Origin of the sequence: Paracidovorax wautersii, from assembly GCF_900113035.1 — a bacterium.
In the GTDB taxonomy this organism is placed as follows: Bacteria; Pseudomonadota; Gammaproteobacteria; order Burkholderiales; family Burkholderiaceae_C; genus Paracidovorax; species Paracidovorax wautersii.
On the sequence record NZ_FONX01000009.1, the window covers coordinates 137,715 to 192,801 of the forward strand.

The 55,087-nt window shown below is 67.7% G+C and carries 55 protein-coding genes (1 of these 55 running past the window's edge); 45 read left to right on the top strand and 10 right to left on the bottom strand.

Translation table 11 applies throughout. From position 1 onward, the window contains the following. Nucleotides 1–293: 293 nt before the first annotated feature. Genes BM070_RS14440 through BM070_RS14455 form a run of 4 tightly spaced genes read left to right on the top strand, consistent with a single transcriptional unit; the run spans nt 294 to nt 5,765 of the window. Nucleotides 294–1,022, top strand: coding sequence for a DUF3348 family protein (locus tag BM070_RS14440; RefSeq protein ID WP_092940119.1), 729 nt, complete (start codon nt 294–296; stop codon nt 1,020–1,022). Further along, on the top strand, nt 1,019–4,225 hold the full coding sequence (locus tag BM070_RS14445) for a DUF802 domain-containing protein (RefSeq protein ID WP_092940120.1): 3,207 nt from the start codon (nt 1,019–1,021) through the stop codon (nt 4,223–4,225). The genes BM070_RS14440 and BM070_RS14445 overlap by 4 nt, the downstream gene beginning before the upstream one ends. Nucleotides 4,226–4,229: 4 nt before the next feature. Then, complete coding sequence (locus BM070_RS14450; RefSeq protein WP_092940121.1) at nt 4,230–4,898, top strand: OmpA family protein; 669 nt, start codon at nt 4,230–4,232, stop codon at nt 4,896–4,898. A gap of 15 nt (nt 4,899–4,913) precedes the next feature. Then, the gene (locus BM070_RS14455) at nt 4,914–5,765 is read left to right on the top strand and encodes a DUF2894 domain-containing protein (RefSeq protein WP_092940122.1); all 852 of its coding nucleotides are present in this window, start codon (nt 4,914–4,916) and stop codon (nt 5,763–5,765) included. A gap of 48 nt (nt 5,766–5,813) precedes the next feature. On the opposite strand, the gene BM070_RS14460 is transcribed toward BM070_RS14455, so the two are convergent. Then, complete coding sequence (locus BM070_RS14460; RefSeq protein ID WP_245785232.1) at nt 5,814–6,167, bottom strand: c-type cytochrome; 354 nt, start codon at nt 6,165–6,167, stop codon at nt 5,814–5,816. Between the two features lie 211 nt (nt 6,168–6,378). After that, complete coding sequence (locus tag BM070_RS14465; RefSeq protein WP_175518501.1) at nt 6,379–6,813, bottom strand: DUF1090 family protein; 435 nt, start codon at nt 6,811–6,813, stop codon at nt 6,379–6,381. 549 nt (nt 6,814–7,362) lie between these two features. Between BM070_RS14465 and BM070_RS14475 the strand changes: the two genes are divergently transcribed. The 9 genes from BM070_RS14475 to BM070_RS14515 all read left to right on the top strand — a co-directional run bounded on the left by BM070_RS14475 (nt 7,363) and on the right by BM070_RS14515 (nt 19,122). Further along, entirely contained in the window at nt 7,363–9,480 is a 2,118-nt protein-coding gene (locus BM070_RS14475; protein ID WP_245785233.1) for a hybrid sensor histidine kinase/response regulator, read from the top strand. Nucleotides 9,481–9,756: 276 nt separating this feature from the next. Next, the gene (locus tag BM070_RS14480; RefSeq protein WP_092940126.1) at nt 9,757–10,821 is read left to right on the top strand and encodes a methionine ABC transporter ATP-binding protein; all 1,065 of its coding nucleotides are present in this window, start codon (nt 9,757–9,759) and stop codon (nt 10,819–10,821) included. A gap of 5 nt (nt 10,822–10,826) precedes the next feature. Next, complete coding sequence (locus tag BM070_RS14485; RefSeq protein WP_092940127.1) at nt 10,827–11,492, top strand: methionine ABC transporter permease; 666 nt, start codon at nt 10,827–10,829, stop codon at nt 11,490–11,492. A gap of 171 nt (nt 11,493–11,663) precedes the next feature. Beyond that, nucleotides 11,664–13,244: a methyl-accepting chemotaxis protein gene (locus tag BM070_RS14490; protein WP_092940188.1), complete on the top strand. Its 1,581-nt coding sequence runs from the start codon at nt 11,664–11,666 to the stop codon at nt 13,242–13,244. 152 nt (nt 13,245–13,396) lie between these two features. Beyond that, nucleotides 13,397–14,194 (top strand): MetQ/NlpA family ABC transporter substrate-binding protein, encoded by a 798-nt coding sequence (locus BM070_RS14495; RefSeq protein WP_245785234.1) that lies wholly within the window; start codon nt 13,397–13,399, stop codon nt 14,192–14,194. Between the two features lie 284 nt (nt 14,195–14,478). After that, nucleotides 14,479–14,958, top strand: a complete 480-nt coding sequence (locus BM070_RS14500) for a rhodanese-like domain-containing protein (protein WP_092940129.1) — start codon at nt 14,479–14,481, stop codon at nt 14,956–14,958. 118 nt (nt 14,959–15,076) lie between these two features. Then, a complete protein-coding gene (epsC, locus tag BM070_RS14505) occupies nt 15,077–16,021 on the top strand; it encodes a serine O-acetyltransferase EpsC (RefSeq protein WP_092940130.1) in 945 nt (314 codons plus the stop codon). A gap of 106 nt (nt 16,022–16,127) precedes the next feature. Then, entirely contained in the window at nt 16,128–17,060 is a 933-nt protein-coding gene (locus tag BM070_RS14510) for a family 2A encapsulin nanocompartment shell protein (RefSeq protein ID WP_092940131.1), read from the top strand. A 19-nt stretch (nt 17,061–17,079) separates the two neighbouring features. Further along, nucleotides 17,080–19,122 (top strand): family 2A encapsulin nanocompartment cargo protein cysteine desulfurase, encoded by a 2,043-nt coding sequence (locus BM070_RS14515; protein WP_092940132.1) that lies wholly within the window; start codon nt 17,080–17,082, stop codon nt 19,120–19,122. Nucleotides 19,123–19,175: 53 nt separating this feature from the next. Here the strand turns inward: BM070_RS14515 and BM070_RS14520 are convergent, their stop codons facing one another. Next, complete coding sequence (locus tag BM070_RS14520) at nt 19,176–21,272, bottom strand: heavy metal translocating P-type ATPase (RefSeq protein WP_092940133.1); 2,097 nt, start codon at nt 21,270–21,272, stop codon at nt 19,176–19,178. Nucleotides 21,273–21,357: 85 nt separating this feature from the next. On the opposite strand from BM070_RS14520, the gene BM070_RS14525 reads away from it, so the two are divergent. From BM070_RS14525 to BM070_RS14540, 4 genes are all read left to right on the top strand, one after another. Beyond that, entirely contained in the window at nt 21,358–21,825 is a 468-nt protein-coding gene (locus BM070_RS14525) for a MerR family transcriptional regulator (RefSeq protein ID WP_092940134.1), read from the top strand. A 123-nt stretch (nt 21,826–21,948) separates the two neighbouring features. Beyond that, nucleotides 21,949–22,767 (top strand): MlaE family ABC transporter permease, encoded by an 819-nt coding sequence (locus BM070_RS14530; RefSeq protein WP_092940135.1) that lies wholly within the window; start codon nt 21,949–21,951, stop codon nt 22,765–22,767. A 22-nt stretch (nt 22,768–22,789) separates the two neighbouring features. Further along, nucleotides 22,790–23,797 carry an MlaD family protein gene (locus BM070_RS14535; protein WP_092940136.1) on the top strand — a complete coding sequence of 336 codons (1,008 nt, stop codon included), beginning with the start codon at nt 22,790–22,792 and terminating at the stop codon, nt 23,795–23,797. Next, nucleotides 23,794–24,486: a hypothetical protein gene (locus tag BM070_RS14540; protein ID WP_092940137.1), complete on the top strand. Its 693-nt coding sequence runs from the start codon at nt 23,794–23,796 to the stop codon at nt 24,484–24,486. Before BM070_RS14535 ends, BM070_RS14540 begins: the two co-directional genes overlap by 4 nt. A 120-nt stretch (nt 24,487–24,606) precedes the next feature. Here the strand turns inward: BM070_RS14540 and BM070_RS14545 are convergent, their stop codons facing one another. The 3 genes from BM070_RS14545 to BM070_RS14555 form a co-directional block, all read right to left on the bottom strand. Next, nucleotides 24,607–24,795, bottom strand: coding sequence for a hypothetical protein (locus BM070_RS14545; protein ID WP_092940138.1), 189 nt, complete (start codon nt 24,793–24,795; stop codon nt 24,607–24,609). A 246-nt stretch (nt 24,796–25,041) separates the two neighbouring features. Then, nucleotides 25,042–26,577, bottom strand: a complete 1,536-nt coding sequence (locus BM070_RS14550) for an NAD(P)H-hydrate dehydratase (RefSeq protein ID WP_092940139.1) — start codon at nt 26,575–26,577, stop codon at nt 25,042–25,044. Between the two features lie 52 nt (nt 26,578–26,629). Then, nucleotides 26,630–27,883, bottom strand: a complete 1,254-nt coding sequence (locus BM070_RS14555; RefSeq protein ID WP_092940140.1) for an FAD-dependent oxidoreductase — start codon at nt 27,881–27,883, stop codon at nt 26,630–26,632. A gap of 284 nt (nt 27,884–28,167) precedes the next feature. Between BM070_RS14555 and rpsB the strand changes: the two genes are divergently transcribed. From rpsB to BM070_RS14635, 16 genes are all read left to right on the top strand, one after another. After that, nucleotides 28,168–28,920: a 30S ribosomal protein S2 gene (gene rpsB, locus BM070_RS14560; protein WP_092940141.1), complete on the top strand. Its 753-nt coding sequence runs from the start codon at nt 28,168–28,170 to the stop codon at nt 28,918–28,920. Between the two features lie 106 nt (nt 28,921–29,026). Then, on the top strand, nt 29,027–29,953 hold the full coding sequence (gene tsf / locus BM070_RS14565; RefSeq protein ID WP_092940142.1) for a translation elongation factor Ts: 927 nt from the start codon (nt 29,027–29,029) through the stop codon (nt 29,951–29,953). A 59-nt stretch (nt 29,954–30,012) separates the two neighbouring features. After that, entirely contained in the window at nt 30,013–30,735 is a 723-nt protein-coding gene (pyrH, locus tag BM070_RS14570; protein ID WP_092940143.1) for a UMP kinase, read from the top strand. Nucleotides 30,736–30,781: 46 nt separating this feature from the next. Continuing rightward, on the top strand, nt 30,782–31,342 hold the full coding sequence (gene frr, locus BM070_RS14575) for a ribosome recycling factor (protein WP_092940144.1): 561 nt from the start codon (nt 30,782–30,784) through the stop codon (nt 31,340–31,342). Nucleotides 31,343–31,393: 51 nt separating this feature from the next. Next, nucleotides 31,394–32,134: a polyprenyl diphosphate synthase gene (gene uppS, locus BM070_RS14580; RefSeq protein ID WP_092940145.1), complete on the top strand. Its 741-nt coding sequence runs from the start codon at nt 31,394–31,396 to the stop codon at nt 32,132–32,134. A 58-nt stretch (nt 32,135–32,192) separates the two neighbouring features. After that, on the top strand, nt 32,193–33,047 hold the full coding sequence (locus BM070_RS14585; protein WP_092940146.1) for a phosphatidate cytidylyltransferase: 855 nt from the start codon (nt 32,193–32,195) through the stop codon (nt 33,045–33,047). Beyond that, nucleotides 33,044–34,228, top strand: a complete 1,185-nt coding sequence (gene ispC / locus BM070_RS14590; RefSeq protein WP_092940147.1) for a 1-deoxy-D-xylulose-5-phosphate reductoisomerase — start codon at nt 33,044–33,046, stop codon at nt 34,226–34,228. The genes BM070_RS14585 and ispC overlap by 4 nt, the downstream gene beginning before the upstream one ends. A 21-nt stretch (nt 34,229–34,249) precedes the next feature. Next, nucleotides 34,250–35,614: an RIP metalloprotease RseP gene (gene rseP, locus BM070_RS14595; protein ID WP_092940148.1), complete on the top strand. Its 1,365-nt coding sequence runs from the start codon at nt 34,250–34,252 to the stop codon at nt 35,612–35,614. 45 nt (nt 35,615–35,659) lie between these two features. Further along, a complete protein-coding gene (gene bamA / locus BM070_RS14600; RefSeq protein ID WP_092940149.1) occupies nt 35,660–37,957 on the top strand; it encodes an outer membrane protein assembly factor BamA in 2,298 nt (765 codons plus the stop codon). Beyond that, on the top strand, nt 37,957–38,493 hold the full coding sequence (locus BM070_RS14605; RefSeq protein ID WP_092940150.1) for an OmpH/Skp family outer membrane protein: 537 nt from the start codon (nt 37,957–37,959) through the stop codon (nt 38,491–38,493). The genes bamA and BM070_RS14605 overlap by 1 nt, the downstream gene beginning before the upstream one ends. Before the next feature lie 27 nt (nt 38,494–38,520). Continuing rightward, on the top strand, nt 38,521–39,504 hold the full coding sequence (gene lpxD, locus BM070_RS14610; RefSeq protein ID WP_092940151.1) for a UDP-3-O-(3-hydroxymyristoyl)glucosamine N-acyltransferase: 984 nt from the start codon (nt 38,521–38,523) through the stop codon (nt 39,502–39,504). Nucleotides 39,505–39,516: 12 nt separating this feature from the next. Then, a complete protein-coding gene (fabZ, locus tag BM070_RS14615) occupies nt 39,517–39,957 on the top strand; it encodes a 3-hydroxyacyl-ACP dehydratase FabZ (RefSeq protein WP_092940152.1) in 441 nt (146 codons plus the stop codon). Between the two features lie 20 nt (nt 39,958–39,977). Continuing rightward, on the top strand, nt 39,978–40,766 hold the full coding sequence (lpxA, locus tag BM070_RS14620; RefSeq protein WP_092940153.1) for an acyl-ACP--UDP-N-acetylglucosamine O-acyltransferase: 789 nt from the start codon (nt 39,978–39,980) through the stop codon (nt 40,764–40,766). A gap of 16 nt (nt 40,767–40,782) precedes the next feature. Beyond that, nucleotides 40,783–41,949 carry a lipid-A-disaccharide synthase gene (lpxB, locus tag BM070_RS14625; protein WP_092940154.1) on the top strand — a complete coding sequence of 389 codons (1,167 nt, stop codon included), beginning with the start codon at nt 40,783–40,785 and terminating at the stop codon, nt 41,947–41,949. Next, entirely contained in the window at nt 41,918–42,604 is a 687-nt protein-coding gene (rnhB, locus tag BM070_RS14630) for a ribonuclease HII (RefSeq protein ID WP_092940155.1), read from the top strand. The genes lpxB and rnhB overlap by 32 nt, the downstream gene beginning before the upstream one ends. Nucleotides 42,605–42,691: 87 nt before the next feature. Continuing rightward, on the top strand, nt 42,692–43,465 hold the full coding sequence (locus BM070_RS14635; RefSeq protein WP_092940156.1) for a TrmH family RNA methyltransferase: 774 nt from the start codon (nt 42,692–42,694) through the stop codon (nt 43,463–43,465). A 47-nt stretch (nt 43,466–43,512) separates the two neighbouring features. Here the strand turns inward: BM070_RS14635 and BM070_RS14640 are convergent, their stop codons facing one another. Continuing rightward, entirely contained in the window at nt 43,513–44,319 is an 807-nt protein-coding gene (locus BM070_RS14640) for a hypothetical protein (protein ID WP_092940157.1), read from the bottom strand. Nucleotides 44,320–44,747: 428 nt separating this feature from the next. Here BM070_RS14640 and BM070_RS14645 point away from each other — a divergent pair, with 428 nt between their 5' ends. Then, the gene (locus BM070_RS14645) at nt 44,748–46,103 is read left to right on the top strand and encodes a tyrosine-type recombinase/integrase (protein WP_092940158.1); all 1,356 of its coding nucleotides are present in this window, start codon (nt 44,748–44,750) and stop codon (nt 46,101–46,103) included. 199 nt (nt 46,104–46,302) lie between these two features. Here BM070_RS14645 and BM070_RS14650 read toward each other — a convergent pair whose 3' ends face one another. The 3 genes from BM070_RS14650 to BM070_RS14660 all read right to left on the bottom strand — a co-directional run bounded on the left by BM070_RS14650 (nt 46,303) and on the right by BM070_RS14660 (nt 50,139). Then, nucleotides 46,303–46,800: a hypothetical protein gene (locus BM070_RS14650; protein ID WP_092940159.1), complete on the bottom strand. Its 498-nt coding sequence runs from the start codon at nt 46,798–46,800 to the stop codon at nt 46,303–46,305. 200 nt (nt 46,801–47,000) lie between these two features. Further along, nucleotides 47,001–47,441 (bottom strand): hypothetical protein, encoded by a 441-nt coding sequence (locus tag BM070_RS14655; RefSeq protein WP_092940160.1) that lies wholly within the window; start codon nt 47,439–47,441, stop codon nt 47,001–47,003. Between the two features lie 205 nt (nt 47,442–47,646). Continuing rightward, entirely contained in the window at nt 47,647–50,139 is a 2,493-nt protein-coding gene (locus tag BM070_RS14660; protein ID WP_139222840.1) for a hypothetical protein, read from the bottom strand. Nucleotides 50,140–50,609: 470 nt separating this feature from the next. Between BM070_RS14660 and BM070_RS24290 the strand changes: the two genes are divergently transcribed. The 11 genes from BM070_RS24290 to BM070_RS14710 all read left to right on the top strand — a co-directional run. Further along, complete coding sequence (locus BM070_RS24290; protein WP_139222841.1) at nt 50,610–51,011, top strand: hypothetical protein; 402 nt, start codon at nt 50,610–50,612, stop codon at nt 51,009–51,011. Between the two features lie 202 nt (nt 51,012–51,213). Then, nucleotides 51,214–51,450: a hypothetical protein gene (locus BM070_RS14670; RefSeq protein ID WP_092940163.1), complete on the top strand. Its 237-nt coding sequence runs from the start codon at nt 51,214–51,216 to the stop codon at nt 51,448–51,450. Then, a complete protein-coding gene (locus BM070_RS14675) occupies nt 51,447–51,704 on the top strand; it encodes a hypothetical protein (RefSeq protein ID WP_092940164.1) in 258 nt (85 codons plus the stop codon). The genes BM070_RS14670 and BM070_RS14675 overlap by 4 nt, the downstream gene beginning before the upstream one ends. A 370-nt stretch (nt 51,705–52,074) precedes the next feature. Further along, nucleotides 52,075–52,551 carry a hypothetical protein gene (locus tag BM070_RS14680; RefSeq protein WP_092940165.1) on the top strand — a complete coding sequence of 159 codons (477 nt, stop codon included), beginning with the start codon at nt 52,075–52,077 and terminating at the stop codon, nt 52,549–52,551. Then, a complete protein-coding gene (locus tag BM070_RS14685; RefSeq protein ID WP_092940166.1) occupies nt 52,548–52,967 on the top strand; it encodes a hypothetical protein in 420 nt (139 codons plus the stop codon). Before BM070_RS14680 ends, BM070_RS14685 begins: the two co-directional genes overlap by 4 nt. Then, a complete protein-coding gene (locus BM070_RS14690; RefSeq protein ID WP_092940167.1) occupies nt 52,964–53,344 on the top strand; it encodes a hypothetical protein in 381 nt (126 codons plus the stop codon). The genes BM070_RS14685 and BM070_RS14690 overlap by 4 nt, the downstream gene beginning before the upstream one ends. After that, entirely contained in the window at nt 53,341–53,628 is a 288-nt protein-coding gene (locus BM070_RS14695; RefSeq protein ID WP_092940168.1) for a hypothetical protein, read from the top strand. Before BM070_RS14690 ends, BM070_RS14695 begins: the two co-directional genes overlap by 4 nt. Continuing rightward, a complete protein-coding gene (locus BM070_RS14700; protein ID WP_092940169.1) occupies nt 53,625–54,008 on the top strand; it encodes a hypothetical protein in 384 nt (127 codons plus the stop codon). Before BM070_RS14695 ends, BM070_RS14700 begins: the two co-directional genes overlap by 4 nt. A 175-nt stretch (nt 54,009–54,183) precedes the next feature. Further along, nucleotides 54,184–54,450 (top strand): hypothetical protein, encoded by a 267-nt coding sequence (locus tag BM070_RS24295; protein ID WP_139222843.1) that lies wholly within the window; start codon nt 54,184–54,186, stop codon nt 54,448–54,450. After that, nucleotides 54,447–54,875 (top strand): hypothetical protein, encoded by a 429-nt coding sequence (locus BM070_RS14705; protein ID WP_092940170.1) that lies wholly within the window; start codon nt 54,447–54,449, stop codon nt 54,873–54,875. The genes BM070_RS24295 and BM070_RS14705 overlap by 4 nt, the downstream gene beginning before the upstream one ends. Further along, nucleotides 54,872–55,087, top strand: the beginning of a protein-coding gene (locus BM070_RS14710) for a hypothetical protein (RefSeq protein ID WP_092940171.1). The gene runs 318 nt beyond the window's last position; 216 of the gene's 534 nt are visible here — the first part of the coding sequence; it begins with the start codon at nt 54,872–54,874; its stop codon lies off the right edge, out of view. The genes BM070_RS14705 and BM070_RS14710 overlap by 4 nt, the downstream gene beginning before the upstream one ends.

Below are 55,087 nucleotides of genomic sequence, written 5' to 3' on the forward strand. Positions count from 1 at the left end.
GCTATCCACAAGCGCCGCAACGCCGCAGACCGCCCGCCGACGTAGCTGCCCTTCGGGTTGGAGCGAAATCGGGCGATTGGAGGCCCCGGCTGCTTGCATGGACACCAGCCCATGCGGCGCATCCGAAGCATCCACTCATCCCGATTGCGTTCCAACGCGATCCCCTGCGAGATCGTAAACACGTTCTTAGATTGGAGCATGCCGGCGGGCGGCTTGCCCCTGTGCGGCAGTGCCAGGCAGCCGGGGCCGATGGCCGTCCGTGTAGACTGCGCGGTTTTTTGCAACCGGCATCCATGGCGCAGCGACCCGATCGCACCCCCCTGACCGGTTCCACGCTCGTCCGCCTGCTGGCGGGGCTCATCGACCCGCAACAGCGGGTGCGCGATTCGCGGATGTCCTTCGCCGACGCCTTGAACCAATGGACGGGCTGGACCGAATCCCTGGCCCTGTCCCAGGCGCTCGAACGCCCGCTGCCGGCGGGCCTGCCCGCGCCTTCGGCCGACCGCCACGCGGCCGAGGCCGCCGAATGCCAGCGGGTGCGCACGTTGATGGCCCAGGCCATCGCGCGCGAGGTGGCCGAGGCCGGACGCGGTCCGCTGGACGCGGGCATGGGCTTCACGCCCTTCCGCCAGTGCCATCAGGCGCGCCAGCAGGCGATGGAAGTCGCCATCGGCCCCTTGCGCGAGCGCGTGCGCGCCGCGCTGGCCGAACGCCAGGGCGAAGCCGCCCGGCTGGCCGCGCTGGACGCGGTGATGGCCGAGGTGCTCGCCGCGCAGGAACGGCGTCTGCTCGCCACCGTGCCCGCGCTGCTGGCCCGGCATTTCGAGCGGCTCTGCGGCAGCGGCGCCGCCGATGCGGCAGCCGGCGAAGGCGCGCCGGCCCTGGACGAAGACGCGCGGCGCGAGCTGTTCCGCCTCGACCAGCAGGCCGTGCTGGTGGCCGAACTGGAGCTGCGGCTGCAACCCGTGCTGGGGCTGCTGGCAGCCCTGCAATCCCCATCCTCCCCAGAAGGTGGACCATGAAGAACAACGACAGACAGCATTCCTCCTCCTCTTCTTCTTCCTCCGCTTCCCAGGCCGGCGGCACCGCGGCCTTCGCCGCCGCCTTCGTGGCGGGGCTGCTCGTCATCGGCTGGGTGGCCTGGGGCTATGGCGCCGCCCACCCGCTGGCGCTGGGCATCACGCTGCTGATCGCGGGCTTCTACCTGCTGGGCGCGCGCGAGCTGCACCGCTACCGCCAGGGCACGGGCGCGCTCGCCGCCGCCCTGCAGGCCCCGCCGGCCGATGCCGCCGCGCTGGACGGCTGGCTCGGCCCGCTGCCCGCCGCGCTGCGCAGCGCCGTGCGCCAGCGCATCGACGGCCTGCGCGCCGGCCTGCCCGCGCCCGTGATGGCGCCGTATCTCACCGGCCTGCTGGTGCTGCTGGGCATGGTGGGCACCTTCCTGGGCATGGTCGTCACCCTGCAGGGCACGGGCGCCGCGCTGGCGGGCGCCGATGGGCTGGCCGCCATCCGCGATGCGCTGTCCGCGCCGGTGCGCGGGCTGGGCCTGGCCTTCGGCACCTCGGTGGCCGGCGTGGCGGCCTCCGCCATGCTGGGCCTGATGGGCGCGCTGGCGCGGCGCGAGCGCCTGCTGGCCGCCCAGCAGCTCGACGCGCTGCTGCCCACCGCGCTGCGCCCCTTCACGCCCCAGCATCAGCGCGAAGCCGCCTGGCGCCTGCAGGAGCAGCAGGCCGGCCTGCTGCCCACGCTGGTGGACCGGATCGGCGACGCCATGGCCGCCATGGAGCGCAGCCAGGCCGCGCTGGCCGAGCGCCTGCAGGCCGAGCAGGCCCGCTTCTATCGTGAAACCGAAACTGCCTACACGGGCTTGGCCGCCGCCGTGGAGCGCACGCTCTCGGCCAGCACCGCCGAAAGCGCGCGCCTGGCCGGCGCCGCGCTGCAGCCGGCCATCGAGGCCGCGCTGGCCGGCCTGGGCCGCGAAAGCGCGGCGCTGCAGACCGCGCTGGCCGACCAGGTGCGCCGCCAGCTCGACGGCATGGCCGGCCAGTTCGGCACCGCCACCGCCGCCATCACCACCCAGTGGACCGGCGCCCTGGCCGAGCAGCAGCGCACGAGCGATGCCGGCGCCCAGGCCCTGCGCGGCACGCTGGAAGAATTCACCCAGCGCTTCGAGCAGCGCAGCGCCGCCCTGGCCGACAGCCTGGGCGAGCGGCTGGCGCACCAGTCCGACGCGCTCTCTGCCCGTTGGGGCGAGGCCCTGGCCCAGCAGGCCGGCCACAGCGCCCAGCTGGCCGAGCGCCACGAAGCGGCCCTGAGCACCGCCGCCGAGCAATGGGCCCGCCATGCCGAGGCGCTGCACGCCGCCGTCGAAGGCAGCCACACCCGCCTGCAGGCCGATGCCGCCGCGCAGGACGCCGCACGCCAGGCTGCCTGGAACGCATCGCTGCAGACTCTGGCCGCCTCGCTGCAGCACGAATGGCAGACTGCCCAGGCCGGCGCCACCGCGCAATGGAAGGCCCTGGGCGAGACCCTGGCCACCACGGCCGACGGCATCGCCCAGCGCAGCGCCGAACAGGCCACGCAGCTGCTGTCGCAGATCGACCAGCGCGCCGCGCAGGACGAAGCCCGGCAGGCCGCCTGGACGCAGTCGCTCCAGGCCGTCGCCGAAACCCTACGCACTGAATGGCAGGCGGCCCAGGTCCAATCCACGGGCCAATGGCATCAACTGGGCGAGACCCTGGCCGCCACGGCCGACGGCATCGCCCAGCGCAGCGCCGAGCAGGCCACGCAACTGCTGTCGCAGATCGACCAGCGCGCCGCGCAGGACGAAGCCCGGCAGGCCGCCTGGACGCAGTCGCTCCAGGCCGTCGCCGAGACCCTGCGTAGCGAGTGGCAGGCGGCCCAGGTCCAGTCCACGGGCCAATGGCATCAATTGGGCGAGGTGCTGGCCGCCACGTCCGACGGCATCGCCCAGCGCAGCGCCGAGCAGGCCACGCAGCTGCTGTCGCAGATCGACCAGCGCGCCGCGCAGGACGAAGCCCGGCAGGCGGCCTGGACGCAGTCGCTGCAAGCCGTCGCCGAGACCCTGCGCAGTGAATGGCAGGCCGCCCAGGCGCAATCCACGGGCCAATGGCATCAACTGGGCGAGCTGCTGGCCGCCACGTCCGACGGCATCGCCCAGCGCAGCGCCGAACAGGCCAAGCAACTGTTGGCACAGATCGACCAGCGCGCCGCGCAGGACGAAGCCCGGCAAGTGGCCTGGACGCAGTCGCTCGAAGCCGTGGCGCAGACCCTGCGCAGCGAGTGGCAGGCGGCCCAGGTCCAGTCCACCGGCCAGTGGCATCAGTTGGGCCAGGAACTGGCCCGCACGGCCGAGGCCGTGACCGCGCGCGCGGCCGAACAGGCCACGCATTCGCTGGCGCAGATCGACCAGCGCGCCGCGCAGGACGACGCCCGCCAGACGGCCTGGACGCAATCGCTCGAAGCCCTGTCGGCCACGCTGCGCAGCGGCTGGGAGCAGGCCGGTGCCCGCACGGCCGAGCGCTGGGACGAGGCCAGCCAGGCCCTGGCCCGCAGCACCGGCCAGATCACCGAGGCGCTGGATGCGCACGCGCAGCGCACGCTGGGCGAGATCGGCACGCTGCTGCAGGCCGCGTCCGAGGCGCCCCGCGCCGCGGCCGAGGTGATCGGCGAGCTGCGCCAGAAGCTGTCGGACAGCATGGCCCGCGACAACGCCATGCTGGAAGAGCGCAGCCGCATTCTGGAAACCCTCTCCACGCTGCTGGAGGCCGTGAACCACGCCTCCGCCCAGCAGCGCGGCGCCATCGACACGCTGGTGGCCGGCACGGCCGAGCTGATGGAGCGCTCCGGCACCCGCTTTGCCGACACGGTGCAGGCCCAGGCCGAGCGCATGGATGCGGTGGCCGCGCAGCTCACCGGCAGCGCGGTGGAAGTCGCCAGCCTGGGCGAGGCCTTCGGCGCGGCGGTGCAGCACTTCGGCCATGCCAACGAGCACATGGTGGCCCAGCTGCAGCGCGTCGAGGCGGCGCTCGCCAAGTCGCTGGCGCGCAGCGACGAGCAGCTGGACTACTACGTGGCCCAGGCGCGCGAGGTGATCGAGCTCAGCGTGGGCGCGCAAAAGCAGGTGGTGGACGGGCTGCAGCAGGTAGCCGCCGCCCAGGCCGGCAAGCCGGCCCCGGCCGCCGCCGAGGCGGCGGGAGCCTGACGCCATGCTGGGCCATGAAGAACTGGAAGGCGCGGGCGGCGCGGGCCTGGATGCCGAGGTGCCCGTCTGGGCCGTGTTCGGCGACCTGATGGCGGGCGCGCTGGGCGCGTTCGCCCTGATTCTGGTGGCGGCGCTGGGCATGCAGATGGACCTGAGCGAGCGCCTGAAGACCGAGCAGCGCCAGCGCGAGGCGCAGACCCAGCGCCTGCAGACCCTGGAGCAGGCCCTGGCCGGGCCGCTCGCGGGCGGGCGCGTCACGCTGGTGGACGGGCGCATCGGCATCAGCGGCAGCGTGCTGTTCGCGCTCAACTCCAACGAACTGCAGCCCGAAGGGCGCCAGCTGCTCAGCAGCCTCTCGGGGCCGCTGACGAGCTATCTGCGCCAGCGCGGCGAGATCCTGATGGTGAGCGGCTTCACCGACGACCAGCCCTTGAAGGACGGCAACCGCTTCACCGACAACTGGGAGCTTTCGGCCCAGCGCGCGCTGACGGTGACGCGCGCGCTCATCGAAGCCGGCGTGCCGGCCTCCAGCGTGTTCGCCGCCGCCTTCGGCGCCGAGCAGGCCGTGGCCTCCAACGCCGACGCGGCCGGCCGCGCCCGCAACCGCCGCGTGGAAATGGCGCCCATGCCGCGCCCGGCGCGCAGCGATGGCGCAGCGCCCGCGGGGCATTGAGCGCGGGCCTCTCCCATGCAAGAGCCTTCCCCACCGGATGATGTCGCGGCCCCGGCCTGCGCCGAAAGCCCGGGCCATGCCGCGCCGGACGATCTGACGGCGCAGCTGGCCGCCTGGCATGCGCAGGGCGGCCATCGGCTGGAGCCGGTGCGCTTCGCCCTGGTCGAGGCCCTGGCGCGCCGCGCCGCCGGCCATCAAGGCGCCGTGCGGCAGGTGCTGGATGCGCGGCTGCAGACGCTGGCGGCCGACCTGCGCGTGCGGCTGGCCGGCCGTCTGGCCACCGAAGCCGCCCGGGCCGAAGCCGAGCCGGCGATCAGTCTGCGGGGCCGCCTGGGGCAGCTGGCGGATCGACTGGCCGGCGTGGCCGAGCCCATCGCCGCGGCATCCGGCCCGCAGGGCGCTGCACCTGCGCCGGCAGCGGCTGCCCCGGCCAGTTCGGGGCGGGGGGCTCGCTCGTCAGCGCGCCAGCGCGCGGCGGCTGCGGCTTCCGACGTGCCGGCGATCACCGTGCTGGAATCGCCGCCCCAGGTGCTGCCCAGCATGGCAGGTTCGGGCTCGGCGGGGCCTGCGTCTCTCGAATTGGCGGCCGTGCGGCGGTTTCGCGGCACCTGGTCGCGCCTCTCGGCCGAAGAGCGGCTGCGCCAGACCCTGGCCCAGGTGCCACCCCAGGCCGGGCCCTTGAATGCGCTGCATCTGCTGCATCGGGCGCTGGTGGGCATGCACGGCATCTCGCCCGAATACCTGCAGCACTTCGTCGCCCAGGTCGATGCGCTGCTCTGGCTGGAGCAGGTGCAGGCAGCCTCGCTGCCGTCGTCCTCCATCGCCCGCGCCAAGGTCCGGGGCAAGGCGGTGGTGCGCAAGCGCTGATCGCCTCGTGCTGATCGATCGCCCATCGCAGGGCGTCGCGCTCCGGGGCTAGCGCTTGTCCGGCGCCGGCAGGCCGGTGATCCAGGTGGCGAGCGCCGTCGCTTCGGTGGCCGAGACCTGCGGCTGGCGCGGCATGATGACGCGGCCCCATTCCCCCACGCTGCCCTGGCGGATGCGGCCGGCCAGCCGCTCGGCCGCGCCGGGATCGCTGCGGTAGCGGTCGGCCACCTGCTGGAACGCGGGGCCCACGTAGTGGCGGACGACGTCGTGGCAGCGCACGCAGCCCTTGTCCTTGGCGAGCGCCAGTCCGGCCGGAGGTGGCCCATCGGCGGCCTGGGCCCCGGCGGGGCAGAGCAGGGCCAAAACGAGGCCGGCGGTGAGGGCGTTTGGGAGCCGTGGCATGGCGTGGATCGTGGGAGGTGAGGCGGACTTGCGCCGGATGCGGGGGATTCTGACCCCAATCCGGCCGCGTGGCGTGCCCATCGCGCCCATCGCACCCAGGGCAACCTACACAAAAGCGCCCGGCGCACGTCATGCGTGCGCCGGGCGCTATGGTCTTTGATGGCGGCACGGCCGCCGCTCACGGGCGGGCTGGCCGTTTCACGTCATCTTTTCACTGCGCAGGCTGGGCGGGCTTGCTGCTCTTGTCTGCCTGCGGCTTCTTCTTGGCGGGCGCCTCGCGCTTCATGCGCTCCAGTTCGGCCTGGGCTTTCTGCAGCTTGGCGCGGGCCTTGGTGGCATTGCCCTTGCCGTCCTTCTCGGCCGCATCCACGGCCTTCTGCAGTTCGGTCACCCTCTTTTCCTGGGTGCTGATGCGGCGTTCGCGCATCACGCGCTCGCCGGGCTCGCTGCAGCTCACGGCCAGCTCGCCCCGGGCGCGCTCCAGCGACATCGCATGGGCGTCCTTGCCGGCGGCCTTGGCGTTCTCCATCTCGCTGGTGAGGCCGGCCCGTTTCTGGGCGCAGTCGTCCGGGTCGGACGGCTGGGCAAAGGAGAGGGTGGAGGCCGACAGGGCGGCGATGGCGATCAGGGTGGTGGCGAACTTCATGACGGGCCTTGTGAAAACGATGCTGCGCAGCATGCCGCCGGGCCGCGGCCGGCCTCGTCGGACGGCAGCGCGTCAGCGCGCAGGGCGCCGCCACGCCTGCCATACTCGGCCGGTGGGGCCTCCGCCGCCGGGCGCTGGCCTTAGAACGTGTTTACGATCTCCCAGGGGTCGCGCAGCTACGTCGGCGGGATGGGATGCAAGGCGCGGTGCGCAGTGGATAGCACGGCTATCCACAAGCGCCGCAACGCCGCAGACCGCCCGCCGACGTAGCTGCCCTTCGGGTTGGAGCGAAATCGGGCGATTGAACGCCCCGGCTGCTTGCATGGGCACCAGCCCATGCGGCGCATCCGAGGCATCCACTCATCCCGATTGCGCTCCAACGCGATCCCTTGCGAGATCGTAAACACGTTCTTAGCCCCGGCCTCGCGCGCCGTGCTCCAGAGGGATATCGAGGCAGGCTCCGGGCATTCACCATTAGACTTTCGCCCTGGCTTCAGGCCCAGCCCTGCCTCCGCTCGCCCATTTCCGTCCTGCTTGTTTCCCCGTTCCATGCTCGTTCCCACCGTTGTGTCCACCGACTTTCCGAAGGCTTCAGGCCGGATGAGCGAAAAGGTGCGCCTGTACGACTGGAGCGACCATCCGCTGGGCCCGCCGGCGCAGTGGCCGCTGATCCTGCGGTTCGCGCTGGAGTCGATGCTCGCCACGCATATCCCTGCCTGCCTGATGTGGGGCCGGGACCATTTCTTCTTTTACAACGACGCCTACGGCACCATCCTGGGTGAGAAGCCCGAGGCGCTGGGCCTGCCGGCGAGCCTGGTCTGGGCCGAGGTCTGGCCGGCCATCCTGCCGCTGGTGGAGCGCTCGTTCGGCGGCGAGACCATCTTCGTCGAAGACTATGCGCTGGACATCTACCGGCACGGCGTGTCCGAGACGGCGTACTTCACCTTCTGCTACAGCCCGCTGCGCGACGAGCGCGGCGAGGTCGTGGGCATTCTCGACACGGTGATGGAAACCACCGGCAAGGTGATCGCGGAGACCCGCCTGCGCGAGCAGAACGCCTCGCTGGAAAAGCTGGTGTCGGCGCGCACGGCCGACCGCAACCGGCTGTGGCAGAACTCCGATGCATTGCTGGTGGTGACCCGCTTCGACGGCGTCATCGTCACCGTCAACCCGGGCTGGACCGCGGCGCTGGGTTGGACCGAGGAGGAAACCGTCGGCCGCCACATCCTCTCCTTCGCGCACCCCGACGAGACCAGCGCCGTGCTGGGCGAGCTGGACCGCCTGCGCGGCGGGGCCGAGCGCAGCCAGGCCACGCAGCAGTTCCGCCACCGCGACGGCTCCGACCGCTGTATCAGCTGGACGAGCATCCCCGCCGACGGCTTCATCCAGGGCGTGGGCCGCGACATCACCCAGGAGCGCGCCCAGGCCCAGGCCCTGCACGACGCGGAAGAGCGCCTGCGCCAGAGCCAGAAGATGGAGGCCGTGGGCCAGCTCACGGGCGGCATCGCGCACGACCTGAACAACATGCTGCAGGGCATCGTGCTGCCGCTGCAGCTGATCCGCCAGCGCGTGGCGCAGCAGCGCTACGGCGACGTGAGCCGCTATGTGGACGCGGGGCTGGCCTCGGCCCGGCGCGCCGGCTCGCTCACGCAGCGGCTGCTGGCCTTCTCGCGCCGCCAGCCGCTGGATTCGCGCGCGGTGGACCTGGGCGAATCTCTGCGCGGGCTGGAGACGGTGCTGCGCACCACCTGCGGCGAGAACATCACCATGGCCATGGAGCTGGACGACAACGGCTGGCGCGCGCTGACCGATGCGCACCAGTTCGAGAGCGCCATCCTGAACCTGGCGATCAACGCCCGCGACGCCATGCCGCAGGGCGGGCAATTGCGCATCAGCGTGCGCAGCTGCTCGCTGGGCGAGCAGCAGGCCAGCCAGCACCAGGGGCTGGAGCCGGGCGACTACGTGTGCGTGACCGTGGCCGACACCGGTACCGGCATGCCCCGCGAAGTGATCGAGCGGGCCTTCGACCCCTTCTTCACCACCAAGCCCATCGGGCAGGGCACGGGCCTGGGCCTGTCGATGATCTACGGCTACATGCGCCAGACGGGCGGGCTGGCCGTGATCGACAGCGCCGAAGGGCAGGGCACGCGCGTGCATCTGTACTTCGTGCGCACCGAGGCGCCCGAGGCCGAGCAGCGCCATGAGGTGCTCGACAGCCAGCCCGCCGACAAGCGCCCCGACTCCGTGCTGGTGGTGGAAGACGACGACACCGTGCGCTCGCTGGCGGTGGAGCTGCTGCGCGACATGGGCTTTCAGGTCATGCAGGCGGCCAGCGGCACCGAGGCGATGGCGCTGCTCTCCGGCGCGCTGCATTTCGACCTGCTCCTCTCCGACGTGGGCCTGCCCGGCCCCAACGGCCGGCAGGTGGCGGACTTCGCCCGCGAGAAGCTCTCCGGCATCCGCGTGATCCTGATGACGGGCTATGCCGAGCAGGCCGCCATGAACCCGAACTTCCTGGGCCCGCAGATGGAACTGCTGGTCAAGCCTTTCGATGCGCAGGCGCTGGTTTCCAAGGTGCGCGGCGTGATGGGCCTGGCCCCGGCAGGCGACGGGCGCGAGGGCGCCGACGGCGAGGCGACGGCGGGCGAGGCCTATCCCTTGTACTGACGAGCAGGCTTGCCGGGCGCAGGCTTCAAGGGTGTTTTCTGCCCCTTGCGCGCATGGGGTAAAGGCATGATGCTATGATTAGTGTAGCAACCTGCCGGGCGCCTGCGTGCAGTGACGCGCGGCGACATAACCGGGGCCTATAACCACTCAACGATTCGGTCGTTGCCGCAGCTGGGCCGCCGGCTTAGAGTTCGGGCCCTTCACGCATTCGCATTGCGCCGCCCGGCACGCGCTGGCCTGCCGGGCGGCGCTTTCTTTTTCCTTTCCCTTGCATTCATGATCGACTTACGGGGTATCACCCAGATTTACCAGGGGCCGCAGGGCCCGGTGGAGGCGCTGCGCGGCATCGACCTGCACATCCAGCCGGGCGAAGTGTTCGGCATCATCGGCAAGAGCGGGGCGGGCAAGAGCTCGCTGGTGCGCGTCATCAACCTGCTGAACCGGCCCACCACGGGCCAGGTGATCGTCGGCGGTAGCGATCTGGCGCAGATGAGCGATGCCCAGCTGCGCGAGGCGCGCCGGGGCATCGGCATGGTGTTCCAGCACTTCAACCTGCTGTCGTCGCGCACGGTGTTCGACAACGCCGCGCTGCCGCTGGAACTGGCCGGCATGGACCGCGCCGCCATCCGCGAGCGCGTGAACCCGCTGCTGGAGCTGGTGGGCCTGTCGCATCTGGCGGACCGCTACCCCGCGCAGATCAGCGGCGGGCAGAAGCAGCGCGTGGGCATCGCCCGGGCGCTGGCCAGCCGGCCCAAGGTGCTGCTCTCCGACGAAGCGACTTCGGCGCTGGACCCGGAGACCACGCGCTCCATCCTGGCGCTGCTGCGGCAGGTCAACCGCGAGCTCGGCCTGACGGTGGTGCTCATCACCCACCAGATGCAGGTCATCAAGCAGGTGGCCGACCGCGTGGCCGTGATCGACGCCGGCCGCATCGTGGAGCAGGGCCCGGTGCTGCAGGTCTTCACGCGCCCACAGCAGTCCATCACCAAGAGCCTGATCGACGAGATCCTGCCCCAGGAGCTGCCCGCCAGCGTGCTGGACCACGTGCGCCACCTGGCCTCGCAGCTGCCCGCGCAAGAAACGGGCGAGCTGCTGCGCCTCTCGTATGCGGGCGAGCACGCCTACCAGCCCATCCTCTCGCGGCTGATCCGCGAGCACGGGCTGGACCTGTCCATCCTGCACGGGCAGATCGACGAGATCCAGGGCCAGACCTTCGGGTCGCTGGCGGTCTATGTGAGCGGCGAGGGCACGCGCCTGGCCGCCGCCGTGGCGCAGTTGCGCGCCGAGGGCGTGGTGGTGGATGAAGTGAAGGTGTCCGCTCGCGCGGGCGTGGAGGGCTGAGAGCGATGTTCGAGAACTTTTCCGAAATGATGGTGGACCTGTTCGTCACCTCGCTGTGGGAGACGCTCATCATGGTGGGCATCTCCGGCGTGGCCGGTGCGCTCATCGGCATTCCGCTGGGCGTCTTCCTGCGGCTGACCGACAAGGGCGGCGTGCTGGAGAACGGCGCCGTCAACAAGACGGTGGGCTGGATCGTGAACGCCGTGCGCTCCACGCCGTTCATCATCCTGCTGGTGGCGATCATCCCGTTCACGCGCTTCATCACCGGCTCGTCCATCGGCACGGCCGCGGCCGTGGTGCCGCTCACCATCGCCGCCGCGCCTTTCATCGCGCGTCTGGTGGAAGCCTCGCTGCGCGAGGTGGACAACGGCCTGATCGAAGCCGCCCAGTCCATGGGCGCCACCACCTGGCAGATCGTCTGGAAGGTGCTGCTGCCCGAGGCGCTGCCCGGCATCGTCGCGGGCCTGACCATCACCTTCGTGAGCCTCACGGGCTATTCGGCCATGGCCGGCGCCATCGGCGGCGGCGGCCTGGGCGACCTGGGCATCCGCTACGGCTACCAGCGCTTCCTGCCCGACATCATGCTGGCCGTGGTCGTGGTGCTGATCTTCTTCGTGCAGGCCGTGCAGAGCCTGGGCGACTGGGCCGTGCGGCGCCTGAGCCACCGCTGATCGCCCCCGGCCCTGCAGGGGCGGCGGCCCGCCGCGGCAGCCGCTCCAGGCCGTGGAAAACCTTGCAGGGATTCATCGGCGCGATAGGAATTTCGATGCATCCAGGCCCTGCGGCGGGCCGTACCATCCCGTGTCATTTTTCGTGACATTTTTTTACACAGGATGAACTGCATGGTTTTCTCTCGCATGACCGTGGCCCGTCGGCTCACGGTCGCTTTCGGCCTCGTGCTGGGCCTGCTGGTGGTGCTGGTCGGCATCGCGCTCACGAAGGTGCTGGTCATCGACCGGGCCTTGAGCGCCAACGATGCCGAGCATGTGCCCATCCAGCGCTACGCCATCAACTTCCGGGGCTCGGCGCACGATCGCTCCATCGCCGTGCGCGACGTGGTGCTGGCCGCCACGCCCGAGGAACGCGAGCGCGAGGTGGGCGTCATCGCCTCGCTGGCGGCGTTCTACGCGCAGTCCGCCGCGCCGCTGGAAAAGCTCCTCACCCAGCCCGGCACCGCGCCGGAACTCAAGCAACTCTACGAAGACATCCGCGCCCGCGAGGCCCAGGCCGTGGCCACCACGCAGCGCATCGTCGCCCTGGCCGGCGCAGGCGATGCCACCGCGCGCACCGTGCTCTGGGGCGAGGCCAAGCCGCAATACGTGCAGTGGCTGGCCTCCATCAACCGGCTGATCGATTTCGAGGAAGGGCGCATCCGCTCGGAGAACGCGGCGGCGCTGGAGCAGGCGCGGGGCTTTCTCGCCGTCATGCTGACGGCCCTGGTCATGGCCCTGGGCGTGAGCGCGCTGGTGGCCTGGGCCGTGTCGCGCAGCCTGCTGGGGCAGCTGGGCGCCGAGCCGCTCGCGCTGGCGAGTCTCGCGGGCCGCGTGGCCTCGGGCGACCTGAGCCCCGTGGCCGGCGCCGCGACGGCGCGGCCCGGCAGCGTGCTCGCCTCGCTGGGTGGCATGCAGCAGAACCTGGCCGCCGTGGTGGCGCAGGTGAGCGCGGCATCGCAGCAGGTCAGCCACGGCTCGGTCGAGATCGCCCAGGGCAACCACGGCCTGCTGCAGCGCACCGAAGAGCAGGCGCAGCACCTGCAGCAGACCACGGCGTCGATGGAGCGCATGACCGAGTCGGTCAACGGCAATGCCGAATCGGCCCGCCAGGCGGCGCAGCTGGCCCAGTCGGCCAGCGCCGCCGCCGGCAAGGGCGGCACGGTGGTGGGCGAGGTGGTGGCGACCATGGACGCGATCACGTCCAGTTCAAGCCAGATCGCCGACATCATCGGCGTGATCGACGGCATCGCCTTCCAGACCAACATCCTGGCGCTGAACGCCGCCGTCGAGGCGGCCCGGGCCGGCGAGCAGGGCAAGGGCTTCGCGGTGGTGGCGAGCGAAGTGCGCAGCCTCGCGCAGCGCAGCGCCCAGGCGGCGCGCGAGATCAAGTCGCTCATCGACCAGAGCGTGGCGCGCGTGGGCGAGGGCGCCCGCCAGGTGGCGCAGGCCGGCTCGGCCATGACGGACATCGTCGAGCAGGTCGAGCGCGTGACCCAGCTCATCGCCGGCATCAACGAAGCCACGGCGCAGCAGGCCCGCGGCATCGCATCGGTGGGCCAGGCCGTCACCCAGCTCGACGGCGCCACCCAGCAGAACGCGGCCATGGTCGAGCAGAGCGCGGCGGCGGCGCAGGCCCTGCAGCGGCAGGCCGCCCATCTGGCGCAGGTGGTCGGCGTGTTCAAGCTGGAGCAGGGCGGCGTGGGCGCCTGAGCCTTGCGTTCGGAGGACCTGTTCCACGCGGCTCCCGGAAAGGCCTGGGGCAGGTTCTGAGTTCACGATCTGAGCACATGCCCATTCCATCGTTGGCCGGTGGGCATGGGGCACGTACGATCGGAGGTTTTCTCTCCTCAAGGTATTTCCTCGTGAACAAGCGTTCCCTTCTTCAGTCCACCCTCGCCCTTTCGGCTGCCGCTCTCTTCATGCACGGCGCGCTGGCGCAGGACAAGCCCATCAAGGTCGGCGTGACGGCAGGCCCGCACGCGCAGATCATGGAACACGTCAAGAAGATCGCCGAGAAGGACGGCCTGAAGATCCAGATCGTCGAATTCAGCGACTACGTGCAGCCCAACGCCGCGCTGGCCGCCGGCGACCTGGACGCCAACAGCTACCAGCACAAGCCCTATCTGGACGCGCAGGTCAAGGACCGCGGCTACAAGCTGGTGTCGGTGGGCTACACGGTCAACTACCCCATCGGCCTCTATTCCAAGAAGGTCAAGAAGCTCGAAGACCTGAAGGAAGGCGCGCGCTTCGGCATCCCGAACGACCCGACCAACGGCGGCCGCGTGCTGCTGGTGCTGCAGGACAAGGGCCTCATCAAGCTCAAGGACGGCGCGGGCCTGAAGGCCACGCCGCTCGACGTGGTGAGCAACCCCAAGAAGCTGCGCTTCGTGGAACTGGACGCCGCCCAGCTGGCCCGCTCGCTGGACGACCTGGACGCTGCCGCCGTCAACACCAACTTCGCGCTGTCGGCCGGCCTGAACCCGGCCACGGACGCCATCGCGCGGGAAAGCGCCAAGAGCCCCTACGTGAACATCATCGCCGTGCGCGAGGCCGACAAGGACAAGCCCTGGGTCGCCAAGCTGCTCAAGGCCTACCAGTCCGAGGACACGCGCCGCTTCATCCAGAGCGAATTCAAGGGGGCGGTGCTCGTGGGCTGGTGATCCGCGTTCCATAGAGCCGAAGGCGCTGCACGCTCTGCGGCGCCTCTACCGGGCCATGTCGCTTCCTGCGGGAAGGGCATGGCCTTTTTTCTTGGACGCCCATTTCTGGCGGGCGTGCTTCATAGATGTTTAGGTGCTTTAAAACTGAAAATTGATTCGTTTGAGTTTTATGGGGCGCTCACTACAGTGAACTTCAGACCTCCTGCACCACGCCATCAGCGGTGCGGGGCGTCCGGTTCCAACAAGGCCGACAGGCCGCCACCATTTTCAGGAAAGCCCCTTCCATGACGTCCTCCGTACTGCACGACATCGAACTGCCCGAAGCCCTGCAGGCCGCCCGCGAAGCGGCCAGCGCCGAAGGCCTTGCCTACCCCGGCGGCGTGACGCCGCGCCAGGCCTGGGCCCTGGCCTCGGCCGGCCAGGCGCTGCTGGTGGATGTGCGCTCCGGCGAGGAGCGCAAGTTCGTCGGCCATGTGCCCGGCAGCGTGCATGTGCCCTGGGCCACGGGCACGGCGCTCACCCGCAATCCGCGCTTCGTGCGCGAACTCGAAGCCGTGATCCAGAAGGCGGGCGGTGAACTACCGGTGCTGCTGCTGTGCCGCAGCGGCAAACGCTCCGTGCTGGCGGCCGAAGCGGCGGCCAAGGCCGGCCTCGACAACGTGTTCAACGTGCTCGAAGGCTTCGAGGGCGAGATCGACGGCGCCCAGCAGCGCGGCCATGCCGACGGCTGGCGCTTCCACAGCCTGCCCTGGGTGCAGGACTGATCCTGCCCCGCAGGCCCGCCCGCCATCGCGGCGGCGGCGCAGGGCGGGCCGTCACATGCCTGCTGTAGCGTCTTGCCGCCAGCCGGCAGGCACCATGGCACAAATACAGGGAGGCCGCGTGGCCCGTTTCGATATCGATGGCATCGTGCAGGCACTGCACGCGGTGCGCCGTGACTGGCGCGACTCCCAGAACCGCTCGCAGGAGCCGGGGGGGCGCGAATTCCCGTCGCGCGATGCGCTGGGCCAGGCGCTGGAGCAGCTCAAGGGTGCGCTCTTTCCCATGCGGCTGGGCCCGCAGGATCTGCGGCAGGAGAGCGAAGACCTCTACGTCGGCCACACGCTGGACGTGGCCCTGCACACGCTGCTGGCGCAGGCCCGGCTGGAGCTGCGCTACGGCGCCCGCCACCTCGGCGCGCTCGACGAGGAAGCCATCGCCGGCCAGGCGCGGCAGGCGGTCGAGGCCTTCGCCGCATCGCTGCCCGCCATCCGCCGCCTGCTCGACAGCGACGTGCTCGCCGCCTACCAGGGCGACCCCGCGGCCCGCAGCGTGGACGAGGTGCTGCTGTGCTACCCCGGCGTGCTGGCCATGATCCACCACCGCATCGCGCACCGGCTCTACGGCCTGGGCCTGCCGCTGCTGGCGCGCATCGTGGCCGAGCTGGCGCACGGGCAGACGGGCATCGACATCCACCCGGGCGCGCGCATCGGCGCGGGCTTCTTCATCGACCACGGCACGGGCGTGGTGATCGGCGAGACGGCGGTGATCGGCGAGCGCGTGCGCGTCTATCAGGCCGTCACGCTGGGCGCCAAGCGCTTTCCCACCGATGCCGAAGGCCACCTGCAAAAGGGCCTGCCGCGCCACCCGGTGGTGGAGGACGACGTGGTCATCTACGCCGGCGCCACGGTGCTGGGCCGCGTCACGCTGGGCCGGGGCGCGGTGATCGGCGGCAACGTCTGGGTGACGCACGACGTGCCGGCCGGCGGCCATGTCTCGCAGGCCGTAGCCCGCGACAACAGCCGCCCCGGCAGCGTCGCCGACCTGGGCACCGAGGCCGCGCAGTGAATTCCCGCGCCCGCGCCCTGGCCGCAGCGCGTGCGCCGTTTCCCGTTCTTTCGCGCCATTTCGCTTCTTCTTCTTCAGCCATTCCATCGATCAAGGGAGTTTCACCATGACTGCAACCGTAGGCGGCATTACCGCCCTGGGCGACAACGCCGCACGGCAACTGGCCAATGCCACCAAGACCGCGCCCCAGCTCGAGACCATCAGCCCGCGCTGGCTTACGCACCTGCTGCAGTGGGTGCCGGTCGAAGCGGGTATCTACCGCGTCAACAAGGTCAAGAACCCCGAGGCGATCAAGGTCACCTGCACGGCCAAGGAGCAGGAAAACCAGCTGCCGCGCACCTTCGTGGACTATGAAGAAAAGCCGCGCGAATACTTCCTCAACGCCGTCAGCACCGTGCTGGACGTGCACACCCGCGTCTCCGACCTCTACAGCAGCCCGCACGACCAGATCAAGGAACAGCTGCGCCTGACCATCGAGACCATCAAGGAGAACCAGGAAAGCGAGCTCATCAACAACCCCGACTACGGCCTGCTGGCCCAGGTGACGGACGAGCAACGCATCTTCCCGCTGACCGGCGCGCCCACGCCCGACGACCTGGACGAGCTACTCACCAAGGTCTGGAAGGAGCCGGCCTTCTTCCTCGCGCACCCGCTGGCCATCGCCGCCTTCGGCCGCGAGGCCACACGCCGCGGCACGCCGCCGCCCACCGTGAGCCTGTTCGGCTCGCAGTTCATCACCTGGCGCGGCATTCCGCTGATCCCGTCCGACAAGGTGCCGGTGGCCGACGGCAAGAGCAAGATCCTGCTGCTGCGCGTGGGCGACAAGCGCCAGGGCGTGGTGGGCCTGTTCCAGCCCGGCCTCTCGGGCGAGCAGGGCCCGGGCCTGTCGGTGCGCTTCATGGGCATCAACAACCATGCGATCGCGTCGTATCTGATCTCGCAGTACTGCTCGCTGGCCGTGCTCACCTCCGATGCGCTGGCCGTGCTGGACGATGTCGAGGTGAACAAGTACCACGACTATCCGGACACCTACAAGTGATGAAGAAAGAGCGGCGGCCATGACCTCCACCCTTCTTCATTCCGCAGGCGCCGATGCGTCCTCAGCGCAGTCCGCACCCATCGATCCGGCGCTGATCGCACGCATGGCGAATGCGTTCTTCCAGGCACGGCCGGGCGAAGCGGCCGGGCCGGCGGGCGGCTTTCCGTCCACGCCGCCCGCATCGCTGGCGGGGCTGGGCGGCACGCCCCCGGGCGTGCAGGCGCCGGTCAACATCGCGCCGCCGGGCTCGCCGCTGGCCAGCCCGGCCGGCTTCGGCCCCGGCGTGCCGGGCACCCCGATTCCGCAGGGCCAGGTGCCGGGCTCCAACCTGCTGCCGGCATCGCCCACGGCGGTGCTCTCGCTCGGCCACCGCGCGCCCGCGCTGCTGCCCCATGCGGTGGCTGGCAACGGCGTGCCTGACACGGTGCTGGGCGCGCTGCCGGCCTACGAGCCGCGCCTGGGCAGCCGCGTGCAGGGCGTGCCCGAGGCCGCTGCGCCCAGCGCCGCGCTAACGTACCCGGCAGCCGCTGCCGCCCCGGCTTCGCCTTACTACTTCGTCGGCGAGCGGCTGCAGCCGCCGTCGCCGGGAGGGGCTCCTGCCACTGCCACTGCCGGGGCCGATCCGCTGGAAGCGCTGGCGCGCCAGCCGTTCGCCTCTCCGCAGGTGCCGCCGCTGGGCGCAGCGCCTGCCGCTCCGGCCGGGCCCGTGGCGGCAGCGCCGGGGGGCGATCCGCGTTTCTACTTCGTCGATGCGGTGGTGCTGCCCAGCGGCTACGTCACCCCGGCCAAGCCCGCGCCGCACGGCAGCGTGCCGCTGGCGGGGCAGGGGCGGCATCCGCCGTTCGACGTGCAGGCCATCCGGCGCGACTTTCCCGTGCTCTCCGAGCGCGTGAACGGCCGCCAGCTGGTGTGGTTCGACAACGCGGCCACCACCCACAAGCCGCGCGCGGTGATCGACCGCATCAGCCACTTCTACGAGCACGAGAACTCCAACATCCACCGGGCCGCGCATGAACTCGCCGCGCGTGCGACGGACGCCTACGAAGGCGCCCGCCAGCGCGTGAAGACCTTCATCAACGCGCCCGACGTGAACGAGGTGATCTTCGTGCGCGGCACCACCGAGGCCATCAACCTGGTGGCCAATAGCTGGGGCGCGCAGCATGTGGGCGAGGGCGACGAGATCATCGTGAGCCACCTGGAGCACCACGCCAACATCGTGCCCTGGCAGCAGCTGGCGGCCGCCAAGGGTGCGAAGCTGCGCGTGATCCCGGTGGACGATTCGGGCCAGGTGCTGCTGGACGAATACCAGAAGCTGCTGAACGACCGCACGAAGATCGTCGCCGTCACGCAGGTCTCCAACGCGCTGGGCACGGTGGTGCCGGTCAAGGAGATCGTGGCGCTGGCGAAGCGCGCGGGCGCCAAGGCGCTGGTCGATGGCGCGCAGTCGGTGTCGCACATGCGGGTGGACGTGCAGGACCTGGGCGCGGACTTCTTCGTCTTCTCGGGCCACAAGGTGTTCGGGCCGACCGGCATCGGCGTGGTCTGGGGCAAGCGCGAGGTGCTCGAAGACATGCCGCCCTGGCAGGGCGGCGGCAACATGATCGCCGATGTGACCTTCGAGAAGACCGTGTTCCAGCCGATCCCGAACAAGTTCGAGGCCGGCACCGGCAATATCGCCGACGCGGTGGGCCTGGGCGCGGCGATCGACTACGTGAACCGGGTGGGCATCGAGAACATCGCCCGCTACGAGCACGAGCTGCTGGCCTACGGCATGCAGCAGCTGCGCACCATTCCCGGCGTGCGGCTGATCGGCACGGCCGATGACAAGGCCAGCGTGATGTCCTTCGTGCTGGCCGGCTACTCGACCGAAGAGGTCGGCAAGGCGCTCAACGAAGAGGGCATCGCCGTGCGCACGGGCCACCACTGCGCGCAGCCCATCCTGCGCCGCTTCGGGGTGGAGACCACGGTGCGGCCGTCGCTGGCGTTCTACAACACCTTCGACGAGATCGACCGGCTGGTGGACGTGGTGCGCGCCCTGGCGGCGCGCCGGCCTGCGGGCTGACCGGGCCGCCTGGGCGTCTGCCGGCGATTTCCTGCGAGATCGCCGGCAGTCGCTCAGGCCTTGGCCGGGCTGCGCAGCATGCGCAGCCCGTTGCCCACCACCAGCAGGCTGGCGCCCATGTCGGCGAACACGGCCATCCACATGGTGGCCTCGCCGGCCAGCGCCAGGCCGAAGAACACGGCCTTGATGCCCAGCGCCAGGGTGATGTTCTGCAGCAGCACGGCATGGGTGCGGCGCGAGAGGCGCACGGTCTCGGCCACGCGGCGCAGGTCGTCGTTCATGATGACCACGTCGGCGGTTTCCATGGCCACGTCGGTGCCGGCCGCGCCCATGGCGAAGCCGATGTCGGCCCGGGCCAGGGCCGGGGCGTCGTTGATGCCGTCGCCGGCCATGGCCGTGGGGCCGTGGCGCTGCTGCAGCGCGGCGATGGCGGTGAGCTTCTGTTCGGGCAGCAGGCCGGCCTGCACGTCGTCGATGCCAGCCTCGCGCGCGGCGGCGTGGGCGGCGGCGGCATGGTCGCCGGTGAGCATGACGGGCACGATGCCCAGGGCGCGCAGCTCGGCCACAGCCTGCGCGGCCTGCGGGCGCACGGTGTCGGCCACCGCGAAGAGGGCGTGCACGGCGGTGGCGTCGGCCAGCAGGGTCACGCTGCGGCCGGCGGCTTCGTGCGCGGCGGCGGCTTCCTCCACCGCTGCGGTCCAGAGGCCGCGCTCTTCGGCCAGGCGGCGGTTGCCCAGCAGCCAGGTGGCGCCTGCGATGCGGCCGGTGACGCCCCGGCCGGGCAGGGCGGTGAAGTCCTCCACCGGCAGCGGGGTGCCTGCCGTGCCCGGCGCGGCCAGGCCGGCGGCGATGGCCAGCGAGACGGGGTGGTCCGAGTGCCCGGCCAGGGCGGCGGCCACGTCTTCGGCGCCGTCATGGCCGAAGACGTGACTGCCCACCAGCACCGGGCGGCCGGCGGTCACCGTGCCGGTCTTGTCGAAGGCCACGGCGCGCAGGCTGCGGGCCTGCTCCAGCCAGCTGCCGCCCTTGATGAGAATGCCGCGCCGCGCGGCCGCCGCCAGCCCGCTGACCACGGTGACGGGCGTGGAGAGCACCAGCGCGCAGGGGCAGGCGATGACCAGCAGCACCAGGGCGCGGTAGATGGCGTCCAGCCAGGCCCAGCCCAGCAGCAGCGGCGCACCCACGGCCACGGCGGCGGCCATGATGAAGATGGCGGGCGTGTAGATGGCGGCGAAGCGGTCCACCAGCCGCTGGGTGGGTGCGCGCGTGGCCTGGGCCTCTTCCACGGCGCGGATGATGCGGTCCAGCGTGGTCTGGCCGGGCGCGGAGGTCACGCGCAGCTGCAGTTCGGCCTGCGCGTTGAGCGTGCCGGCGAAGAGGCCGTCGCCGGGGGCCTTGTCCACGGCCAGGCTCTCGCCCGTCACGCTGGATTCATCGACCGCGCCGCGGCCGGCCGTCACCACGCCGTCGAGCGGCACGCGGGCGCCGGGGCGCACGCGCACGGTGGCGCCCACGGACACCTCGGCGGCGGCTACGGTGCGCCACTGGCCGTCCGCGCCCAGCAGCTCGGCCTGCTCGGGGCTGAGCGCCAGCAGCGCACCGATGGCGTTGCGTGCGCGGCCCACGGCGCCGTCCTCGATGCGTTCGGCCAGGGCGTAGAGCGCCATCACCATGGCGGCCTCGGGCCACTGCCCGATCAGGAAGGCGCCGGTGACGGCCACCGCCATCAGCGCGCTGATGCCCAGCTGCCCGCGCAGCACGGAGCGGATGCCGCTGCGGTAGATGCCCAGCCCCGCGAGCAGGATGGCGCCCGCCGCCACCGCCATGCCGGCCACGCGCCAGGGCGTGGTGTCCGGCCCCAGCAGGTGCAGCAGCTCGGCGGCCGTGGCCGCCACCAGCGCCGCGGCCAGCCGGCCCCAGCCGGGCAGGGCGCCGTGGTCGTGGCCGTCATGGCCGCTGTCGTCGCTGCCATGGCTGTGGTCATGGGCGTGTGCGTCGCCCTCGGCGTGGTCGTGATCGTGGCTGTGTCCATGGCCGGGCGCAGCGGGCCTGGCGGGCGGGGCGGAGCAGCCGCCGCCGCAGCAGGCGATGTCGATGCGCGGCGGGGTGGCAGCGGCGCGGGCGGTGGATGGGCGGGTGGCCTCGGTCATGGCGTGGGGAATCCTCTTGAGTGCGGCCCGCTCCCGGCAGGCCATGCCATGATTGAAAACCTTGAAGCCACTCGAAGGTCAAGCCATGTCCACGCCAAGCCCCCACTACCGTATCGGCGACGCTGCCCGCCTTTCGGGCGTGTCGGCCGCCAACATCCGCTACTACGACAAGGAAGGCCTGCTGCCCGCCCAGGCCCGGGCCGAGAACAGCTACCGGCTCTATGGCGACGACGACGTGCATCGCCTGCGCTTCATCCGCCTGTGCCGCGCCATGGACATGTCGCTGGACGAGGTGCGCTCGCTGCTGGCGCTGGACGTGCATTCCGAGGAAGACGGCCACGCCGCCTGCGCCACGCTGGACGGGCACCTGAGCCACGTCCGCACGCGGCTCGACGAGCTGCGCGTGCTGGAGTCCGAGCTGCTCTCGCTGCGCGGGCGCTGCAACGGCCAGGGCGCGCAGTGCCGCGTGATCGAGGCGCTGCACGAACGCGCCGACGCCCAGCCCGCGCCGCCGCCCGTGCCGCCCGTGCCGGCCAGCCGCCGGCATGTGTGATGCGGCGCGGCGGCGGGTGGCTTGCAATCTGCTCTGAAAGTGATAGCTGCCTGCCCAGATGGATCAAGCGCTATCGCCTGATTTGTTACCTTTTTCCGCAGCGCTGCCCCTATCATCGGCCCGATGACGACCCGCTCCGTGCCCCTCTCGCCCCTGAGCCTTGCCGAACGCATTGGCCGGGCCGTGCGGCAGCGGGCGCTGGCCTGGTGGCGCATCGTTCATCTGGCGGCGGTGGTGGCGGTGCTGGTGCTCTCGCCCTCCAGCTGGGGCCGGGCGGCGCGCTGGCGCGTGGCGCGGCATGTGGTGCGCGACACGGTGCCCATCCTGCTCGGCTTCACGGTGCTCGCGGCGCTCATCAGCCTGGTCATCACGCGCATCGTGGTCGTCACCGCGCAGAGCTACGGCCTTTCGCGCTATGCGCTGGAGATGGTCATCCGCGTGCTGGTGCTGGAGCTGATCCCGCTCACCGCCTCGCTCTTCGTGGCCCTGCGCGCCACCATCCCGAACGGCACGCAGATGGCGCTGCTGCGCCAGTCCGGCCGCTTCGACGCGCTGCGCGGCCGCGGCGCCGACCCGGTGCGCGTGGAGATCCTGCCGCGCGTGGTGGCGGGCGTCTATGCCAGCATCACCCTGGCGGCGCTCTCGTGCGTGGTGGCCGTGGTCACCACCTATCTGGCCGTCTATGGCTTCAACGCGGCGGAGCTGGCGGGCTACACCCGCATGTTCGGCCAGGTCTTCACGCCGCAGATCACGCTGGTGTTCGGGCTCAAGACGCTGTTCTTCAGCCTGGCGGTGGCGCTCATTCCCATGGCCTCGGGCCTCTACGAGAGCGGCGATGCGCGCACGGCCATGCAGCCGGCGTCCGAGCTGGGCGGCCTGGCGCGCATGTTCGCCGTGCTGCTGCTGATCGAGGTCACGTCCCTGGTCGGCAACTATTACTGAAGAAGACAACCCCTTTCCCGCGATGAACCGCCCCTCCGATCCTCCCGCGCCACCGGCGCCGCCCGAGCCCGCCGACGACCTGCTGCTGCGCCCCGTCGCCCATCTGGAGCGCAAAGCCGCCGGGCTGCTGGCGCTCACGCTCGCCCTCATCGTGGGCGCGGCGCTCTACCTGATGTATGCGCGCGGCGTGTTCGAGCCCACGCAGCGGCTGGTGCTCACCGCCGACGATTCCGAAGGCGTGGCCGTGGGCATGGACATGACCTTTTCCGGCTTTCCCATCGGCCGGGTGCGCAGCATCGAGCTGGCGCCCGACGGCAACGTGCGCATCGCCATCGACGTGGCCCGGCGCGACGCGCACTGGCTGCGCGAATCCAGCGTCTTCACCCTGGTGCGCGGCATCGTGGGCGGCACCACCATCAAGGCCTACAGCGGCATCCTGACCGATCCGCCGCTGCCTGACGGCGCCCAGCGCCCCGTGCTGCGCGGCGACGCCACGGCCGAGATCCCGCAGCTGATGGCCTCCGCCCGAGAACTCATGGGCAATCTCAGCGCCATGACGGCCGAAGGCTCGCCCCTGAACGGCACCGTGGGCCAGGTGCGCACGCTGACCGAGCGGCTCAACGCCCCGGGCGGCGCGCTGGGCGTGCTGATGGGCAGCGAATCCGACGCGAAGAAGATCACCCAGACGCTGGACCGCACCAACCAGCTGCTGGCCCGCATCGACGCCATGGCCGCCAAGGCCGACCGGCAGGTGTTCGGCGCGGGCGGCGACCCGGGCCTGGTGCCCGAGGTGCGCGCCACCGTGGTGCAGCTCAACGGCCTGCTCGCCGACACGCGCCAGAGCCTGAAGAAGGTCGATGCCGTGCTGGCCGAAGCCCAGGCCATCGGCGCCAATACCCGAGAAGCCACCACCGACCTGGGCACCCTGCGCGCCGAGGTGGAGGCCAGCCTGCGCAAGGTCGAAGGGCTGGTGAACGACGTCCAGCGCAAATGGCCTTTCGCGCGCGAAACCGAATTGAAGCTGCCATGACCCTGCCCAGCCCCCTTGCCGCGCTGCTGCCTGCGGCGCCCCTCGCCGTCATCACCCTGGCGCTGCTGGCCGGCTGCGCCAGCCGCCCGCCCGCGCCCGACTGGGCCCTGAACGCGCACGATGCCGCGGCCCGCGCTACCGAGGCCTATCTGTCGGGCGACAGCCGCGTGGCCGATCTGGAATGGTCGCGCGCACGCGCCGAGGTGGCCCGCACCGGCCGGCCCGACCTGCTGGCCCGCGTGGAGCTGCTGCGCTGCGCGGCGCAGCGGGCCGCGCTCGACCTGCAGCCCTGCACCGCCTTCGAGGCCCTGCGGCCCGACGCGCAGCCGCCCGAGCGTGCCTATGCCGATTACCTGGCCGGCCACTTGGCGCCGGCCGACGCGGCCCTGCTGCCGCCAGCCCAGCGCCAGGCGGCGCAGGCCACCCAGGCAGGCGCCATCGCCGGCATCGAAGACCCGCTCTCGCGGCTGGTGGCCGCATCGGTCGCCGTGCAGGCCGGGCGCAGCGACGACGCAGTGCTGGCCGCCGCGGCCGATGCGGCTTCGGCGCGCGGCTGGCGCCGGCCGCTGCTGGCCTGGCTGGGCCTGCGTGCCCGGCTGGCGGCGGAACGTGGCGATGCGGCGGCCGCCGCAGCCCTGCAGCGCCGTATCGCGCTGGTGCAGGCGCAGGGATCGCCGCAAAAGCCCTGAGCAAAAGTCCACGGGCGTAAAAAAGCCGCCTGCAGGGGCGGCTATATCAATGGAACAGCTGGGCGTGCGCTGCGCGCAGGCGAGGGCGCCGGAGTTGTCGGCCCCCGGCGCTTCAGCGCCTCACTCGATCACGTCGGACGGCAGGATGCTGTCGAGATGGCTGGGCAGGCTCACCATCGAATCGGCTGCCTGCACGGCCTGTTCGGGCACCAGCGTCATGGCCGTCGCCGCAACGGCCAGCAGAACGGTCACGGCAAAGGCGGTGAATGCGGTGAACGCGCGGAGTCCGGAGGATGCTTGGCGTTTCATGGCAGTGGTCCTGGGTTGCGGTGGAAGATGTCTGTGGACGCCGGCAGGGCGCGATGGCGTATGGGAATTAAACGCCCCGACCTTGCCGAAAGTTGTCGGACAAACCGCCTCGGACACGTGCGATGACCGCAGTTACTTCTGTTTGCCAAACCGCCGCAAACACCCTCGGCACCGGCTGACGCCGGGGCCTTTTCAGCCGTGCGGATGGGCTCGGGCGGCCTGAGCGAGCCTCGTGTGCCTGGCCCGTCAGGGCGCCAGTGCCCGCGCCAGTGCCGATGCCGTCAGTGCCTGCCCGGCCGGCCAGGAGTCCGCTGCAGCGCCGTGCATCCAGCAGGCACGCAGCGCCGCTTCGAAGGCTGCATCGGCCTCGTCCTCGGGCAGTGCAGCCAGCGCGGCGCCCAGCAGGCCGGCCAGCACGTCGCCGGTGCCGCCTGTGGCCAGCAGGCCATTGCCGGTGGGGTTGATGCGCGGCGTCTGCCCGGGCGCTGCCACCACGCTGCCCGAGCCCTTGAGCACCACAGCACAGCGATAGCGGCGGGCCAGCGCGGCGGCGGCCTGCAGCCGGTCGGCCTGGACGCTGCCGGTGTCCGAGCCCAGCAGGCGCGCGGCCTCCAGCGGATGCGGCGTGATGACGGTGGCGCCGCTGCCGTGCCGGTCGGCGCGGCGGCTGAGCTGTTGCTGCAGGGCCCCGTCCTCGGCCACGGCGTTGAGCGCGTCGGCATCCAGCACCAGCCGCTGCGCGCGCTGCAGCACTTCGGGCAGCACCGCGCGCACGGCCTGGCCGCCACCGCAGCCGCACACCACGGTGGCTTGTTCCAGCGCCAGCGCATCGAAACGGCGCAGCATGCATTCGGGCTGCAGCAGGTCGGCCTGCAAGGCGCCGCCATCCAGCAGGCTGAGCATGACCCGGCCCGCGCCACCGTGCAGCGCGGCCGAGGCTGCGAGCAGGGCCGCGCCCGTCATGCCCATGCCACGCGCCGAGAGCCCTTCGCCGCCGACCACGGCCACATCGCCGTGGCTGCCCTTGTGGCTGGCATGGGCGCGGGTGCTGGGCCGGGCCGGTGCGGAAAGCCAGGCGGCGGGCGGCTCTTGCATGGATGCAACGCCCAGGTCGTCGAACCAGACCTGGCCCGCCTCGTCGCGGCCCAGGCCGGTGAAGAGGCCGGGGTGCAGCGTCAGCAGCGACAACGTCTGCCGGGGCGATGCTGGGCGTGTGCGGACGGAGGATGGCGCCAGCCCGGGCGCGAACTGGCCCGTGTCCGAGATCAGGCCGGAGGGCACGTCCACGCACAGCACGGGCGCGGTGCTCGTGCGCAGCCGGTTCAGCAGGTGCTGCAGATGGGCCTGGGGCGCGCGGCCTTGCCGGTCGGCGGAGAGGCCGATGCCCAGCAGCGCGTCGATGCAGAGGTCATGCGGGCCCAGATCCGTGGGGGCGTCGTCCTGGAACGGCACGCCGGCATCACGGGCGCGCTGCCAGGAGGCGAGGGCGTCCGCTGGCGCGGTTGCGGGCCGGCCGGCCCAGCTCACCACCACCCGGTGGCCGGCCTGGTGCAGCAGGGCCGCGGCTTCCAGCCCGTCGCCGCCGTTGTTGCCCGGCCCGCAGGCCAGCCAGATGGTGCCCGCATGCGGGGCGATGGCCGTGGCTAGCCGCGCCACCGCCGCACCGGCGCGCTGCATCAGCGCGTGCGCGGGCGATGAACGGCTGGCCGCGGCTTCCAGCCGCTGGGTGGTGGCCGTGTCGTGCAGCGGATGGGGGCGGTCGAAGGCGAGGCGCTGGAGCATGCGGCCATTGTGGCGCGGGCCGGTGCCGATGCCTGCCGTGCAGGCGAGTCGGTCAGAAGCGGCGCAGCGCCAGCGCCTGCACGTCGAGGGCCGGCGCGCGCTGCGCCAGCAGGTCGGCCAGCACGCGCGCGCTGCCGCAGGCCTGGGCCCAGCCGGCGGCGCCGTGGCCCGCGTTCAGCCACACGCCCGGCACGCCGCTGGCACCCAGCACGGGCGCGCCATCGGGCAGGGTGGGGCGGGCGCCGCGCCAGACCTGCACCTGGGGCGACGAGAGCTGCGTTCCGCCCGGGAACCAGCCCGACAGCGTGTGATAGAGCCGCTGCAGCGTCGGCTCGTGGTGGATGGCGCCGTGGCGGCCCAGCTCGGCACCGCCCGACACGCGGATGCGCTGGCCCTGGCGGGTGATGGTGACGCGGTGCAGCGGGTCGATCACGGCGCCCTGCGGCGCGTGGTATTCGTCGCGCAGCGGCGCGCTGATCGAATAGCCGTGCATGGCCCTTACCGGCAGCGGCACGCCCAGCGGCTGCAGCAGCCCGGCGCTCGCCATGCCGGCGCAGACGACGACGGCGTCGAAGCGGCGCAGTTCGCCTGCGGAGGCGTCTGCCAGCCGCAGCCCGACGGGCGAATGCGCGATGGCCTGCACCCGCGACTGGAACTGGAAGCGCGCGCCCATCTCCTGGGCGGCGTGGCGCAGCATCTGGGCGAAGAGGCGGCAGTTGCCGGATTCGCCGTCGGGCGCATGCAGCGCGCCGGCGAGCGGCACCTCTGCGCTCAGTCCCGGCTCGATCAGGCGGGCCATGTCGGCATCGATCAGGTTCACGGTGGCGCCCGCATCGCGCAGCGCCTGCAGGGCCGGCTGCATCAGCGTGTCCGCTTCCTGCTCGGTGCGCAGCAGCACGAGCGTGCCGCGGCTGCTTTCGGCGTCGAGCTCCATGTCGGCGGCGATCTGCCGGGTGCGCTCCAGGCTGTACTGGCCCAGCCGTGCCAGCGCGGCGAGACGGGCGGGTGCCGCGAGCGAACGGGCGGCCTTGCGCCAGCGCCAGAGCCACGCCAGCGCGGCCCGGCCGCCGCCCGCCAGCCGCAGCGTGGCGTGTGCCCCGAGCATCTGGCGGTAGAGCGGCCCGCCCATGCCGGGCACGGTCCAGGGGATGAGCAGGGAAGGGGCGAGCAGGCCGGGGATGGCGAAGCTCGACTCTTCGGCGGCGGCGCTGCGTTGCTCGAAAACGGTGACGGAGTGGCCGTCTCGGGCCAGTTCAAGGGCGGTGGCGGTGCCGACGATACCGGCTCCGACGATGGCGATCTGCATAGGGAGGCGATTATCCGCCGGGCCGCCTGTCGATGGGCGCCTATAGCTATTGTTTTGGTAGTGCACCAGGCGGGCCCGGGGCGGGCCGCTGCGGCAGGTGGCCTGAACCGCTGTGCTAGAATCCCTGGGTTTTGCCGAGGATTGCAGGCCAATGGGGCCCTGCTGCCAGAGGCAAGACGAATCGCAAACCAGCCCTCCCAAGGTGTCGCTCTTTCATGTGCCGTGCAGGCCGTGGGCGCGAATGTCGGGGCTGGATTTTAGACCTAACCTTTTGGAGTATTCCTATGTCCGTCACCATGCGCGAAATGCTGGAAGCCGGTGTCCACTTTGGCCACCAAACCCGTTTCTGGAACCCCAAGATGGCTCCGTACATCTTCGGCCATCGCAACAAGATCCACATCATCAACCTGGAAAAGTCGCTCCCGATGTTCCAGGAAGCGCAGAAGTTCGCCAAGCAGCTGGCCGCCAGCCGCGGCACCATCCTGATGGTCGGCACGAAGCGCCAGGCTCGCGAAATCCTCGCCACGGAAGCCCAGCGCGCCGGCGTGCCTTTCGTTGACCAGCGCTGGCTGGGCGGCATGCTGACCAACTTCAAGACCGTCAAGACCTCCATCAAGCGTCTGAAGGACATGAAGGCTCAGCTCGAAGGCGGCCTGGACAGCCTGAGCAAGAAGGAACAGCTGACGTTCACCCGCGAAATCGAGAAGCTCGAGCGCGACATCGGCGGCATCCAGGACATGAACGCTCTGCCCGACGCCATCTTCGTCATCGACGTCGGCTTCCACAAGATCGCCATCGCCGAAGCCAAGAAGCTGGGCATCCCGCTGATCGGCGTGGTGGACTCCAACCACTCGCCCGAAGGCATCGACTACGTGATCCCCGGTAACGACGACTCGGCCAAGGCCGTGACGCTGTACGCCCGTGGCATCGCCGACGCCATCATCGAAGGCCGTGCCAACGCCGTGAACGACGTGGTCAAGGCTGTGGCGAAGGAAGGCTCGGACGAATTCGTGGAAGTGGAAGAAACCGCTGCCTGAAGTCCCGGCCGCGCGACGACGTCGCGAATGAAAGCGGGGCCTTTGTGAGCCCCCTTTTTTTTAGCCTTTTAGTCTGTAACGAACCGAACGAAACTGGAGAGAATCGATGGCTGCAATTACCGCAAGCATGGTCGCTGAACTGCGCGCGAAGACCGATGCCCCGATGATGGAATGCAAGAAGGCCCTGACGGAAGCCGACGGCGACCTAGCCAAGGCCGAAGAGCTGCTGCGCGTCAAGCTGGGCACCAAGGCCGGCAAGGCCGCTGCCCGCATCACCGCTGAAGGCGTGGTCGCCAGCTTCATCGACGGCACGACCGGTGGCCTGATCGAAGTCAACAGCGAAACCGACTTCGTCAGCAAGAACGACAGCTTCATCGGCCTGGCCAAGGCTGCCGCCGAGCTGGTCGCCAAGCACAACCCCGCCGACGTGGAAGCCCTGGGCGCGCTGCCCTACAGCCAGGACGGCTTCGGCCCCACGCTGGAAGAAGTGCGCAAGGGCCTGATCGGCAAGATCGGCGAGAACATGTCGTTCCGCCGCTTCAAGCACTTCTCGGGCGCCAAGCTGGCTTCCTACCTGCACGGCACGCGCATCGGCGTGGTCGTCGAGTTCGAAGGCGACGAAACCGCTGCCAAGGACGTGGCCATGCACATCGCCGCCATGAAGCCCGTGGCCCTGACCAGCGCCGACGTGCCCGCCGAGCTGATCGCCAAGGAACGCGCCGTTGCCGAAGGCAAGGCCGACGAAGCCAACAAGGAACTGATCGCTGCCGGCAAGCCTGCGCAAAGCGCGGAAATCACCGCCAAGCGCATCGACGGCGCCGTTCAGAAGTACCTGAAGGAAGTCTCGCTGGCCGACCAGGTCTTCGTGAAGGCCGCCGACGGCAAGCAGACCGTGGCGCAGATGCTCAAGGCTGCCAACACCACCGTGAAGGGTTTCACCCTGTACGTCGTGGGCGAAGGCATCGAGAAGAAGGTGGACGACTTCGCAGCCGAAGTGGCTGCCCAGGTCGCCGCCGCCAAGTCCGCCGCCTGATCGGCGTTCCGGTTCCAACCCCCTTTCAGAAACCTGCATTGCCTCACGGAGAAACCCTCATGACCCTCGCCGCTCCAGCCCATAAGCGCATTCTGCTCAAGTTGTCTGGAGAGGCCCTCATGGGGGATGACGCGTTCGGCATCAACCGCGCCACCATCGTCCGCATGGTCGAAGAGATCGCCGAAGTCACCCGCATGGGTGTGCAGGTGGCGGTGGTGATCGGCGGTGGCAACATCTTCCGCGGCGTGGCCGGCGGCTCGGTCGGCATGGACCGGGCCACGGCCGACTACATGGGCATGCTGGCTACGGTCATGAATGCCCTGGCGCTGGCCGATGCCATGGACAAGCAGGGCCTCACGGCCCGCGTGATGTCCGCCATCGCGATCGAGCAGGTGGTCGAGCCCTACGTGCGCCCCAAGGCGCTGCAGTATCTGGAAGAGGGCAAGGTGGTGGTGTTCGCCGCCGGAACCGGCAACCCCTTCTTCACGACCGACACGGCCGCCGCGCTGCGTGGCGCCGAGATCGGCGCCGAGGTCGTGCTCAAGGCCACCAAGGTGGACGGCGTCTATACGGCCGACCCGATGAAGGACCCGTCCGCGACGCGCTACACGAAGCTGTCGTTCGACGAAGCCATGTCCCGCAACCTGGGCATCCTGGATGCGACGGCTTTCGCGCTGTGCCGCGACCAGAAGCTGCCCATCCGCGTCTTCTCCATCGTCAAGCACGGCGCCCTCAAGCGCGTGGTCATGGGTGAAGACGAAGGCACGCTGGTGTACGCTTGAAGACCGGCTCCGCACTTCGCGTGCGGGCCCATGCAAGGAACACAACATGACCATCGCCGACATCAAGAAGAACACCGAAGCCAAGATGGACCAATCCATCGCGGCCTTCAAGAACAACCTCTCCAAGATCCGCACCGGCCGCGCCAACCCCGCGCTGCTCGACTCGGTGCAGGTCGAGTATTACGGCTCGTTCGTGCCGCTGTCGCAGGTGGCCAACGTGTCGCTCATCGATTCGCGCACCATCAGCGTCCAGCCCTGGGAAAAGGGCATGGGCGCGAAGATCGAGAAGGCCATCCGCGAAAGCGACCTGGGCCTGAACCCGGCCTCCATGGGCGACCTGATCCGCGTGCCCATGCCCCCCATGAGCGAAGAGCGCCGCAAGGAAATGACCAAGCTGGTGCGCAACGAAGGCGAGAGCGCCAAGGTGGCCGTGCGCAACCTGCGCCGCGATGCCAACGAAGGCGTGAAGAAGCTCGTCAAGGACAAGCTGGCTTCGGAAGACGAGCAAAAGCGCTCGGAAACCGACATCCAGAAGGTCACCGACAAGCACATCGCAGAAATCGATTCCCTGGTGACCGCCAAGGAACAGGAAATCATGGCGGTCTAATCCGCCGCGTCGATGCGATTCGCCCGTTCTTTGAGTAGGGACGCTGATTCCATGTCCGCACCTCCGGCTGCCGTTCCCGCACACATCGCTATCGTGATGGATGGCAACGGCCGCTGGGCGACGCGTCGCTTCCTGCCCAGGCTGGCCGGGCACCGGCAGGGCGTGGAGTCGCTGCGCCGCTGCGCCCGCGCCTGCGTCGATCGCGGCGTGGCTGTGTTGACCGTGTTCGCCTTCTCGTCCGAGAACTGGAATCGTCCGGTGGACGAGGTGTCCGGCCTGCTGGACCTCACCGGCCGTGCGCTGGCGCGCGAAGTCCCCCATCTGCTCAAGGACGGCGTGCGCGTGCACTTCGTGGGCAACAAGGGGGCTCTGTCCGAGAAGGTGCGCCAGAGCCTGAGCGCGGCGGAATCCGCCACGGCCCACAACACGCGCCTGATCATGAACGTGTGCTTCAACTACGGCGGGCGCTGGGACATCGCGCAGGCTGCCGCCACGCTGGCGGCGCGGGGCGAGCCCATCACCGAAGCCAGCCTGCACACCACCATGGGCCTGGCCCATGTGCCGGACCCGGACCTCGTCATCCGCACGGGCGGCGAGATGCGCATCAGCAACTTCCTGCTCTGGCAGGCGGCCTATTCCGAGCTGTACTTCAGCGATCGCCTCTGGCCCGACTTCGACGAAGCCGCGCTGGACGAAGCCATCGCCGCCTTCAATCAACGCGAGCGGCGGTTCGGGCGGACTTCCGCGCAGGTCGTCGGGGCCAACGCGCAGGCCGGCGTCCTGGGCGCCTGAGCGCCCCCGTACGCTCTTCGCGTTCCTCTTTTCTTCACCCACATTCAAGGGGCCTTCCATGCTCAAACAGCGTGTCATCACGGCCCTGGTGCTGCTGGCCATTCTGCTGCCGGCCTTGTTCTATCCGTCCGTCGTTCCGTTCACCGTCGTCGTGCTGGTGCTGATGGCCGCGGGCGCCTGGGAATGGGCCCGGCTCAACGGCATCCACGGCGCGGGCGCCGTGGCCATCGGCGCCGTCTGCGTGGCGATGTGCGGCCTGACTTGGGGCTCGGGCGGGCTGCTGCAGCCGCATCCCTGGCTCTGGGCCATCGGCGGCGCTGCCTGGGTGCTGGGCTCGTCCTGGCTGCTGCATGCGGGCGTGGCCGGCTGGCCGCGCGTGCCGCGTGCCCTGCGTCTCGTGGGGGGCCTGCTCGCCCTCTGGATGGCCTGGGTGGCGGTGGTGCAGGCGCGCATGGCGGGCATCAATTTCCTGATGTCCATCCTGGTGCTGGTCTGGGTGGCCGACATCTTTGCCTATTTCGCCGGCCGTACCTTCGGCCTGCGCTTCACTCGGCGCAAGCTCGCGCCCGCCATCAGTCCCGGCAAGAGCTGGGAAGGGGCCTGGGGCGGCATGGCCGGCGTGCTGGTGCTGGCCTTCGCCTGGGTGGCGGCCGATGCCCGCTTCCAGGCTGCCGTGCCCAGCCTCTATACCCGCCTTGCCGCGTCCGGCTGGTGGCTGCTGCTGATCGGCGCACTCTTCATGGCGGCCATGAGCGTGGTCGGTGACCTGGTGGAGTCGCTCATCAAGCGCAGCGCCGGCGTCAAGGACAGCAGTGCGCTGCTGCCGGGCCATGGCGGCGTGCTGGACCGCGTGGATGCGCTGCTGCCCACGCTGCCTCTGGCCATGATGCTTTCTCACTTCGCTTTTGCATGAAACAACGCCTCACCGTTCTGGGATCGACGGGCTCCATCGGTACCAGCACGCTCGACGTGGTGGCCCGGCACCCGGACCGCTATGAAATCTTCGCCCTGAGCGCTGCCACCCAGGTCGAGCAGATGCTGGCGCAGTGCGCCCGCTTCCAGCCCCGCTTCGCCGTGATGGCCAGCGCCGAGCACGCCCGCCTGCTGGCCGACAAGTTGCAGGCCAATGGGCTGTCCACGCAGGTGATTCAAGCGCCTGATGCTCTTGAAACGATAGCATCCCATGCCGACGTCGATCTCGTCATGGCGGCGATCGTGGGTGCGGCAGGGCTGGCCCCGTGCCTGGCCGCCGCGCGCGCGGGCAAGCGCCTGCTGCTGGCCAACAAGGAAGCGCTGGTGGTGGGCGGCGAAGTGTTCATGTCCGCGGTCAAGGCCGGTGGCGCCACCTTGCTGCCCATCGACAGCGAGCATTCGGCCATCTTCCAAAGCCTGCCGGAAGATGCATCCACCTGGGCGCGCCGCATCGACCACGTGCTGCTCACCGCCTCGGGCGGCCCCTTCCGCTCGCGCGACCCCGGCACGCTGCGGGGCGTCACGCCCGAAGAGGCCTGCGCCCACCCCAACTTCTCGATGGGGCGCAAGATCTCGGTCGATTCGGCCACCATGATGAACAAGGCCCTCGAAGTGATCGAGGCGCGCTGGCTTTTCGATCTGGCGCCCGAGCAGATCAAGGTCGTCATCCATCCGCAGCAGATCATCCACTCGATGGTGCAGTTCGTCGATGCCTCGATCATCGCCCAGCTGGGCACGCCCGACATGCGGGTGCCCATCGCCTGCGGCCTGGCCTGGCCCGAGCGGATCGAAAGCGGTGCGGCGCGGCTGGACTTCGCAGCGCTGGCCGGCCTCACCTTCGAAGAGGCCGATGCGGTCCGCTTCCCCGGCCTGCACCTGTCCTGGCAGGCGCTGCGTTCGGCCCCGGGCACCACGGCCGTGCTGAATGCCGCCAATGAGGTGGCCGTGGAGGCCTTCCTGGGCCGCCGTATCCGCTTCGACCAGATCCATCAGCTCAACCTTGCAACTTTGGAGGCGGTGCTGCCCTCCAAGCCGGATTCGCTCGAAGCCCTGATGGCCCTGGATGCCCAGGCCCGCAGCGCGGCCCGCCAGGTGGCGGAGCGGCTGGCTTCGTCCCACTGACCCTCGCTGGACACCCTCCCCATGCTGTTGACCTTGGCGGCTTTCGTCGTTGCGCTGGGCCTGCTGATCGCGGTGCATGAGTACGGCCACTACCGGGTCGCCGTGGCCTGCGGCGTCAAGGTGCTGCGCTTTTCCATCGGCTTCGGCAAGCCGCTGCTGCGCTGGCAGCCTCAGGGCTCGCCCACCGAATTCGTGATCGGCGCCATCCCGCTGGGCGGCTACGTGCGCATGCTCGACGAGCGGGAGGCGCCCGTGCCCGAAGAAGAGCGCCACCTGGCGTTCAACAACCAGCCGCTGCGTTCGCGCGCTGCCATCGTCGCGGCCGGCCCGGTCGCCAATCTGCTGCTGGCCGTGGTGCTGTATGCCGCTGTCAGCTGGCTGGGCATCCAGGAGCCCAAGGCCTATCTCGCCAGCCCCGTGGCGGGCTCCGTGGCCGAGCGTGCCGGCCTGCAGGGCGGCGACCTGGTGCTGAGCGGCGCGCTGGATGGCGACGAGGCCGAGCCCGTGCGCTCGTTCGAAGACCTGCGCTGGCTGCTCACGCGTGGCGCGCTGGACGGCAACAATCTCCGGCTCGAAGTGCAGCCCGCATCGGGCACGGCTCCGCGCCAGTACATGCTGGAACTGGCGCAGATGGGGAGCCGCGAGGCCGACGCCCAGCTGTTTCGCAAGATCGGCATCGTCGGGCCCTGGACGCGCCCCGTGCTGGGTGGCGTGATGCCCGGCGGCGCGGCCGAGCGTGCCGGTCTGCGCGAAGGCGACGTGGTGCGGCAGATCGGCTCGACGCCGGTGGTGGACGGCCAGCAGCTGCGCGACCTCATTCGTGCCTCCGTGCGCGACGGGAAGCCGCTGGCGCAGCCGTGGAGCATCGAGCGCGGCGGCCAGCCGATGACCGTGCAGGTCACGCCCGAAATGCATCTGGACGGCGGCGTGCCCATCGGCCGCATTGCCGCCTATGTGGGCGCGCCGCCCCAGCTCGTCACCGTGCGCAGCGGCCCGCTCGAAGGGATCTGGAAGGGTGCCACGCGCACCTGGGAAGTCTCGATGCTCACGCTCAAGATGATGGGGCGCATGGTGATCGGCGAGGCTTCGCTGAAGAACCTCAGCGGGCCGCTCACCATCGCCGACTATGCGGGCCGCTCCGCGAGCCTGGGCCTCACCCAGTACCTGGCGTTCCTGGCGCTGATCAGCGTCAGCCTGGGCGTGCTGAACCTGCTGCCGCTGCCCGTCCTCGATGGTGGGCACCTGATGTATTATCTTTGGGAAGGCTTGACGGGCAAGGGCGTATCGGAAGCCTGGATGGATCGCCTGCAGCGCGGCGGTGTCGCAGTGCTGCTCCTGATGATGTCCATTGCCCTTTTCAACGATGTCACCCGCCTGTTTGGCTAACTTCCTGCCGCACCTGTCACGCAGCATCGGCTTCAGCTTCTTTTCATGAAAAAACACATCAATCGCATGGGCGTGCGCAGAGCGGTGGCCGTGGCCGCCATGATCCTGTCCGCCAACGCCGCCTGGGCGCTGGAACCCTTCAAGGTGCAGGACATCCGCGTCGAGGGCCTGCAGCGCGTGGAGCCCGGAACGATCTTCGCATCCCTGCCGCTGCGCGTGGGCGACGACTACAACGACGAGAAGGGCGCTGCCGCCATCCGTGCGCTGTTCGCCCTGGGCCTGTTCAAGGATGTGCGCCTGGAGGCTTCCGGCAACGTGCTGGTGGTGGTGGTCGAAGAGCGCCCCACCATCGCCGATGTCGAGTTCGTCGGCACCAAGGAGTTCGACAAGGACACCCTCAAGAAGGCCATGCGCGACGTGGGCCTGGCCGAAGGCCGGCCCTACGACAAGGCACTGGCCGACCGCGCCGAGCAGGAGCTCAAGCGCCAGTACCTGAACAAGAGCCTCTACGGCGTCGATGTGGTGACCACGCTCACCCCCATCGAGCGCAACCGCGTGAACCTCACCTTCACCGTGACCGAAGGCGAGCCCGCGAAGATCAAGGACATCCGCATCGTCGGCGCCAAGGCCTTCAGCGAATCCACGCTCAAGGGCCTGTTCGATCAGGACACCGGCGGCTGGCTCAGCTGGTACACCAAGTCCGACCGCTACTCGCGCGCCAAGCTCAACGCCGACCTCGAAACCCTGCGCTCGTACTACCTGTCGCGCGGCTACCTCGAATTCCGCATCGAATCCACGCAGGTCGCCATCTCGCCCGACAAGCAGGACATCACCATCACGATCAACGTGAACGAAGGCCAGAAGTACGTGGTCTCCGGCGTCAAGCTGGAAGGCAACTACCTGGACCGCGACGACGAGTTCAAGTCGCTGGTCACCATCCGTCCGGGCGAGCCCTACAACGCGGACACGGTCGCCGAAACCACCAAGGCCTTCACCGACCACTTCGCCAACTTCGGCTTCGCGTTCGCGCGTGTCGAGGCCGTGCCCGAGATCGACCGCGAGAACAACCGCGTGGCCCTGGTGCTGCGTGCGGAACCGCAGCGCCGCGCCTATGTGCGCCGCATCAACGTGAGCGGCAACAACCGCACCCGCGACGAAGTCATCCGTCGCGAATTCCGCCAGTACGAGGCCTCCTGGTACGACGGCGACAAGATCAAGCTCTCGCGCGACCGGGTGGACCGCCTGGGCTACTTCACCGAAGTGAACGTCGAGACGCAGGAAGTCCCCGGCGCGCCCGATCAGGTCGATCTGGTCATCAATGTGGCCGAGAAGCCCACCGGCTCGCTGCAGCTGGGCGCGGGTTTCTCCAGCGCTGAAAAGGTCTCGCTGTCGTTCAGCATCAAGCAGGAAAACGTCTTCGGCTCGGGCAATTACCTGGGCGTGGACGTCAACACCAGCAAGTACCGCCGCACCCTGGTGTTCAGCACCACCGACCCGTACTTCACCAAGGACGGCGTCTCGCGCACGCTGGACCTGTACTACCGCACCGACAAGCCCTACGAAGACCAGGGCGGCAACTACAAGCTGGTCACGGCCGGCACAAGCGTGCGTTTCGGCGTGCCGTTCAGCGAGACCGACACCGTGTTCTTCGGCGGCGGCCTGGAGCGTACCGAGATCAAGGCCGGCACGAACATCCCGGCGGCCTACCTGGCTTACTCCGACACCTACGGCGCCACCAGCTACGCCGTGCCGCTCACCATCGGCTGGTCGCGCGACGACCGCGACAGCGCCCTGGCGCCCAATTCGGGCCGCTACCAGCGCGTGAACTCCGACTGGTCGGTGGCCGGCGATGCCCGCTACGTCCGCGCCAACTACCAGGTGCAGCAGTACCTGCCGCTGAACAAGAAGTTCACCGTCGCGCTCAATGGCGAACTGGGCTGGGGCTCCGGCCTGAACGGCCGTCCGTTCCCGGTGTTCAAGAACTACTACTCCGGTGGCCTGGGCTCCGTGCGCGGTTTCGACCAGGGCACGCTGGGTCCGCGCGACGTGACCGGCGCCTCGCTGGGCGGCCCCAAGAAGGTCACCCTGAACGCGGAGCTGATCGCGCCGTTCCCCGGCGCGGGCAACGACCGCACGCTGCGCGTCTTCACCTTTGTTGACGCTGGCAACGTCTATGGCGAAAACGACAAGGTGGATTTCAGCCAGATGCGGGTCTCCACGGGCCTGGGCCTGAGCTGGATATCCCCGCTCGGTCCGCTGCGCCTCGCCTATGCACAGCCGGTGCGCAAGTTCGCCGGCGATAGAATCCAGAAACTGCAATTCCAGATCGGAACGTCTTTCTAATGAAATCTCTTTCCCGCCATATTCCCCTGGTCCTCCTGCTGGGCACGCTGTCCGCTGCAGTGCCAGCCCATGCCGACGATTTCAAGGCCGGTTTCGTGAACACCGACCGCATCTTCCGCGAGGCCAATACCGCCAAGGCGGCACAGGCCAAGCTCGAGCAGGAGTTCTCCCGCCGCGAGAAGGATCTGGTCGATCAAGGCAACGCCCTGAAGGCTGCGACCGAGAAGTTCGAACGCGACGCGCCCACGATGGCCGAAAGCCAGCGTACCGCCCGCCAGCGCCAGCTGGTCGATCAGGACCGCGACTTCCAGCGCAAGCGCCGCGAATTCCAGGAAGACCTGAGCTCGCGCAAGAACGAGGAACTCAGCCAGGTGCTCGAGCGCGCCAACCGCGTGGTCAAGCAGGTTGCCGAGACCGAAAAGTACGACGTGATCCTCCAGGAAGCCGTGTACATCAACCCCAAGTACGACATCACCGACAAGGTGATCAAGGCCCTGAATGCCTCTTCGACTGGCAATGGCGCTGCAACCAAGTAATTCGGCCTGCAGGGCGGGTTTCCGCCCGTGAGCCTGACGCTTGGAAACATCGTCGATGCGCTGGGCGGGACACTGGAAGGGGCCGATGGCGGGGTGGAAATCCTGCGCATCGCGCCGCTCGACTCTGCGGGGCCGGGCGACCTCTCTTTCCTGAACAACCCGCGATACCAGCCGCAACTGGCCGCCTCCCGGGCGGCCTGTGTCATTGTGGCTCCCGCGATGCGGGAGGCCGCCTTGGCGCGCGGCGCGTGCATCGTGACCGACGAGCCCTACGTGTATTTCGCCCGGGCGACGCAGCTCTGGAAGCGTGAGCACGCCCCGCAGCAGCAGGGCGGCATCCATCCCTCTGCGGTGGTGGATGAAGCGGCCGACGTGCATCCGTCCGCCACCATCGGCCCGCTGTGCGTGGTCGAGCGCGGTGCGCGCATCGGCGCGCAGACGGTGCTGAAGTCGCGGGTGACGGTGGGGGAGGGCTGCCGCATCGGCGAGCGCTGCCTGATCCATCCCGGCGTCGTGATCGGCGCGGATGGCTTCGGCTTCGCGCCGCAGCGCGGCCAGTGGGTCAAGATCGAGCAGCTGGGGGCGGTGCGCATCGGCGACGATGTGGAAATCGGCGCCAATACCTGCATCGACCGCGGCGCGCTGGAAGACACGGTGATCGAAGAGGGCGTCAAGCTCGACAACCTGATCCAGATCGCGCACAACGTGCGCATCGGGCGGCATACGGCCATGGCCGGGTGTTCGGGTGTGGCGGGCAGCACGACCATCGGCGCGTATTGCACGATTGGCGGGGCGGCCTCGATCCTGGGACACCTGGAGCTGGCCGACCACGTGCATGTGTCCACCAATACGGTGGTCACCCATTCGCTCACACGGCCCGGCCATTACACCGGCGTGTACCCGATGGACGAAAATGCCAAGTGGGAAAAGAACGCGGCCACGCTTCGCAACTTGCACTCGCTGCGCGAACGTATCAAGGCCCTGGAAAAACAAACTCGAAAGGACGGCTAGGCCGCTCCAGCAATGATGGACATTCACCAAATTCTCAAGCTCCTGCCCCACCGTTATCCGTTTCTTCTGGTGGACCGGGTGGTCGAGCTCGAACGGGGCAAGCGCATTCGTGCGCTCAAGAACGTGACCATCAACGAGCCCTTCTTCACGGGGCATTTCCCGGCGCGCCCGGTCATGCCCGGCGTGCTGATCCTCGAAGCGCTGGCCCAGGCCGCCGGCCTGCTGTCGTTCGACATGATGGGCGAGGCGCCCGGCGACGACAAGGTGTTCTATTTCGTGGGCATCGACGGCGCGCGTTTCAAGCGCCCCGTGGAGCCGGGCGACCAGCTGCTGCTGGACGTCGATCTCGACCGCATCAAGGGCGGCATCTACAAGTTCAAGGGCGTGGCCCGCGTGGGTGACAGCGTGGCCTGCGAAGCCGAGATCATGTGCACGATGCGTTCTGTCGTCTGACGGGCTGAGGCGGCGGGTAAGTGAGCAACATCCATTCCACAGCCATCGTCGATCCGGCGGCGTGCATCGATGATTCCGTGAGCATCGGGCCGTATGCGGTCATCGGGCCGCACGTCTCGATCGCGGCGGGGACCTCGGTGGGCCCGCATTGCGTGATCGAAGGCCGCACGACCATCGGGCGCGACAACCGGATCTTCCAGTTCGCCTCGCTGGGCGCGGCACCGCAGGACAAGAAATACGCCGGCGAGCCCACGGAACTGGTCATCGGCGACCGCAACACCATCCGCGAGTTCTGCACGTTCAACACCGGCACGACGCAGGACCGGTCGGTGACCACCGTCGGCGACGACAACTGGATCATGGCCTACGTGCATATCGCGCACGACTGCGTGGTGGGCAACCACACCGTGCTGGCCAACAACGCGACGCTCGCCGGCCACGTCACCGTGGGCCATCACGCCATCATCGGCGGCCTGACGGGCATCCACCAGTTCACGCATGTCGGTGCCCATGTGATGGCCGGCTTCGCCAGCCATATCTCGCAGGACGTGCCGCCTTTCATGATGGTGGACGGCAATCCGCTCGCCGTGCGGGGCCTGAACGTGGAGGGCTTGCGCCGGCGCGGCTTCTCGGCCGAGCGCATCGCGGCGATCAAGCAGGCGCACCGCGTGCTCTACCGCCAGGGCTTGACGCTGGACGCTGCACTGAAGGCGCTGGAGGCGCTGCCGGCCGAGCACCCTGAAGCCGCAGGCGACATCGCCTTGCTGCGGGATTTCATCGCATCCTCCACGCGCGGCATTGCGCGCTGACCGGGTGCGCGCAGCCATGCAAGATACACCTCGCATCGCGATGGTGGCCGGCGAGACGTCCGGCGACCTGTTGGCCGGCCTGCTGCTCGACGGGCTGCGCGAGAAGTGGCCCGGCCTCGCGGCCCAGGGCATCGGCGGCCCGCAGATGCAACGGCGCGGCTTCGAGGCCTGGTGGCCTAGCGAACGCCTGGCCGTGCACGGCTACAGCATCGAGCTGGTGCGCAAGCTGCTGGGCATCCTGGCGATCCGCAAGCAGCTGCGCCAGCGCCTTGAGGCGCCGGGTGCGCGACCCGATGTGTTCATCGGCGTCGATGCACCCGATTTCAACCTTGGCCTGGAAGCCGCGCTGCGCGAAGGCGGCGTGAAGACGGTGCACTTCGTCTGCCCGTCGATCTGGGCATGGCGGGCCGATCGCGTGGAGAAGATCCGCCGCAGCGCCGACCATGTGCTGTGCATCTTCCCGTTCGAGCCCGAACTGCTGGCCCGCCACGGCATCGCCGCGACCTACGTGGGGCATCCGCTCGCCAATGTGATCCCGATGGAGCCCGATCGCCTGGCCGCTCGCGCCCAGCTGGGCCTGGCGGCGCACGATGAGGTGCTGGCCGTGCTGCCGGGCAGCCGCTCGGCCGAGGTCGCCTACATCGCAAAACCCTTCTTTCAGGCGGCAGCCCTGCTTCTGCGCGCGCGGCCTGCTATCAAGATCGTAGTGCCCGCCGTGCCGGCCCTGCATGCACGCATCGAAGCCATCGCCCGCGAATGCGGCGTGGCCGGTGCGGTGCAGATCGTCGCCGGGCAGTCGCACACCGTGCTGGCCGCCTGCGACTGCACCCTGATCGCGAGCGGCACGGCCACGCTGGAGGCCGCGCTCTTCAAGCGCCCCATGGTCATCGGCTACCACATGCACCCGATCAGCTGGCGGCTGATGCGCCGCAAGCAGCTGCAGCCCTGGGTGGGCCTGCCCAACATCCTGTGCCGCGACTTCGTCGTGCCCGAGCTGCTGCAGGATGCCGCCACGCCCGAGGCGCTGGCCGCCGCCGTGCAGCGCTGGCTCGACGCGCCCGCGCAGGAGCCCGCCGTGTTGCAGTCGCTGCAGCAGCGGTTCACCGCGCTGCACGAAAGCCTGCGCCGCGACACCCCCCGATTGGCCGCCGATGCGATCCAGAAAATCCTTGCCGCTGCCTGAGCAGTGCGCCTTGCCGTGGCACCCGCCGGGCCTCGTCGCCGGCGTGGACGAGGCTGGGCGCGGCCCGCTGGCCGGGCCCGTGGTGGCGGCCGCGGTCATCCTGGACGAGCTCAACCCCATCGCCGGTCTGGCCGACTCCAAGGTCCTCACCGCCGCGCGCCGCGAGGCGCTCTACGACGAGATCCGCGCCAAGGCGCTGTGCTGCAGCGTGGCCGAGGCCAGCGTCGATGAGATCGACGGCATCAACATCCTGCAGGCCACGATGCTCGCCATGCGCCGCGCCGTCCAGGGCCTGCGCCTGCGGCCCGTGCTGGTGCTGGTGGACGGCAACCGCATTCCGCCGCTCGACGTGCCTGCCGAGGCCATCGTCAAGGGCGATGCGCTGGTGCAGGCCATTTCGGCTGCCTCGATCCTCGCCAAGGTGGAGCGCGACCGCTGGTGTGCCCAACTGCACGAACGCTATCCGCAGTACGGCTTCGCGGCGCACAAGGGTTACGGCACGGCCGAGCACATGGAGGCACTGCGCGCACATGGCGTCTGCCCGGAGCACCGCCGCTCGTTCGCTCCGGTGGCGCGGGCACTGGCGGCTTCCGCCGACCGCATCGCCCCGCAGGCGCCGGCACAGCAGCCTTGCGCACAGCCGGCGCACGCATGACTCCGTTGATCGCCGACCTGGCTCTTGGCGCCGTCGGCAGTCCTTTCCGAATGCCAGCCCGCTTCTTCGACTGATTCCCTCCATCGCATGACCGCTCCGCTGATCCCCATCCGTTCCCGCGACAACGCCTTCGTCAAGGACTTGCGGCGCCTGGCGCAGGACAGCACGGCCTACCGCAAGCAGGGCCGTCTCTGGCTGGAGGGCGACCATCTCTGCCGCGCCGCGCTGGAACGCGGCCAGCGGCCGGCCATTGCCGTCTTTGCCGAGTCTTTCTGGCCTGCAGCCCAGCATGAATATGGGCAGGCTGCTATTAAAAACATAGTGATCGACGATGCCCTCTGGGCCGACGTCAGCGGGCTGGAGTCGCCCGCACGCATGGGCTTCGTGCTGGAACTGCCACCGGCGCAGGCCGTGCAGCCGGGCCTGGCCACAGTGGTGCTGGACCGGCTGCAGGACGCCGGCAACGTGGGCTCCATCCTGCGCAGCGCCTCGGCCTTCGGCTTCGGGCAGATCGCTGCGCTCAAGGGCACGGCGGCGCTCTGGAGCGCCAAGGTGCTGCGGGCCGGCATGGGCGCGCATTTCGCGCTGCGGCTGGTCGAAGGGCTGGAGCCGGCCGACATCGACACGCTGGAGCTGCCGCTGCTGGCGACCAGCTCGCACCAGGGCAGCTATCTGCACCAGGCGGCGCTGCCCTGGCCCTGCGGCTGGATCATGGGCCACGAAGGGCAGGGCGTGTCGGCCGCGCTGCAGGAGCGGGCCACGCAGCACATCCGCATCGTCCAGCCGGGCGGGGAGGAGTCGCTGAACGTCGGCGCCGCTGCCGCCATCTGCCTGCACGCCAGCGCTGCTGCGCGCCACTGACGGCGGCCTTCAGCGCTCCGATGGGCGCTGAGAACGTGGTCACGTTCTTACTGGTTGCGCAGGAACTGCTGCACGAATTCGCCCTGGTTGGGCGCGTCTTCCTGCGTGGTGAAGACCAGCTGCCGGCCTTCGGCGCGCAGCTTCAGCTCGGGCCCGAACCGGCAGCTGATCTGGCCCAGGTCGGCCGCCTTGGTCTTGAAGGCCGGCGTGGCGTTGCACAGGGCGCCCAGCTGCGCGGCCACTTCGCCGCAGTAGCCCGCGATGCTTAGGGCCTTGAACTGCTGCTCGGAGATAGACGACCAGTCCACCGTGGTCTTCACCTGGCTGCCGCAGGATTCGCTGGCGGTTTCATCCTTGCGCTGCAGCGCGGCCTTGGCCTGCGCGATGCTCTTGTCCTTGTCGAAGCGGGCCAGCAGGTTCTGCACGCCTTCGCGGTTCTGCTGTTCGTAAGTGGACAGCAGGGCTGCCGGCTGCAGCGCCTTGCTCTTCTTTTCGTCGTAGCTCAGCGCGATGCCGTCGCGCTGCCCAGGCAGGTAGGCCAGGGTCTGGTCGCTGCCGTAGGCGCCGCGCTGCTTCTGCACCAGCGTGTAGGGGCGGCCATCCAGCGGAGTGACGAAGGCTTCCGATCCGTTGCCGCGCTGCTCGCGCTGGGCCAGCAGCACCACCGCATCGATGGGGTGGTTCACGCCGGTCACCCGCACCAGCGCCTCCTTGCCGTCGCGGCTCGGGGCGAGGGCCACTTCCAGGCCCTGCGGGCCGCTGAACACCTGCGGATACTTGGCCAGTTCGAACGCCGAAGCGCCACACGAAACGAATGCCGCGCAGCACAGCGCGACGGAAGCCTTGATGAACATGCGAATCCAACTCCTCTAAGGCATCCCGAAGGACGATGCCGGAAGTCTAGCCGGATGCATGGCGGCAGCTTGTAGGAGGCCTTGGACCGTGCTTCGGCGACCCGCCTGGGCGTCGCCGCAAAGGGCAGGGCCTGCCGGTAGGCGCGGGAATGGATAGGGCCGCGACCGCCCATGAAAAAAGCCCTGACTCTTGCGAATCAGGGCTTTTTTGACTGGTGCCGGAGAGATGAATCGAACACCCGACCTTCTCATTACGAATGAAAAGTTTCCGGTGTTGATCGGTGTTGTTTTGGAGGCCTTTCAGAGGCATTTCTCCTGTGAGGGGACGATTCTAGGTGAACTAATGTTTGGATCGCGTTGATCGGCGTCGCTCAAATTTCCTTACCTTGGCCTTACCTTGAGGGGCCAAGGTAAGAGATGATCGAGGCATGACTAATAAAGTGAAGTTGTCGGTCAAGCGCATCGCTGACCTCCGCCCCGTGGACGACAAGAACCCAGGGTTCCTGATCGATGCCGACACGCCCAACCTGTACGTTCGCATTCGGCCCCGTGGCAAGCCAGCGTTCCTCTTTGTTGGTTCAATGGCTGGCAAAGCAGTGAACCTGGTGATCGGCAACACCCAGACCTGGACGATCCCAGCGGCACAAGAAGAAGCGCGCAGGATGCGCACGCTCATCGACCGAGGGATCCATCCGAAGCTGGAGCGCGAAGATCGGGAGGCCGAGACTGCGAAGGCCATTGCGGCGAAGTCGCGGATCGAGATCACTGTCGGAGAGGTGTGGGAGGCCTACATCGCCAGAGGTGTCGGCAAGAGGGGCAGGCCATGGGCGCCGACGTATCTGCGATCGCTGAAATCAGCCATGCACGAAGGCGGCGAGATGTTCCCGCGCTGTGGAGAAAGGCGCACAGTTCAAGGGCCGCTGTTCGTTGCCCGCGACATTCCAATCGGTGAATTCGACGATGACGCCCTGGCCGACATCCTGGGCGACGAGCTCGACAGGATTGGAGAACGATTCCGCGGCGAGCCCGGCGTGAACCCGCCTGGGTACGCCGTCGTGAACAAGGCGGCCGAGAGCCTGAGCGGGATGTTTCGCTGGGCATCGCGAGAGCGCGAGTACAAAAGCCTGATCAATGGAAACCCTGCGCGGTCACCGACTGTGCAAGACAACCTGCCATCTAAAACCGGCGTGCGCCGGCTGGATTTCGTCGAGATCGTGCAGCTCGAAAAGTTCTTTGAAGGCGTGTCGAAGCTGCCCAATCGCACGATGGCCGGCTACTTGACAGGGCTCCTGATCACCGGCGCACGGCGTCAAGAGCTTGCAGCTTTGAAGTGGTCCGACATCGACTTCGATTTGAAGAAACTCACGATCGCTGACAAAAGCACGCAGACGCTTCACCGCACTCGTGAAATTCCGCTCGCGCAATGGTTCGAGGCCGTTATCAAAAGCATGCCAAAAGTCGACCAGAACCCGTACGTCTTCGCAGCTCCGCGATCGAAACTCGGGTACGTGCAAGATGCCCGCAAGTCGCTCGCGCCTGTGATTGAGCACGCAAAAATCAAGCACCTGACCCCCCATGGCCTGCGACGCACTTTCTCGTTGGTGGGCGAAGCGGCTCGGTGCCCATCGGGGGCCGTTGAGCAGATCATGGGCCACTCGGTCAGCAGCATGGAGGAGCACTACAAACCCCGCCGAATCGATGCCTTGCGCGAGGAGCTGGTGCGGCTCGAAGAGTTCGTGCGGGAGAAGGCGAAGCTTCCGGCCCTTGAAGTCGAAGCGGTTTAAAGAGAGGCTTTGCCGTCCAGGACATTCTGCAGATCGGCAATCGCCCACATCCTGCGGCCCGAGGGTCCAAGGGTCGACTGGATCGGCCCGGTCTGGTGGCTCGACCAGCGCCGAAGCGTCTGTGGCTGAAGACCAAGAATTTGCGCCGCGACCACGTTCGACACGTGTGTTGAGAACTGGAAAAGTTCGGCCAGGCGCTTCACTTCGACAGCGGGCGCTTGTTGTCCTCGAGGTCCGTATACGACGTCTTTGGCACGCGCTTTCGTGGGATCTTCTTGACGACTCTTCCAGTCGCTTCGAGCAGCCTGTGATCCTCTGGCGTTGGCTGCATCGTCGCCGCGTCCAGCACCATCGGCTTGTCTTCTGGTAGCGACTGAAGGTGGCCGATGAACATCCGAAGAGCTGCTTCGACGATCAGGTATTGCCGCGTGCCGGTCACCTCGAGCTCCTCGAGATCTCTCCAGATCGTCGGCCTGATTCTCATCAGCGTCGCGCCCCGACCGTCCATGCTCGATCGTCCCGTGATGATCAGTTTTGGCTTGCGGCCTGGAGGCACCTGCATCGACTCCAGAGTCTTGATGGCACCGTTGCTCACCTTCGGCGATGCAAGCTCCCTCAGCTCTTTCTGAGCCGCTTCCCGGGCCACCTTGGCGAGGTACGCGGCGTTGCCCCGACTCTTCTGCTCGACTTCCGCCATTGCATTCCTCATACACGTCTAGAGAGGTATGAGTGTAGTTACTCTTCGAGTTTTCGCCAAAAAGCGAAACTCGCAATGCAGCGATCATCAGCCGATCTCGGGTAATTTTCAGCGGGTGTTTCGGCGCCGAAACACCAGGACCTTTCGAGCCAGAAAAGGAGCGACTGAAATCAGCACGCGGATCGTCGAAGCGCATTTTGTTAGCCTCGCTTTCCCGGTATCCGCGTCTGAAAAAAGTCTGAGATGTCTGTCAGGTCAGTCACCTCCGACTCTCTTCCTGGCCAAACCGGCTCACCTTTTTTCACACGGCGATTGACGTTCTTGCCTTCGACTTTTCGCGCTTCGGCTTCTTCAAGCTCCTTGAGGTCCTCGGCAGTCGGGTTGAACTTCGACGCAAGAATGGGAATGCGCGGAACCTTGCTTTTCTCAAGGTCCTCGCAGAGCTCCAGGAGCGCTTGTTCAATCAGCAAGTAGATAGGGCCCAGAGCCACGGCCTGCACGCGCTTGAGCGTCGAGGGGCGGATCTTCACAAGCATGTTGTGCCGGCCCTTCGTCGAGACGCTGCTGCCGACGATGGCCAACTTTGGCGGGTTGTCGGACTTGATCGCCGCAAGAATGTCTGCGGCAGAAATGCGGGCCATGGAGGGAACCTTTTCGTGTTCGGAACTGATCCGTTATTGTATCTTTAAAGACTTCGGAAACAGCAAAAATAGTTGCATGTAACGCGCTCTGAGATTAGAATTACGTCATCGTTGGAGTGCTTTCGACGAACAGCAGTTGGACCGCTTACCCAGCTGCACAAAACCCCGGCGCCTCACGGCGACCGGGGTTTCTTTTTGCCACGGCTCAAGCGGCCGCTTGCTTTTCGGTGGCGTTTTCGGATTTCGATTTCGCAACCGGGTCGCCGTGGACAGCGATCGTGGCTGCGCGGACGATGCGGGCTTCTTCGGCTTCGTCGATCTCTTCCAGCGTGAGCACAACGAAGCGCTCGCCGGTCGTGCGGTTCTCGTCACCGCCAACAGGCGTGAAAGTCTGAGCGCCTTGGGCCTTCAACCTGGCGGACTCAACTCGCAGTTCGGCAGTCTTGATCGACATCTTGTTGTCCGTGCGCGGGTCGTTCAGCAATGCGCGCATCAAGTCTTCGTTTTGCCACTGCGTGCCTTTGAAAAGTTCACGAAGGCCGGCACGCTTCGGGAAGAATCGGATCTCCATCGAGCCGCGGTGTCCACTCGGCTGTACGCTCATGCCCATCACTGCGAGAGCGGCAATGGCGTTGGCTTTCGAAGCCCCTTCGCCATGGCGGGCAACGTGCCACAGATCCAACATCGTGCAGGGCAGCGTTCCCTGGGCCAGGCACTTCGGTGGCACTTGCATGTGCGAGATGTGCTCAATGATTCCGGTGCTTCGTTGGGCTTCTTCGATGTTGGCCAGGTCTTCTGCGAAGTCGAAGTTTGCGAGCCAGGTGGCCGCCGTGTCCTTGTCGAGCACGTCGTCGTGCAGGGCGGTGAAAGATGCAGCGATGCAAGGCGCAAGCGTGTCGCTCGCTCGGCTGTCCGAAGCAAAGGCGATCTTCACCTGCTCGAGGTTTAGCAAATAGCGATCATTCGAGCGAATCATGCGCATGAACAGCTTGCGACCCATCTCTTCCGCGGCCAGGAACCTGCCCGCCTTTGGATTGGGCACGAGCGGGTGCGGCTTCAGGCCTTTGTCTGTGAACTTCTCCAGCTTCACAACGAACATACGCGTCACCTCTGACGCTTTGAGGTCGGGGAATTTGTTGGAGGCCAACATCGCTTGAGCTTTGATGGCGTGCTCAACAACATTACCTGGCGAAGATCCGCGCTTCTCAACGCCGCCTTTCGCTGCTTTTCGAAGGTTTGCCATCATCTTCCGGAACTCGCCTTGACCGCCTTCTTCAGACTCTGCTTCGTCCCAAAACCATCCGAGCGAACTCATGCCGCCGCCCTGACGCATGCCCGCTTCGCTGCCGCCAACCACGGCATCGCACGCTTCACCCAGCAGTGATTTCGAATACAGCATCAGCGTCGACTTTCCGCCCGAAGGCAGGCCGGTCAGAAGGAGCCAACCGCGCCATTCGTTCGCGCCCGCGGTGTAAGTGTTCACCGTGTGCCCGAAAACCTTCAAGGCATCTCCGCGCTTGGTGTAGTTGTAGCGCTTGAAAAACTCAAACGCCGTGTGAGCTTCTTCGGCGGTGGCCTCGGGTGTATCCGGGGTGATGCCGAGGTCTCGCCCCGCGACGTAGATCGCGTCGCCGTCCAGGCGCTTGGCAAGACTGCCATCTGCGTGAAAGGCGATCTTGCTGTTGATGACCAGCTTGCCTTCGCTGTTACGCCAGACCCCATCGCCGAAAACGTGATCGCGTCGGAAATCGCCAAGCTCCTGGCATCGCGCGCTGATGTCCAGGCCCAGGGCGAGCGTGTCGATGGTTTCGGACTTCGTCTCGGCCGAAACTTTCAAGTAGTTTGAGCGCAGAAAGCCGGCGCCCACAGCGTTGGCCATGCTTGACCACTTGGTCAGATCGTTCGGCGACAGGTCGATGATCTTGTTCCGGCTCAGCGAAAAAATGGTGCAGTTGTCGCCGCTGAAACCGAGCGGGACGAACCCGCCGCCTGTCCGGGAACGGCTGGTTTCATCGCGCTTCTCACGGACCTTCTTTGAGATAGAGGAGCTGACGACCGCCGACGAGCGCTGCTTCAGCCATACGCCGAGGGTGACTTCTTCGCCCTCTTTGAGCTTGAAGCTCTCTGCAGACGGGCACGTGACCACAACCACAGGCGAATTGGGCTTTGCGGCTTTGAAGGCCTTTTCCAAGGCGCGGATGGCGTCGTTGCCAGCCGACTTGGTGCCGTCACGCACGAGCACAAGGGTCCGGTCCCCCAGGAGCTTCAGCAGGCCCTCGGGCACACCCGTGGACGCCGCGGCAAGGGCAACACAAGGAAGACCCTGGGCATCGGCTGCAACCGCGTCGAGCATCGAGGCAGCCACCAACAGGCGATCTTCGAAGGCGAGGTTCGACTTGAAGCCAGGGGGCTGGTACAGCCCTCCCTGGAAGCTTGCGCGCGGGGTTGGCACGTCGCCATCGAAGGTGATGCCCGCAACCGCCGCGGCGATCGAGTCGATGCCAATCTTTCGCAGGGCGGCTTCTTCGTAGTTTTTGTATGCGGGAACCGTCTCGACCATGACAGTGCCGTCGGGCGTGACATTAACCGATGACGACGGGATCAACTTGCAGCCACCGTCGTCGACGAGCGGGGTCGGGGCCACTTTCAAAGAGGCATCAGTGACGAGGGAAGAGAGTTTCGCGTTTTTGACTTGCATGGAGTGCTTTCCGTGTTATGGGGTGCTTAATCCCTGCCGCCAGGACGGCGACATGCACTAATGTATCTTGAAAAACAAAACTGTCAACAGAAATTTGGGGCTTGAACACCCATTATTTCCAACCTGGACCAAACCAGACAAAGGCTGTCTTGGGAGTTGTCTTGTTTTCCATGCGTTTAAGCCGTTGTTTTGATTGGATAAATTCGAATCCAGACAAACAAGACAAACCCGACAAGGAAAAACACCCTATGACTCCTTTCCTCCGTCACCGATCCCTCCTTGTGATTTCTCTCTCCTCTTGGTAAACGTTGTCTTGTTTGTCTTGTTTGTCTGGGAACGAGTTAAGTCATTGATTTATATATAAAATCTTCCAAGACAGCTTGCCAGACAAATTGCCAGACAGGAATCAACTGTCTAAAAAACAGGCAGCACGGTAGAATTGTAGTTGCACTCTCGCAAGGAGCGACCGCATGATGACCGCACAAACAACTGAAAGCCAGCCAGCTGCTTGGAAGCCTGGTGATGAAAAGCACCGCATCGTTTACGAGCGTGTGCTGGCCGGCGACTCTTGGAAGAGCGCGTGCGAGAACGTCGGTGTGTCGTTCGCCGCGGCTCAGTTCATGTACAGGAAGCGCGGGTTTCCTTCTCCTCGCCGAACAAACATCGAGCCTGTTGGTGGACGGGATGCTGCGGCAGAGCGTGCCTACTCACGAGCTCTTGCCGGTGAAGTTGCTGCCGTCGTTTCAAAGGCTGAGGGCATCGGCTATCAATACCTCCGCCGGTGGTGTGCCAAGAACGGGAGGGTGGCGCCTCGGACAAGCCTGCGCACCGTTGAAGCGGAAATCAAGGCGATGTTTGGCACCGCCGCGTGAAGCCGATGAAAGACATCGAGCCAGTCGGGTTCGCGCGGCGCCATGCTGACTTCGTCGCCGTCCACCGGCGCGTGTGGGCGGCGAACTGCCGTCGATCGCTGCGCCAGCCCAAGGCGTCTCCCGCTCTGGGTACCTCCGCTGGCGCCTTCGGCACGGCATTGACTCTCAACCCAGGGCGATCCCATGCTCAGTCTTCAAATCTGTGGAACGCGAGATCCGCGAGAGCACTACCAGGTCGATCTGTGCTCGCTTCGGGGTCAACCCGGATACCTACTGGAATCGCCGAGCGGTGGTCTCCGAGGATCTGCTGGAAGGCATCTTGCGCGTGCACCGCGTTGTGCGCAAAAGGCTGACCACCGACCAAATCTGCGCCAAGTACGGCATCACCACGCCTCAGCTTTATTGCTGGCGGAAAGCAACGGGCGGGATTGCGCCGTGAATCCAACCGAGGCAGGTGGTCTGTTCCGCCGCCTCAAGTCGAAGCCCTCAATCAGGGCACTCATCACCGAATTCTTCCCCGGCGTGGATGTCACCGATTTCCACGAGTTCACCTCGTTCTTGCTGGCTTTCGATTCGATCGCCCAAACGCTCGACGACCTGGCCAGAGGGCCCGGCGCCAGGTACTACGCCAAGTCTTTGGACTGGATCAACGAGAGCGAAGCGCCGCTTCCTTTCGATCTGGTCTGCGGCTAGCTCGAGCTGAACCCGCGGCAAGCTCGTCAGAGCATTGCGGACATGTTCCCCGGCCTTGAGGCGCGTGGACCTCTGCGCATCGTCCGTTCCAACCACAGCGCCAAGCATGGGATTTATGGGGCCTGTGGCCAGTTCCCCTGAGTTCAGACTTTAGATTGGTCGAGCTCCGACCAGGAGTTTTGATTGCTCAGGCTGACCTACGCCAACGCAAACTATTTTTGGCTCACCCTCAAAAAGACCGCACAAACAAATCTGCAATAAGATACAATAGAGTCATCGGCAGGAAACAGACCTGCACGACAGCAAGCCCCGAGTAAGGGGAGGCGTCCTCCAACTGAAAAGTTGGACCTGCCCACGGCGAATCCGCGCCGTGGGCTACTTCGAAATCTACGAAGAGACGCCAATGAAACAACTTGCTGACATTCAATTCGAGCCATTCCTGCCCACGCTGCTCTGCACGCTGGAAGACTCTTTCGACAACGTCGAACACGCTCACCGAGCCCTCTCCGCCCGCGCGGACCACGACCACGCGTTCAAGTACGACTTCGCCGAGTTCGGCGCCGAGTTTTTCCGCGGAGGCGACAAGGTCAGCATCGACACGCTGTTGATCGTCTGGCTTCTGGACCTGAGCTTGTCCACCCAGTACAGCCCCGGCCACGCTGACGTCCTCTCCGGCGCCGCAAAGGCATACGACATCGTGCCCGGTGGCCAAGCGCTCCAAGACGCGATCGGTGACTTCAAGACCGAATACGCCTGCGCCAACGAGTCCCGCAAGGCCGTGTTCCTGCAAGCTCACGCCGAACGCATCCAGGCCGTGGTGGCTGAGCTCCAAGGAGCATCGGCATGAGCTTCCTCACCAGCATCCCCCTGAGCCACTCGTCGCTCGTCCGCACGTGCCTGGCCGCTGGCGTCGTGTTCCCTGACGCCACGCCGCCGATCTCCATGGGCGACCTTGTCGTTGCCAACGCTGTCTACCAGCACGCCGGCACTGACGACTTCATCAACCCGCTCCCCGAGCGCGACTTTTCCGCGATCGTGATCGCGTACTTCACCAAGAACCCTGAGCGCCTGAGCCTCGAGGCCATGCGCGCGGCCTTCGTCCTGTTCTTGTGGGACGCAAGCAACCGCCGCCAGCACCCGCGGCTCGACAAGCTGAACGAACTCTGGTCCATGGCCGAGGCGGACGCGCAGAACGCGTTCTTGCAGTTGTTCGTCGAACAGTGCGTCTGGATTCGCCGCCAGGCTGCAGGAGAGTTCAAATGAGCACCACGACCCTCTCAAAGCGCGATCAGCGCACCCTGAAAGTCGCGCTCGAGGCTCTCAAGATCACCGGCCTGCAGATCTGCAAAGCGATCGAGGCCAGCGGCCAGGACGTGGTCCGGTTTGATGATCTGGCCGGGCTGATTCGCAACAAGCCACCTCAGACGGTCATCGACCTGAGCGTGGTTTATGTGGCGATTGGCATGGCTGTGACCAAGGGCCTGATCCGCGATCCGGGTGAGAACGTGCCCGACGAGTCGTATCAGCACGCCTACGAGCTCACAGACGCCGGCCGCTTCATCCTCCGAACGTTCGACACCGGTCCCAAGGCGCACTCGATCCTGGCCGACATCGAAGCAGAAATGGCGGGTGCGGCATGAACCAGCGCCTCCAAATCTGCCAAGAGGTCGAAGCCGCCGGTGAGGCTGGCCTAAAAGGCATCACTGCGAACCCGCGCTTCCGAAGCATCTCCCAGCGCGCAAAAGCTGTGATTCTTCAAGACGCGGTCGATGAAGGCCTGATCGAAGGCTTCCGAATCCTCCAGGCGCACCACTATTTCCGCCTGACCGAGGCTGGTCGTTTCTATCTCCAGACCGCCATGACAGGCCCCAAGGCGCACTCGATCCTTGACGAGATCGAAGCAGAAATGGCGGGTGACGCATGAACCGCAAGCAATGGCGCGCCAACCGAATTATTGCAATCGACCTGGAACGGATCGAGCTGTCCAAGCAGATCACCAATCTTGAGATCTGCAACCGGTTTCACGAGGCCGATCTCAACTTCATAAGTCTTCGCGAATGCGGAAACGCCTTCCATGGCCATGCTGGAAAAGTCGTTTTGCACGCGATGGCGCGGGCCAGGGACGAGGGCCTCATCGTCAGCTGCATTTTTGAGCACCACGGGCATTACGGAGAGCTCGCTGGACTTGTCCCGGGCTACCGACTCACTGACGCCGGCCGGCACATCGCAACGACCTCCGTCACCGGCAAATCCGCTCGCGAAACCCTCGACGAAATCGAAGCAGAAATGGCAGGCCAAGCATGAAGGTAGTCGCTCATCTCCCAGCGCAGCACACCACCGGCTGCCCTGCTTGGGACCACTGGCCCTGCAACTGTGGTGCTCGGCCCATTCCGCTCGTGCGATTGGATGAAGCCGAGGCCGCGTGCGACGACGTTGCCAATCGCGCGATCGCAGTGTTCGCAGAAACGGCAGGCCAAGCATGAACAACGAAAAGCGTGAGTTCATGAGGTTCGATGCGCCAGCAGGCATGCCCATCCTGCATCTTGATGTTGAAGTTCCCCGCGGTGTTGGGACCCTCGACTTCGACTTCGATGTGTTCGTCTCAAGCCGCCAACTGGTCCGCGTCGCACCGAAGCAGGTCCGTCGGCCAAAGCGTCGCTCGAAGGGCGGCCGGACAACGGGCAACCCTAGCATTGCGAGCGTGTTCTGTTGGATGCCGATCGATCGGAAGGGTGGCACGGCATGAACCTCATCATCAAACAGGGCTCCGCCATGCCCGACATGTTCGCGCAGCACCTGATCACGCGTGTTTTCCACGAAGGCGAAGAGATCTTCGCATTCGCAGAGGGACTCCCCCTTGACGAAGTCGAGACCCTCATCGGCGCCGATTTTGCGAATTGCGCCATCGAGATTTCTTCGATTTCGGGAAAGGTTTCGCTGACGGAAGAGGAGCGACACACCCGCCTGTGCAGGGCCACGCTGCATTTCCTGATGCGCAAGGTGTGTGATCAGTTCTTCGCGTCACCGCACTTCGATCGCGCAGTCATGTCCTCGGGGCTGGAGGTGACCCTTCAGCAAGAGATCTTTGGCGAGCGTGGTGGCGTGAAGGACCCGCGGTCGTGGGTGACTGCGAAGCCGTGGCTTCGGAAGCGGAAAGGCGGTGCAGCGTGAACGACGACATGGGAAAGCACTACAAGCCTGTCCGGGTGGGCCGGCAGATCGATGACGCCACCGGCATCGAGACGACGACCATCCGCTTCGAAGACCAGCGGATCTACTGCTGTTCGGAGATCACGCCAGTGTCAGATCCACAGACAGTGAAGACCGGCTACCTTTCGATGGAGCGCTACTACCACCCCCGTGGGTGGGTGCAGGCCACCGAC

Excerpts from the sequence above, each read along its gene's own strand:
- BM070_RS14485 (WP_092940127.1), top strand. The coding sequence starts at position 10,827 with ATGTTCGAGAACTTTTCCGAAATGATGGTGGACCTGTTCGTCACCTCG.
- BM070_RS14585 (WP_092940146.1), top strand. The coding sequence starts at position 32,193 with ATGCTCAAACAGCGTGTCATCACGGCCCTGGTGCTGCTGGCCATTCTG.
- BM070_RS14460 (WP_245785232.1), bottom strand. The coding sequence starts at position 6,167 with ATGCCACGGCTCCCAAACGCCCTCACCGCCGGCCTCGTTTTGGCCCTG.
- BM070_RS14455 (WP_092940122.1), top strand. The coding sequence starts at position 4,914 with ATGCAAGAGCCTTCCCCACCGGATGATGTCGCGGCCCCGGCCTGCGCC.
- BM070_RS14635 (WP_092940156.1), top strand. The coding sequence starts at position 42,692 with ATGACCGCTCCGCTGATCCCCATCCGTTCCCGCGACAACGCCTTCGTC.
- lpxB (WP_092940154.1), top strand. The coding sequence starts at position 40,783 with ATGCAAGATACACCTCGCATCGCGATGGTGGCCGGCGAGACGTCCGGC.
- rnhB (WP_092940155.1), top strand. The coding sequence starts at position 41,918 with ATGCGATCCAGAAAATCCTTGCCGCTGCCTGAGCAGTGCGCCTTGCCG.
- uppS (WP_092940145.1), top strand. The coding sequence starts at position 31,394 with ATGTCCGCACCTCCGGCTGCCGTTCCCGCACACATCGCTATCGTGATG.
- BM070_RS14510 (WP_092940131.1), top strand. The coding sequence starts at position 16,128 with ATGACTGCAACCGTAGGCGGCATTACCGCCCTGGGCGACAACGCCGCA.
- BM070_RS14700 (WP_092940169.1), top strand. The coding sequence starts at position 53,625 with ATGAACCGCAAGCAATGGCGCGCCAACCGAATTATTGCAATCGACCTG.
- BM070_RS14650 (WP_092940159.1), bottom strand. The coding sequence starts at position 46,800 with ATGGCGGAAGTCGAGCAGAAGAGTCGGGGCAACGCCGCGTACCTCGCC.
- BM070_RS24290 (WP_139222841.1), top strand. The coding sequence starts at position 50,610 with ATGATGACCGCACAAACAACTGAAAGCCAGCCAGCTGCTTGGAAGCCT.
- BM070_RS14475 (WP_245785233.1), top strand. The coding sequence starts at position 7,363 with ATGCTCGTTCCCACCGTTGTGTCCACCGACTTTCCGAAGGCTTCAGGC.
- BM070_RS14450 (WP_092940121.1), top strand. The coding sequence starts at position 4,230 with ATGCTGGGCCATGAAGAACTGGAAGGCGCGGGCGGCGCGGGCCTGGAT.
- BM070_RS14525 (WP_092940134.1), top strand. The coding sequence starts at position 21,358 with ATGTCCACGCCAAGCCCCCACTACCGTATCGGCGACGCTGCCCGCCTT.
- ispC (WP_092940147.1), top strand. The coding sequence starts at position 33,044 with ATGAAACAACGCCTCACCGTTCTGGGATCGACGGGCTCCATCGGTACC.
- BM070_RS14465 (WP_175518501.1), bottom strand. The coding sequence starts at position 6,813 with ATGAAGTTCGCCACCACCCTGATCGCCATCGCCGCCCTGTCGGCCTCC.
- BM070_RS14445 (WP_092940120.1), top strand. The coding sequence starts at position 1,019 with ATGAAGAACAACGACAGACAGCATTCCTCCTCCTCTTCTTCTTCCTCC.
- BM070_RS14550 (WP_092940139.1), bottom strand. The coding sequence starts at position 26,577 with ATGCTCCAGCGCCTCGCCTTCGACCGCCCCCATCCGCTGCACGACACG.
- BM070_RS14695 (WP_092940168.1), top strand. The coding sequence starts at position 53,341 with ATGAACCAGCGCCTCCAAATCTGCCAAGAGGTCGAAGCCGCCGGTGAG.
- BM070_RS14685 (WP_092940166.1), top strand. The coding sequence starts at position 52,548 with ATGAGCTTCCTCACCAGCATCCCCCTGAGCCACTCGTCGCTCGTCCGC.
- pyrH (WP_092940143.1), top strand. The coding sequence starts at position 30,013 with ATGACCCTCGCCGCTCCAGCCCATAAGCGCATTCTGCTCAAGTTGTCT.
- fabZ (WP_092940152.1), top strand. The coding sequence starts at position 39,517 with ATGATGGACATTCACCAAATTCTCAAGCTCCTGCCCCACCGTTATCCG.
- BM070_RS14640 (WP_092940157.1), bottom strand. The coding sequence starts at position 44,319 with ATGTTCATCAAGGCTTCCGTCGCGCTGTGCTGCGCGGCATTCGTTTCG.
- BM070_RS14515 (WP_092940132.1), top strand. The coding sequence starts at position 17,080 with ATGACCTCCACCCTTCTTCATTCCGCAGGCGCCGATGCGTCCTCAGCG.
- BM070_RS14520 (WP_092940133.1), bottom strand. The coding sequence starts at position 21,272 with ATGACCGAGGCCACCCGCCCATCCACCGCCCGCGCCGCTGCCACCCCG.
- BM070_RS24295 (WP_139222843.1), top strand. The coding sequence starts at position 54,184 with ATGAACAACGAAAAGCGTGAGTTCATGAGGTTCGATGCGCCAGCAGGC.
- BM070_RS14605 (WP_092940150.1), top strand. The coding sequence starts at position 37,957 with ATGAAATCTCTTTCCCGCCATATTCCCCTGGTCCTCCTGCTGGGCACG.
- frr (WP_092940144.1), top strand. The coding sequence starts at position 30,782 with ATGACCATCGCCGACATCAAGAAGAACACCGAAGCCAAGATGGACCAA.
- BM070_RS14480 (WP_092940126.1), top strand. The coding sequence starts at position 9,757 with ATGATCGACTTACGGGGTATCACCCAGATTTACCAGGGGCCGCAGGGC.
- BM070_RS14705 (WP_092940170.1), top strand. The coding sequence starts at position 54,447 with ATGAACCTCATCATCAAACAGGGCTCCGCCATGCCCGACATGTTCGCG.
- BM070_RS14545 (WP_092940138.1), bottom strand. The coding sequence starts at position 24,795 with ATGAAACGCCAAGCATCCTCCGGACTCCGCGCGTTCACCGCATTCACC.
- BM070_RS14660 (WP_139222840.1), bottom strand. The coding sequence starts at position 50,139 with ATGCAAGTCAAAAACGCGAAACTCTCTTCCCTCGTCACTGATGCCTCT.
- BM070_RS14690 (WP_092940167.1), top strand. The coding sequence starts at position 52,964 with ATGAGCACCACGACCCTCTCAAAGCGCGATCAGCGCACCCTGAAAGTC.
- tsf (WP_092940142.1), top strand. The coding sequence starts at position 29,027 with ATGGCTGCAATTACCGCAAGCATGGTCGCTGAACTGCGCGCGAAGACC.
- BM070_RS14530 (WP_092940135.1), top strand. The coding sequence starts at position 21,949 with ATGACGACCCGCTCCGTGCCCCTCTCGCCCCTGAGCCTTGCCGAACGC.
- BM070_RS14555 (WP_092940140.1), bottom strand. The coding sequence starts at position 27,883 with ATGCAGATCGCCATCGTCGGAGCCGGTATCGTCGGCACCGCCACCGCC.
- rpsB (WP_092940141.1), top strand. The coding sequence starts at position 28,168 with ATGTCCGTCACCATGCGCGAAATGCTGGAAGCCGGTGTCCACTTTGGC.
- BM070_RS14645 (WP_092940158.1), top strand. The coding sequence starts at position 44,748 with ATGACTAATAAAGTGAAGTTGTCGGTCAAGCGCATCGCTGACCTCCGC.
- BM070_RS14500 (WP_092940129.1), top strand. The coding sequence starts at position 14,479 with ATGACGTCCTCCGTACTGCACGACATCGAACTGCCCGAAGCCCTGCAG.
- BM070_RS14540 (WP_092940137.1), top strand. The coding sequence starts at position 23,794 with ATGACCCTGCCCAGCCCCCTTGCCGCGCTGCTGCCTGCGGCGCCCCTC.
- BM070_RS14655 (WP_092940160.1), bottom strand. The coding sequence starts at position 47,441 with ATGGCCCGCATTTCTGCCGCAGACATTCTTGCGGCGATCAAGTCCGAC.
- rseP (WP_092940148.1), top strand. The coding sequence starts at position 34,250 with ATGCTGTTGACCTTGGCGGCTTTCGTCGTTGCGCTGGGCCTGCTGATC.
- BM070_RS14535 (WP_092940136.1), top strand. The coding sequence starts at position 22,790 with ATGAACCGCCCCTCCGATCCTCCCGCGCCACCGGCGCCGCCCGAGCCC.
- BM070_RS14440 (WP_092940119.1), top strand. The coding sequence starts at position 294 with ATGGCGCAGCGACCCGATCGCACCCCCCTGACCGGTTCCACGCTCGTC.
- BM070_RS14490 (WP_092940188.1), top strand. The coding sequence starts at position 11,664 with ATGGTTTTCTCTCGCATGACCGTGGCCCGTCGGCTCACGGTCGCTTTC.
- bamA (WP_092940149.1), top strand. The coding sequence starts at position 35,660 with ATGAAAAAACACATCAATCGCATGGGCGTGCGCAGAGCGGTGGCCGTG.